Source organism: Pseudarthrobacter sp. MDT3-1, assembly GCF_054510755.1.
On sequence record NZ_JBTNDX010000023.1, the window covers coordinates 1 to 56,103 of the forward strand.

The following is a 56,103-nucleotide window of genomic DNA, read 5'->3' on the forward strand; positions in this document are numbered from 1 at the left end:
AATACCGGGCCAAAGGCCGTGCCATCGACCGCCGAACCTACCCCGCGACACTCACCACGAGAATCTTGACACCCGACCCAGACGACTAACCGAACGGCATTGGCTTTAGGCCCTGCCGTTAGACGGCATAGAGAAGCCCCGGGACGGTCGTCCCGGGGCGTCTCCAGGGTCGGTGATCGAACGGGGGGTCTTGTGGCACAGGCTGTCTTGAGCGAGACTCATTGAGCACGCGATGAACTCATCATTTGGATTGCAGGACAAAACCAGCGGGAAGGGGACGCAACGGCGCGTCCGTTTCTGCTCCGTGGCAACGACGCCGCGGGGCGGATCCCGCAGACCGGGAGGATTTGCTATGGCCGGAATGTTCGAACTGTTCATTGACGCGGAGTCGTATTTCAGGTTCCGCCTAACCGCGCCGGATGGCACCGTGATGGCAGTGTCCAAGGCCTTTGACAACAAGACCGCAGCTGTTGCCGGGATCGCCGCCGTGCGTGAGTACGCCGGCATGGGACTGATTGCCGATGTTTCCCCGACGGAGAGGCGGGCCACGCCGCCGGAGGCACGTGACGTCACTGTCCAGGTTCGTGAAGTCCGGCGCATTCCGGCTGCTGACCTTCACGCACGTTCCCGGGAAATCCATCGCGCCACCAGCGGAAGTCGATGGGCCGGCGCAGTTTAACGCTCTCGACTCCAACAACGCGGCCCGGGCCCTGCGCGAAGACCCGGATCCATTCGTTCGTCGGCTGCCGTCCTCGGCTCGTAATATCGTCTCGACCGGTTGTCCCTGCGACCGGCTCGCCGGGCGCATGGAGCGCTGCGCGAGGCCCGACGTTGACGTCGCTGTAGTCCCTGGCGCCTCCGTGCACTTGATCGTGCACGGAGCTGTGTACTTGGCAGCGTCAAGGAATCTACCTGGTTAGTGCGCGCTCCAGCCATCCGGCTGCAAACCATCTATGTCGGTGAATCCGTACTCTCTGGCAAGTTGAGCGGAGCTGACCGACTGCTGATTCCATTTCCCGAAGCTATCGAGCATCATCTCCGACCGTAGCCATCCAGGCGTGATGGCGATCGCCGTGACTCCGTGCGGTTCCAGCTCGTGGCCTTGAGAAAAGGCCAACCGATTGACCGCGACCTTGGCCAGTGACGTAGAACACCGAGATCCGGTACTCAGTGGCGTTGAATTTGGTAGTCCCATCGGTGACCTCAATGAGAAGACCCCCACGCTTGGTAATTAGCAGCGGAAGCAGATGGTGCGAGGTGATCAGATGAGTGTCAATGGCTAGTCGCAGGATGCGCAGCCCTTTGTCTAGGTCGTGCTCCCAGATAGGGGTGTTCCACTTGGCTGGGCCACCTTTCAGGACCTCAGCACCCCAGATGTCGTTGACCAGCACATCGAGACCGCCATATTCAGTTCGGATCCGCTGGGCCAAGCTTCGGACCTCTTCGGAGTCGAGATGATCGACCTGGATGGCGACTCCGGCGCCGCCGAGCTGCGTGACCAGATCGGCTGTCTCCTCAATGGTCTCGGGCCGGTCGTAGTCCGACCTACTTCTGCCGGCCGCGCTGCTGCGTCCAGTGCAGATTACCGTCGCCCCGGCTTCACCCAGAGCAGCAGCTATGCCGCGTCCAGCGCCTCGGGTCGCTCCTGCCACAACTGCAACTCGGCCTCGCAGGGCATCAGGATCCGGGGACCAGTGCATGGTTTCAGTGTGGCGACAGGATGCAAGGCAAGCAAGACCGCCTCGCTCATTGACGTTTCGGCGGCTGAGCGTCTTCATCGTTCCGTAAGCCCATCGGCTTACGGGCGGGGTCGAGAGCGAAATAAGGAACCGGAAGCGGCTAGGGCGCGTCTGACAAATGTTTGCTTTCCAGGCGATCAGGACGTGTGAGGATGACGACGGCGGTGTCAGTCCTTCTTCAGTTTCTCGGCGAGCATTATGAGGATTCCGCTGGGACCGCGGAGGTACGTGAGTTTGTAGACGTCACCGTAGGTCGCCACGCCGCGTAGCGGTGTACATCCGTGCTTCGCAGCTATCTCAAGGGCTTTGTCGATGTCGTCGACCGAGAAAGCCACGCGGTGCATGCCGATGTCGTTGGGACGAGTTGGGTTCGACTCGATCGCTTTGGGGTGGATGTATTCGAAGAGTTCCAGTTGACCCTGACCATCCGGGGTTTGGAGCATCGCAATTTTCGCGTGGTTGCCATCAAGCCCGACGGCAGTGTCGGCCCACTCGCCGCTGACGGTGTCACGGCCGACGACCGTGAGCCCAAGGGCGGTGAAAAAGGCGATTGTTGCTTCGAGGTCGCGAACGGCGATACCGACGTTCTCAAGTTTGATGGTCATGCGTTGAAACTACCAAGGCGGACCGATTAGCTCCAATGGCGAGCCGGGACTCGACTGAACAAGGTCCGGGACGATTGCCCGCAAGCCGATCCTTGAACGCACACCAAGAATTCAAAGCACGCGGCCCGAGCGAAGTGCATGGCTCGAGGGCAGGATATAGAACGTGGAAGTCATTGGGAGCCGCATCCTGCTTCATCCGTCCGAACCTGAGCGGAGCCACCGGTTTTATCGGGACACGTTGGGCTTGGCGATCTACCGAGAGTTCGGGAGTCGTGATGCGCCGGGCCTCGTGTTCTTCCTCGCGACCAGCGGTGATCATTTCTTCTCTCGCGGCCGCCGTCCCGACGGCATCCTTTGCAGTGGGACGGATGTTCGAAGGGCCGAGCCGTAGCATTGGGCAGATGAAGGTTAGTAAGGTCCACGGACGCTCAGAGCGGAAACTGCAATGACCGGCGACAGGGATCGCGATGCTTCAAGGCGCCCGCGGCAGGCCCGGCCACGTGACGCTCTTGGACGGCCGCTGCCGTACGGAAGCGCTGGCGTGGAGCCGGTCTCCGAGGAGCCGCTGCCGCCGGCGGAGACGTTGGTCTCGGCCCGGAGCCTGGTGGAAGCGGGCCGGCCCTTCGCCGCGCATGAGGTACTTGAGGCCCGATGGAAAGCTGGGCCGGCCCAAGAACGCAACCTTTGGCAAGGTCTCGCCCAGATCTGTGTAGGGCTCACCCACGCCGCCCGGGGGAACAGCGTTGGCGCGCTCCGGCTCTTCGAGCGCGGTGCGGCCCGACTCGAGGCGTACGGTTCAGGCGAAGGGCCGACCTACGGGCTCGATTTGTCCGCCGTTGTGAGTTGCGCGCGTGATCGGATGGACACCGCTCGCTGAGCTCGCGACCAGTATCCTCGCGGCAGGCCGCGGAGGCACTAACTCCGGGAGACTGCTAAGAGTTTTGCTTGACCATTAACTTGTCCCATAAGGGGAACCCTCTACGGGGCACGATCGAGGCTGGTTTGTTGAAGGGTAGCTACGGAGCTGGGCGGCTTTCGTTCGACCGATGGTCCCTACTATGACCCGGAGAAGCACGCCAAATCGGGCAGTGCGTCGGCATCGCCGCACTCGGAGCCCTCGCGGCCCTGACTGACGCCCGGGCCGGATACCTGATCGCGATGGCGATCGTCACCATCTGCGCTGCAGTGATCGTCGGCACCGAGCTGCGCACCCGGCCCACAACAGAGTTCGGCACGACGACATGACGCACCGGAATGTACCGCCCAGGCCTGAAGGGGCGTCCACGAAACGTGGACAATAACACGCTAGGCGGTCCAGCTGTCAATGGCTTCACCGCTCACGACGATTCCGCCGGACGGAGGAATGTCGACAGTGAGCACGTTCGCTCGGCCGACATGGCTGCCTTGCTGCACCGCCACCACCCGGCTTGGCGTCGGGGTCGCCGTAGTACTCGCCGAAAATCGGGCGGAGATGAATATGGCTGGCCGCCGGTAACCCGGCCGTTCAGTCGCGGGAAGTGCCCGGCTGGAGCGTGGCAACGGCTGGCCCCGGCACAAGAAAACCGACAGCGAACAAGAGCGGACCCTGGGAGTGTGGTTGCACGTCCAGCGCATGAAGCATCGCCGCGGCGAACTCGGCCCGGACAAGGAAGCTCAGCTGAATGCGGATCTTCCCGGGTGACGTGCCGGCAGGGTGCGCGGCCGTAAGGTAGCCCGCGTTTCAGCTCGGAACCGCGTCCAATTACGACTGCTCACTAGGGATGTCCAGAGCTGACGGATCCGTGGGCGGCTGATGTTCGAACCCTGGGAATGGGATTCCCGGCAATTCCCAAGTCAGAGTCTCGGGGATTCCATCCTCAATATGGTCCTTCCCGGGCATGACCCAGATCAGTTTCTCTCCCTGCGGGTCAAACGTCACTTCCCTGCCAGCGGCGGTGCCCGCTTCGAGGGCTTTCGTCACGTCTGCGGCATCACGTACAACCGTGCTGGGGTGATAGAGCACAGCTGGCCCCAAGTTGAACTTGCTGCCTTGAATCTCGACCACAAAAGCCGGGATCGGCATCGTGATAGCACACCCCCCGGACATCAACGCCTTTATGCCGTCATCCGTCTTTTCGGAAAGGGTCGCCGTGAGCGAGGTTTCCGGCGGCATCCACGTCGCGTTGCCGTCTGTGAGCAGGCGGGCAACACGAAGCATGGCGCGCTGACGATGGGACATCTCCTTCGGTACCGTAAATTTCGCGTTGAGTTTGCGCTCAAGAACAGCGAGGTCGTCTACGAGCAACTCCATTGAACGATCCACTAGCAGCGCATCGCCCGTCGCTAGTCCCTTCAGGAACTTCCGCTCCTCGAAGAGCACCTGTATGACAGATCCGGAATCGAAGTCCCTGAGAAGCTGCAAGACTCCCTGCGCATCACTGACACGAGCGTTCGCGAAGTCCATGGTCAGGCCAAAATTTCCCGGATTTGAAATGGTGTAAGGGATCTCAGCGTCGAGGTTCAACATTCCGTAGAAGTTCGCCAGGAACGCAACGCCCCGCTCGCCATCACTCTTGGCGTGGATCATGCCCTGATGGCTTGCACGGGTAAAGCCGTCCTCGTCCAGGAACTCCAGCGTTACGGAGATTTGCTGATCCGCAGGCAGCCGATCGTCCGCCCGTACTTCGATCCGTTCGATGGCACCCCCCTCTTGGAACCATTCCGGCCCGATCGCCTTGAAATCCTCTATGGCTGACCCTGGAATAGTCAGATGCCGGCGGGCTCCATAGTCGAGCATTCTTTGAATGTCTTGCCCCAAGCCGGATGCGTTGCTCTTCACCGTGACCTTAAAACCGAGCGGTTCCAGTTCAGCCGCGCGTGGATGCTTGGCGCGATAGACCTCTGTAACACCGTGTTCAGAAACCTGGAAGTCGACGCCCCAGTACATGCTGCGCCCTCCGGCCAGTTCATGAAGGTCCGAGATCCGGCTGGACAGGTCTGCCGGCCCGGTCAGTACCGCACGCTCTTCCCGAATGGTCTTTATCAATTCGACCAATGGGTTGCGAGTGGCAGCAGCCAGCAGATCAGGGTGACGGGCGAGCTCGGAGTCAAGACGTGCCGGACCCCACACACTCGGCATGGCCGCCTTGCCGCCTTCAATGTCCTTGGCAAGCCCGCTTACGTATTTACTTTCCTGCACCGTTGGATTGCGGGGCACGACCAGCGTCCATAGGGGTGGCTCGTGATTCTTCCAGGCGCTGTCAAAGGATTTCTTGATCTGCTTGCGTCTGGTTTCCCTGAACCCTCCGGAAAACCCCTCTGGGAAATGCTTGAGCTGGAAGATCCGGCTGACTTCACCGGCGACGTACAGGGCTACGTCGATCCCGCCATCACCGCCCCTCCCGTCGATGACTTCAGCGGTGGATTCAGGGGGACAGTGATACTTGCGCATCAGCAGCGCTTCGACCACACGGTTGAAGTCGTTCTCGCTGATGTGGGCCCAGTCGATACTGCCTTCATGCATGGTGTCTGCCTACTCCTCGAATTGGCGGCTGATGAAGCCTGACATGCCGGGAACGGTAAAGCGGACGGCGCCATGATCAGGGGCGTAAATAAGGCCTTTGGAGATGAGGCTGGATCGGGCAACGGTCACCTGGCTCGCTGCGCGCTTAAGGCGTGATGCGACCTGGGCAGTGGACGAGGCTTCGTCATGGTCCTCGGCCATGGCGCGGAGGTACTGACGTTCTGCCGGTGTCGCCCGTTGCCAGCGTGCCCTGAAGAACCCTGCGTCGAGTTGTTCTGTCCCTATTTCTATGGCCAGTCGGGCGTCGTCAAGGTTGACTGTTTTGCTGGAGGATACGTCCCAAACGGCCTTGCCGTAGGCCTGAAGAAAGAAGGGATACCCGTCTGCCGCTGTGACAAGCACCCGAAGGGCGTCTGCGTCCAGGTGCGCACCCAGCTGGTTCATGGGGAGGCTGATGGCGTCTGCCGCCGACGCGTGGTCAAGGGCTCCGATGGTGCGGTAGTCAAAGAGGCGTTCGGAGTATGACCTTGTGGCGCTGAGTTTTCCGGGCAGGTTGGGCAGCCCTGCGCCGATGATGAAGAAGGGCCAGCCTTTCTGACCGGCCAGGTGCTGGACAGAAATAAGCGCTCCCAGAAGTTCGTCATCCAGGTCCTGCATCTCGTCGATGAAGATTCCGAAGCCGCTGCGGGTTTTACCCATAGCTGTCGCTATGTCTTCGACGAGTTCCTCGAGGTCAATGTCTAGGTTCCCGGAGTCTGCCCGCCCTTCCGTGGCGCCGAGTGTGGCTGACACCCCCGTAACGCCGTGGGTGAAATTGAAGGAACCAATACTGCCCAGGACATCCTTTACGTAGTCCCAAGCGGACCTGGTGCGCAACCTTCTCGCCCCCGCTTCGATCGCACGGGCCAGTTTTTGCCGTGTTGCCTTCCTGCCGTCAGGAGAGGGCTGGGCTTCTATCTGCACAACGAACCAGTCATGCCGCTCTGCCTGTGCGGCGAAGTTGTTCAGCAGAACGGTCTTGCCGACCCCTCGGAGCCCGGACAGGAGCATTCCCCGTTCGGTCGCTTGGCGTTTGGTCCTGACGATCAGACGGTCAAACGCTTCTATTTCTGCTTCGCGTCCCTCCAGCGCTGGGGGCTTGAGGCCTGAGCCGGGGGCGAAGGGGTTCATGTCGGAGTCCACCCGGACAGTCTATAGAAAAGTATGAGTCGGTATAAGGATTTTTTTATACTGAAGGATATTTTTTTATGAAGTAGAAATAGGTGGCGGGTACCCGTTTGGGGAACCCTTTACGGGAGGATGGCGGGTGCGACATGGACGCCGCTAGATTTACCCCGAAGCCAAGCACCCCCTGAGCTCGATGCCTAGCTAAAAGCCACTTGCACGGGCTTGAACCTGAAAGGCCCGCCGCATCCGGGAACGTCATTACGGACACCGTCGACGTCCATCACAACCAGCTGAGCTCTCAGGTCCATGCGAGATGACAGGTCGAAAGAGCAGTCATTTCTAACGATCTGCCGGCGCAGCTTGGGATAAGATTCTTGCCTGGTTCGACGGAAAAGAACGCGGTACGTATTGCCGAATGCCTCGCCCCGGACTCTCACCAGTGGAGAGATATGGATTTCGTCGCCCAGTTGAGTCAACGAGGCGCTTCCGTCTCGAGGAGCAACGCGGTATTCGGAACGGGCGTGCGGAAGAGGAACCTTTACCGGACGACCAATTGGCGTCAGACGCGTAAGACCCGAATCCGCAAGAACCCTCACCCAAGCCCGACTTCTCTCCGCCCCCGACTCGAGGAAGGTATTGATGCTTGGCCTCGCTCGTGTCCATTGAGGGCAAAGGCGCGTAGATTCACCCCATGGGGACACAGGAACTCTGGACCGACATCGTCAGGTGGCTGAGCATCAACGCCCCCGTGACGGCCAAAACCATTCGGGCACCGGCACCGGAGCCCCTGATTCGCTCATTTGAACAGGCCGCACCGAACGGCTGGCCGAGCGATCTGTCGACCCTGTATCGCCTCTTCGACGGTGCGGAACCGTCAACGGCGGGGTACATCCTCCCGAGGTATCGCCCACTTCCCCTGGAGGAAGCTGAGAAAGAACGACAAATGATGCTTAGCATCATGGCGGAGGACGGGGCGGAAGCAAATGCAGAATTCGAACGGGCAATGAGTTCCCCAATCTACCGAAACCTGCGGGCGGTCAGTGAATCCCACAGCAGCGTTCCTCTGCCCGAACCCCATAAACCCTACGACCCAGCAGATGCTGAAGCTGCTGAAGCCGGTACCCGCGCCTGGATCTTCATCTCCTCGTTCCTGCCAATCGCAGACAACAACGCCGGCGACTACCTGTTCGTCGATCTCCGGGCCGGGCGGCAGCACGGCTGCGTCAGCGAGTGGTTCAAGGGCGAGGCTGATTGGCGCCCCGCCATCTGGTCATCCGTCGAAGAACTCCTGGAAGAAACGCTGACCAGCCTGCGAAAACAACGACCAGTATTCTTCTCCATGCCCTCGGTCATAGAGGGCTGTCTGAATTGGAAATTAGTCCGGGAACGGTAAGCCAGCAGAACAGGGAGCCCCTGAACGCCTGTCCCCCGACCGTGCACCCAGATCTCGACTCGTGGTCAGGAAATGAACGAGTCAATAGCGACCGTTTCGACGCCTCCCTTCTTTTGCACTCGGAGTGCCTCCCGGACAGCCGCTGGACTTAGGATTCGGGCGTCCCTTTGGGGAACCCTGAGCGGGCGCCTTCTCGATTCGTGTCAGTTGTGCGCGGCTGCTGCTGCAACAGCCAGCGGATCCGCCAGGTCCCTTCCCAGGATGTGGGTGATAGTCGGTGTTGGTTCCGTCGAGGAATCCGTGAGCTGCAGCGGTGTGGATGGACAGCAGCATTGAGGGCTGGAACGGCAACAGCCCTGCTGTGTTCAGGGACTGCCTGAGATCCTCCATTGTGCCGGGCCGGTACGCTGACCCCAGCCGGTCCGCGACGTCCTGGCCCGTGATCACCCTTTTCCCGACCAGGTTGTAGGTCCGGCCGCTGTGCGGTTCGGGGTTCTGGGCGACGATTGACGCCGCTTCGGCGAGGTCTTGCCGAGCGACGGCCGCTACCCCGCCGTGGCCGAACGGAGCTGTAATCACTCCATCTCGTGGCGTGAGGAGCTGACCGATCAGCTCGGCATATAAGCCGTTCCTCATGACCGTCCACGGGAGCTCTCCGTTCCGGAGGCGGCGTTCGGTCCACCGGTGGGCTAGGGCGAATCCGAGGTGATCGCCGTCGTCGGCGAGGCTGGTGTAAATGATGTGCCGTACTCCGTCGCGTTCCGCGGCCGTGATGGCGTTCTCGTGCCGGTTGATGACGACGTCGTCTTCGGCGGTCCCGGCGGAGATGAGGACCAGCGTGTGTACGCCGGCCAAATCGATCGTTGGATCGTCAAAGTCCAGATGACGGAGCGGGCCGTTGCCGCCAGGGTTGCGGGTTCCCCCGACTGCCGGCGCACCGGATTCCGTGAGGTGTTCGAGGACTGCTGTGGCGAGGTGGCCGGAGGCCCCGGTAACGAGAATCATGCATGAGCTCTTTTCGCTGGTACTTTTCGGTAACTGGACTTATCCTCAGTAACCAGCTGAATATGCACAAGGAGGCACTCTGATGTCAGGCAGTCACACGGAAGTAACCGCGACGCTTGAGCCGTGCGGTGATGCCGGTCATCCGGACTGCGGTATCCGTGACGTACTGGATCGGATCGGCGACAAATGGTCGGTGCTCGTCATCGTGGAGCTGGCCTCCGGTACGAGGCGTTTTAGGGAACTGCAGCGCGCGATCGACGGTATCTCCCAGCGCATGCTGACCCTCACCGTCAGGCGGCTCGAACGCGATGGCCTAGTCACCCGGACCGTCTATCCCACGGTCCCTGCGCAGGTCACCTACGAGCTCACGCAGCGCGGAAGCAGCCTCACCCACCTGGTCAAACAGCTCGCGGACTGGTCACTGGAACATAAGGATTCCATCGGGCAATCGCGGGAACTGTACGACCAGCAAAACCCGGACCACGCGATCCGGTAACCGCCCAATAGCCGTCCTGCCGATCGGCTAGCCGGACCGTGTGCGGAACGTTCAGCGGGACGCTTCTCGGGATTGATGAAAACTGCGCCGCCGGCATATAGGCTCCAAACAGTGGTTCACATTCAAGGGGGCACAATGAAGCGCAGGTGGTTGTGGCATTACACGCTTCCTTTCCTATTTCTTGGCATGATGTTGACATCTTGCGGAGACACGAAAACGGGCGGACCGGGAGCTGCCGTACCCACACCCAGCTCCGCAACGCCCACCAGCTCAATGCCTGGTTCAACCGGCACAACCCCACCCCAGGAAACATGCGCGGCGTTCCTGCCCTCGACACCGTGCACCAGATACACCAGCGTTTCCGGGACCACTAGTGGTAAAGAAGTACCCTGGGCGGCCTCCGGAAGGGTCAAAGCAGCGTTGACTTCCGTCAACGGAGAACTGCAGCTGAGCGTGACCACCGGATGCGGACCCTTGAGTGCCCAAGCAACAATCACGGGGAACACACTTACTGCCAAGGACATCGCAACAGGCGCGTCGGGCTGCACGGCCGATACCGGCGAGCAGCAGCAGTGGGTGGAGAATTTCCTCAAGCGGCCCATTGAGATGGCATACAGCCAAGGCATTCTTAGCTGGACGAGCGGAACAGAAACACTCAGCTTCAAAGGCAAGTAAATGTAACAGCCCGCCCAGGGACCGTTGGCGGAAAAGGCGGCTAAATCGCTGGCAGGCGGCCAAGGTGGGCCAATTCAGGTTGTTTCAAGGAAAGGCATTCGTAGAGGGATCCTTGAGCGGACAGGGTTAGCGCGTGCCGCAGTCATCCGTGCGCTGGTGAACGGCTTGGCTACTTATGCTTTGGACGGTGCATTCTTGGGGAGTAAGTCCAGGAGTTGTTGGGTGTGTGCCGGAATTTCTACGGTTGCCAGCCCGGTGATGATTTCCCTCAAGGGAACAGGCTCATCGACCAAGACTTCGTCGTTCGACAGGAGCCTGCTGGGCACCATGGTGTCGAGTTCGGGCTCGCTGAGTGTGGCGCCGAGTGCGCGCAGTGCCTCTGCCTGGGCGCGGATGCGAGCCTGAAGTCCGGCGGTGCCGCCGGTCAAGGTGATCGCGTGCCTGATGGTCCATGTGTCGAGAGCGATGCGGTTGTCGTACGTGGTGTTGATTCCTGCGGCCACAGCCGAGATGGCCGCGATTGTGGTCGCGTTCACGAGCGTGACGTGGGCCAGGATCTGCTCGGCATCCCATTCCCCGTGCTGCGGTGTGGAGTGGGATTCACCCGCATCCGCGGCAGCGGCGGCGTTGAGCAGCGATTGGTAGGCATCTCGAAGTTGGGTGGTGTTCATGGTGTTTTCGCCTTCCTGTGGTCGTGGTGTCCGGGTGATAACTGGCAGTGGTGAGCGCTTTATGTGTGCGCGGGAGACATGCTCCAGGGTGCTTGCGGGAGTACTTCGCCGGTTTCCAGGAGGGATTTTAGGTTCGCCAGGACGGCCGGCCAGCCGTGGGAGATACCGTTCAGCATTTCCCGATTGGGAAGATTCTCGTGGGTCACGGTGAGCCGGACGATGTCTTCGTGGGGCTCGACAAGGAAGGTCACAACCGATGGTTCTCTTGGGGTCTCCGCGTCGGGAGCGTCCTCGAAGGTGATGACCAGGCGGGTGGGAGGTTGGACCGTGATTACGCGTCCGGTCACATCAACGATGCCGGATCCATCGATGCGCTGATGTTCCCACGCCGAGCCTGGCTGCCAGTCCGACACGTTTGCATGAGCCCAGTACTGCGCGGTCATGTCTGCGTCGGTCAGGGCCTGCCATACCTGGTCAGCGCTTGCCTTGATGTAGGTGACATAGACGTAGGACGGAACCGGGATGGGTTCGGTACTCATGGCGCTCTCCTCTGCTTGGGTCTTGATTGCACCGATCGTTCGCAACCGGGGCTTGTCGAACTCCGCGATCCACCGCTTCTCGATTTCCTGGATGGGCGTCGGGTTGAGGTAGTGAAGGCGTTCGCGTCCACGCCGCACGACAACCACCAGGTTTGCCTGCTCAAGGACATCAAGGTGCTGCGTTGCTGACTGCCGCTTCATGTCCAGGCGTTCGCACAGCTCCCGCAGCGTCTGACCGTTGTGCTCACGCAAACGGTCAAGCAGCAACCGACGGGTCGGATCAGCCATCGCTTTGAAGACCGAGTCCATTTCTCTGTCCTCAGAACTCATACAACCAATATGCAGGCAATCACCTGCACATTGTCAAGCACCAGAGGTCTGCTCACTCAAGTTGGTCCTATCTTCGGCGCCCGCAAGCCGGTCCCCCACGGGTGCAAACACTTCTCAAATTTCCGGAGCGCGATCGCCGCGTTTCCGCAGCCGGTCCATTCGCATAGGACCCGCCCGCAAAAATGCCCGGTGAGGGAACCCCATACGGGACACATTAGGAAGGGTTCTCAGGTGATGGCGATGTCCGGTCCCTGAATCGCTCTCCAGAGCATGCCGTGGTTCGGACTCGGCACGCGTCGAAGGAGGAAACCTAGTCAGCGTCGTATGGGGTGTCGAACAGAGTGACTCCCCATTCCGGGTTCTGCAGGACGATACCGGTCTCCCGTTGCACGAACTGGAGCGGGTCCTGGAGATAAATTGCCATCCGCGTCCCACGGGAAGCCGCAGGCGCCACAAAACTTTCCAGCGTTCCCGGATCAGGCGTGATGGCTTGGCCGACAATGGTGACTCTAAGCGCGTATGAAGCGCAGGGGATCCGCACGGAAATCCATGGACTGCCGCTCACGCTGGCGAACCTGATGGCGTAGTCGCCCCTGCCCACCCCCGGACCGGAGGGTACGTCGGCCGGGACCATGGAGCCGGAAGTGAAGTACTGGCACACCAGCACTCCGTTGGTGAGAGCATCTTTCGAACCTTGGCCTAAGCAGTCGTCGGCGCAGGCCATTAGCAGTGGCATGCCCCATCAACGCTAAGAACAACCCTTCTAGTTGACCCCTGCCTTGATGGCCCGCGAACAGCTACGGAAGAACCAGTTCACCGTCCACGCGGCGCGGGATGCCCAGCGGGTTGCTTTCGCGCAGTGCCGGGTGCAGCACCGTTTCCGGAGCATCCTGGTAGGCAACGGGGCGCTGGAAGCGGCGGACCGCCGTCGCGCCTACCGAGGTGAACAGGGACGTGGTGGCCGGGTACGGGCCGCCGTGCTGCTGCGCCCAGTTCACGGCGACGCCGGTGGGCCAGCCGTCGAACAGGACCCGCCCGGCAAGGCCGGACAGCTGCTCCACGAGGTCCCCGATGTCCTCGCCCGGCTGGGCGTGGACAGTGGCGGTCAGGCTGCCGGGAACTTTGGCCAGGACGGCGGAGAGTTCTTCCTGGTCAGAGAATTCGATCAGCATCGTGGTGGGGCCGAAGCACTCCTCCAGCAGCTCGTCCGGGCGCTCCAGGACGTTGGCGGCGGAGGTGGAGAACACCACGGGCGCTGCGCCGTTGAGGGTGGCGTCCTGGTCCGCGGTGCCGCTGACGATGGTCACGCCGGGGAGCGAAGCCACGTTGCGCATGCCCTCCGGGTACGCGTCGGAGATCCGGGTGGTGAGCATGGCCGCCGTCGGCTTGTCCTTGCTGGCCTCAGCCAGTTCCGCGGCGAATTCTGTGCCCGCCGGGATGAAGACCAGGCCCGGCTTGGTGCAGAACTGGCCGGCGCCCATGGTGAATGATGCTGCAAGTCCCGCCGCGAGCTGGCCGGAACGTTCGGCCAGCGCGGCCGCGGTGATGACCACCGGGTTCAGGCTGCCCAGCTCGCCGTAGAACGGGATGGGATCGGGCCGCGAAACCGCGAGGTCAAAGAGCGCCCGGCCGCCCGGGATGGACCCGGTGAAGCCCACGGCCTTGATGGCGGGATCCTGCACCAGCGCGGTACCCACCTCGCGGCCTGCCACAAGCGCGAACAGCCCCTCCGGCGCTCCGGCCGAACGCAGGGCTTCGGTGACCACTTCGGCCGTCCGCTCGGACAGCTTCAGGTGGCCCGAGTGGGCCTTGACGATCACCGATGAGCCCACAGCCAGGGCCGACGCGGTGTCGCCGCCGGCCACCGAGAACGCGAACGGGAAGTTGGAGGCCGAAAAGACTGCCACCGGGCCGATGGGACGCAGGATGCGGCGCAGGTCCGGCTTCGGCGGGGTGGCGGAGGGATCCGCGTGGTCAATCACGGCTTCGAGGTAGGAGCCTTCGGTGATCACGCGTGCGAACAACCGCAGCTGGCCGGAGGTGCGGGCCACCTCGCCGGTCAGCCGGACGGTGCCGAGGCTGGTCTCCGAATCGGCGATCTCCACCAGCTCGGCCACTTTGGCGTCCAAGGCGTCGGCGACGGCATTGAGCCAGCCTGCGCGCTCGGCGTCCGACGCGGCAGCCGCGATGGAGGCCGCCCGGGTGGCGGCGGCCGTGAGCTCGGAGAGGGAAAGGGTTGCAGTTGTCACTGGAAAGTCCTGTTCGTCATGTCTGCGGTCAGTCGTGATTGCGAGCTGTCAGGTCTGCGGGTTGTCCGTGAACCGGAAGCCGAGTCCCGGCTGGTCCGTAAGCGTGAGGCGGCTGTTGCTGAAGCGGACCGGTGCGGGCCCGGCCAGGATGCCCAGCTGTTCGAACGACGCGTCCTCCACGTCCTCCACCAGGGTGGGCTCCGCCAGGGTAAGGGCAAGCTGTCCGGACAGTTCCGGCAGCAGGTGCGGCATCACGCGGATGCTGTTGGTCCGGGCCAGCTCCACGATCCGCCGGAACGGCGTGATGCCGCCTACCCGGATGATGTTCGGCTGGATGATGTCCACCGCCTCCGCCTCAATGAAATCGCGGAAACGGTAGATCGTGTGCAGGTTTTCGCCCAAGGCGATGGGCACGGGTGAATGCTTCCGCAGCCTGCGGTAGGCCCAGAGGTCGTCCGCGCGGAGGGGCTCCTCGAGCCACTCCAGCCCGTACTCCGCGAGCACGTCCAGGGCCTTGAACGTGGTGGGCAGGTCCCACCGCTGGTTGGCATCGATCATAAGCTTCCGGTCCGGTCCGAGGACGGAGCGGACCGCGGCGACGCGCTCGGCGTCCTCGCGGATATCGGGCTTGCCCACCTTGATCTTGACGGCCCGGTGGCCCGCGGCAATCCAGCGCTCGGTCTGGGCCACCAGCTCCTCCAGCGTGTAGTGGAGGTTCACCCCTGAGCCGTACACCTCGGCGGACTCCTGCCGCTGGCCCAGCAGGCCCGTGACTGAAGTACCGGCACCGCGTGCCTGGAGGTCCCAGAGGGCAAGGTCGACGCCGGCCATGGCTATGGTGGTCAGTCCCCCGCCGCCGGCCTCATGCAGCCGCTTCCACAACGCGTCCCATACCGTCTCGGGATTGGCGGGCAGCCCCTCAACGAAGGGCGCGATGTCGTAGTCGAGGAGCGCTTTGACGGCCTGCGGGCCGATGGTGGGCGTCCACGAAAAACCGTGCCCCGCGCCGCCGTCGTCCGTCTGGATCTCCGTAACGATCACGTGGTTTTCCGGTGCCTCCACTCCCCAGCTGCGGCGCAGCGGGACAGTCAGGAGGCGGGTGGTCAGACCGGTAATGCGCGGAGCGGTCCGGACGGTTTCGACGGCGGGCGCACTCATCAGCGGCCGGCCAGCTCGTAGCCCTTGGCCAGGATGGACTTCAGCTGGAGCAGCTGGTCCTCGGTGGGGTCCACCAGCGGCGGACGGACCGGGCCGACAGGAAGTCCGCCCAGCCGCAGGCCGGCCTTGACCAACGAGACGCCGAAGCCGGGGGTCTGGTCCCGGAGCTGCACCAACGGAGCGTAGAAGCCCTCCAGCAGGGCGTTGCGGCGGTCCTCATCGCCAGAGACAAAGGCGTCGTAGTACGCCTTGGCGATCTCCGGTGCCATGGCGAACGCCGCCGAGGAGTAGAACGGAATGCCCAGGCCCCGGTAGGCGCCCTGGGTCAGTTCGGCCGTCAGGAGCCCGTTGAAGAACGCGAAGTCCTCGCGCCCCGTGGTGCGGACCGCGGACACAATCTCCTGGGCCAGGCCCACATCGCCCAGCCCGTCCTTGAAGCCGATCACCTTGGGGTTGGCGGCGAGGCGGACCATGGAGGCGGCTGTGAACTTGGCGTTGCCGCGGTGGTACACGATCACCGGGAGGCTGCTGGCGTCCGCCACTGCCTCGATGTACGCCACCAAACCGTCGGTGGGGCCGGTGACCAGGTACGGCGGCAGGACCAGGAGTGCATCGGCTCCGGCTTCCTCGGCAACACGGGCGGCGGCGATGGCGTGCCCCAGCGGCCCGCCGGCTCCGGCCACCACTGGCACTTTACCTGCCACAACCTCGACGGCGGCGGTCACCACGGTGCGCACCTCGTCGATGCTCAGGGCGTGGAATTCGCCGGTGCCGCAGGCAGGAAACACGCCGCCGGGTCCGAACGGCAGCCTCGAACCGATGTGCTCCTTGAGGAGCTCCACATCCACGGTGCCTTCCGGCGTGAACGGGGTGACGGGAAAGAACAAAACGCCGTCGAATTTCATGATGTCTCCTTGGCATCGCTGCCGGCGCTTACCAGCGCGGCGGATGTCTCGTCGTTGAGGGTGGAATCGGTCTTCAGTTCGGTCCGCCAGCTGCGCTTGGGTTCCCAGCCGAGCAGTTGACGGGCCTTCGCGATGGAGAAGGCCGGGCTGGTGCCGGTCAGGCCGGCGGCGAGGGCTTCGCTGCCGGGCAGGAACCGTGGCATCAGCTCGGCCAGCGGTGCCGTGGCCAGGGCATCAGCGGCCCCCACAAAGAAGGTTTCGCCGTTCGGGACGGAGTCCATCTTCTGCAGGAGCACGTCCAGGAAATCGGCCACATCGCGAGCGTCCACGTAGTTGAACAGAGCGGGCGCGGACAGGGCAGGATCGGCCAGCCGTTCGGCCAGGGTATGGCCCTGCTGCGTGGGCGCGCCTTCCCATTCTTCCGGCGAGATGACGTAGCAGGGCCGGAAGGCGGCGTAGCGGATCTTCTCCCCCTGCGCCGCGGCAAACATCTGAACGGTCTGCTCGGCGATAAGTTTGGACAGCGCGTACGCGTTCCAGGGCTTTGGCGCCGTTTGCTCATCCAGCGGGAAGCTCGCGGGCAGCCAGCCCGCCGGGCAGCCGTAGCCCAGCACCGTGGGGCTGCTCGCCGTGACGATCTTGCCGATCCCCAGTTCCGTGGCCGCGCTGATGACAGCGTAGGCAAGGCGGGTGTTGGTGGCGAAGATGACGTCCTCCGGCGCGCTGAACGGAACGGCGATCGCTGCAAGGTGGATGACGGCGTCGGGCCTGGCCTCCCGGAGGAGGCGCAAAGCCTCGCCCGGGGCCAGCAGATCGCCGGTTTCCTGCACAACGCCGGCCAGCAACTGGTCCGCCGGGATGGCGTCGCGGTCCACCGAGATGACCTCGTGGCCCGCTGCCGAGAGCCCCGCCACGACGCTGCGCCCCAGCCGGCCGGAGCCGCCGGTGACAAAGATCCTGCTCATGTTGGTTCCTTTAGGATTTCGGGCGGACTAGGCGTCGCGGCGAAGGTCTGCGCCGAGGTGGAGATCCTCGATGCGGACGGGAAGGGAGGACTCCAAGGAAAGGTTGCCGGCAATGCCCACGGACACGGAGCGGAGGCCGTCGAGGTATCCGGACGGACGGCCCAGCGGGTCCTCGCCGGGGCCGTTGAAGAGGTCGGAGAGGAGCAGGTCGTCGCCGCCGCCGTGGCCTCCTTCGCCGTTGACGATGGGCACCTCGTAGGCTGCTTCCCAGTGGCGCTGGACCACCAGGCGTTCGCCGTTGCGGCGGACGGCGTCCTCCTCCTCGATGGGGGTGGCGCTGGGGTCCACCACGGTCTTCTTGTCCGTGCTGTTGAGGACGGCGGCACGTTCCACCACTACAAGTTCGGCCCGGCCTTCGGTGCCGTTGACGGCCACGCGGTAGCCTTCCCACGGGCTGTGGGCGTTCAGGGAGTAGCTCAGGCGCGGGCCGCCCTGGTACTCCACCACGAGTGCCAGGTTGTCCTCGATGGTGATGCCGCCGGTGAAGACGTCCTGGTCGCGGCGGTAGCCGTCGTAGTGCTCGTTGTCCAGGAAGAGGGCCTTCAGGCGCTCATCCTCACGCAGGTCCAGCGCAAACGGATCCTTTTCGGCAGTAGCGGGCGCGCCGGCGTCGGGCGTTCCACGTTCCGGACGGGGACCCAGGCCGCGCTCGGCGGCATTCTTGTCGCCGTAGAACTTGAGGCCACCGGAGGCGAACACGCGCTCCGGGACGTCGTTGATCCACCAGTTGACCAGGTCGAAGTGGTGCGATGCCTTGTGGATCAGCAGGCCGCCGGAGTTCTTCTTTTCGCGGTGCCAGCGGCGGAAGTAGTCGGCGCCGTGGACGGTGTCCAGGACCCAGCTGAAGTCGATGGAGGTGACCTTGCCGATTACACCGCTCTGGATGATTTCCTTGAGGGCGCTGTTGCGGGGTGAGTAGCGGTAGTTGAAGGTGACCACCACGTTGCGGCCGGTTTCTGCCACGGCCTTGGTGATGCGGCGGCAGCCTTCGGCGTCGATGGTGAGGGGTTTTTCGACGACGACGTCGGCGCCCGCCTCGAGCGCCTCCACGATGTAGTCCGCGTGCGTGTAGTCCGGAGTGGTCACCACAACACGGTCGATGTTGTTGGCCTGGATGTAGGCGGTGAGGTCTGCGGGGTCAAAGGAAGCGACGGGTCCGGGCGCACCGAGTTCCTGGATGAGCTTCTGGTAGAACTCCACGCGGCCGGGGTTGACGTCGGAGAAGGCCACCAGTTCCGCGGTATCAGCGTGCTTGCCGAAGATGGCCCGGATGTACATCTCGGAGCGGCCACCGGTGCCGATGAGGGCGATGCGGGCCCTGGTACTTGTGCCTGGCTCCGGCGCTGAAGTGAAGTCAGCGGTAGCAGAACTCGATTCGGCTGTGTTGACCATGAGGGTCCCTTTCGGAGGCTTCAATACTCGGCCGGACTGCGGCCGCTGGTGGTGCGCTGGGCTGTGGTACTGGCAAGCGAGAAAGCGTTTTCTCAGTGCTGCTACATGATTTCTATCAATAGACGTGCGGTCCCGTCAACCCTTATCCTCTCTAAGAGAAAGCGCTTTCTTACAGAAAGGGCCCCTGCGGCGGTGGCGAAGCCAGCATCCGGCGCGCCGAACGAATGGAAACCGGTTTCCGAGAGCGTTGTATGCTGTCCCACGGGCGCCGGTAATCACGGGGACCGGGACTTACGAAAGGCAGGGCCATGGCCAGGAAATCGGCAACCGGCAGGATCGGCATTGCGGACGTTGCCGTGAAGGCAGGGGTTTCGCACGCCACTGTTTCGCGCGTCATGAACGGCAACTTCACCGTGGACCCGGACATCGCGGCACGGGTGCGGGCGGCCGCCGTCGAGCTCAAATACCAACCCAATCCCGTGGGGCGCAGCCTGGCGCTGGGAAAAACGGACACCATCGGCATTGTGGTGCCGGACCTTGCAAACCCCACCTTCCAGGCGATCCTGCGCGGATTGAGCCGGGCTGCGGCGGAGGACGGCTACCGCGTGCTGATTGCCGATTCCTTCGAAGTCTCCAGCGAGGAAGCCATCCTGGCCGGCGAGGCCCGCCGGCGCTGCGACGGCCTGGTGCTCTGCGCCCCGCGTATGAGCGATGCCGAGCTCGAGGAAATCGCCCCGTCGCTGCACCCGCTGGTCCTGATCAACCGGACGACGGCGGCGGCCGGGATTCCGAGCCTCGTGGTGGACTACGGGCAGGGAGTCCAGGACCTCGCCGAGCACTTGGTGGGCCTCGGCCATACGCGCCTGGCCTTCCTGGCCGGCCCGGCAGGCAGCGCCTCCAACGGGCTCCGGCTCGAGGGCCTGGAGGCGTTCAAAACCCGGCACCCGCAGGTGGCCGTCACCATGCTCGACGGCGGCTCGGACTTCGATACCGGCCACGGGGCGGTGGACTCGGTCCTGGCCAGCGGCGCCACCGGCATCCTGGCCTTCAACGACCTCGTGGCCATGGGCCTGATGAGCGGCCTGCACGAACGCGGTGTGTACGTTCCGGGCGACATCTCCGTCACCGGCTTCGACGACATCCCGTTCGCCCGCTACACCACACCCACCCTGACCACCGCGGCGGTTCCGATTGCCGAGCTTGGCGGCCAGGCCTGGCGTGAACTGCGGGCACTCATCCGCAAGGAAGACCACGACGCCCCGGGCAGCCGGTACCAGCCGCGCCTGGAAATCCGGGCCAGCAGCGGGCCCGCCAAGGCGCCACGTACTGCGGCCCACGGCTGAGTTGCCCCGATTCCCTCCGCGAACTGCCATGTCGACGCCGGGTCAGCCCTCCGCCGGGCGCCCGACCCCGCCCTCGCGGTAGTACCCCTCGATGTGGGCAGCCACCAGTGTGGCCGCGCGCGCGCCGTCGTCGTTCCTGATGGCGGCCAGAATCTCCCGGTGCTCCGCCTGCAGGCGCGACGCTGTGGCATCCCAGTCCGGGAGATTGGCCGTAAACCGGGCGGTGTAGCCCTGGATGGATTCGCGCAGCGAGCCCATCATGGCGCTGACCACGGCATTGCCGGCGGCGTCCGCGAGGGCCAGATGGAACCGGATATCCAGCGCCAGGAAGTCATCCGCCGTCCGGGCAACGCGTTCGACGGCGTCCATCTCGCCCAGGAGCGTGGCGGCCAGGTCCAGCTCCGGAGCGTCGGGCTTGGCCCGTGCAGCCGCCCAGGTCTCCAGCAGGATGCGTGTTTCCACGATGTCGGACACGGGCAGATGCTGCGTGGCAACGTGGAGCCGCAGCGCGGAGCCGAGCGCCGCCGTCGGATCCGAAATCACCACCGTCCCCGCTTCCGGGCCGGAGCCAACCCCGGCCCGGACCACGCCCATGGCCTCCAGGATGCGGATGGCCTCGCGCACCGATGTCCTGGAAACCGCCAGCTGCTCGGCGAGCGTCCGTTCCGCGGGCAGGCGTCCGCCCACACTCAGCTGTCCGTCGGAGAGCTGCTTTTCGATCCAGGTCAGGACAAGCTGGTGCGTACGCATATCGCTATCGTAGTTGATGTGGTTGGACCACATGGCCTAGAGTGTGGTTAGACCACAGCCCGATCCCCTGCGCCAGGCCCACCAACGGAGGCAGCCATGACCCACACCATCCAGCCGAACAATCCCGAGGTCACCCCGGCCCCGGATGCCACGGACGTCCCGGCCTCCACCGCCACCGCGCCGAGTCCGGCCGCTTCAGCGGTGCCGGCTGCGCTGAAGCGCCGCATCCCCAAGTACTCGGACTTGGCCCCGCTGATGCAGTTCAAGAAGCCCGAGTTCAGCAAGGAAGCGCGGCTCAAGCGCGCCAGCACCATCTGGGACCTGCGGGACATGGCCAAGCGACGCACCCCGCAGGCCCCATTCGACTACACGGACGGCGCCGCCGAGGGCGAGATCACCCTGCGCCGCGCCCGCGAGGCCTTTTTGGACATCGAGTTCCGGCCCGGCATCCTGCGCAACGTCTCCAGCATCGACCTCAGCACCAACATCCTGGGCAAGCCGTCCCGGCTTCCCGTGGGCATCGCCCCCACCGGCTTCACCCGCATGATGCAGTCCGAGGGTGAATACGCCGGCTCGCAGGCAGCAGAGGCCGCCGGCATTCCGTACACCCTTTCCACCATGGGCACGGCGTCCATCGAGGACGTTGCCGCCGCCGCGCCGAACGGCCGCAACTGGTTCCAGCTGTACCTGTGGACGGACCGCGACCGTTCGCTGGAACTGATCGAGCGCGCCGCCAAGGCCGGCAACGACACCCTGATGGTCACCGTGGACACCGCCGTCGCCGGCGCCCGCCTCCGCGACGTCCGCAACGGCATGACCATCCCACCGGCACTGACTATCAAGACCGTGCTGGATGCGTCCTACCGCCCGGCCTGGTGGTTCAACTTCCTCACGCACGAGCCGCTGACCTTTGCCTCGCTATCCCGGTACACCGGGACCGTCGCCGACCTCATCAACTCGATGTTCGACCCCACGCTGACGTTCGAGGACCTGGACTGGCTGCGCGAAACCTGGAAGGGCAAACTCGTGGTCAAGGGCATCCAGACCGTTGAGGACGCCCGCAAGGTGGTGGACCACGGCGCCGACGGCGTGGTGCTCTCCAACCACGGCGGCCGCCAGCTGGACCGCGCGCCCATCCCGTTCCACCTGCTGCCGGGCGTCAAGGAGGCCTTCACCAAGGACAACTCGGACGCGGCCATCATGCTGGACACCGGCATCATGAGCGGCGCCGACATCATTGCCGCGCTGGCCCTGGGCGCGGACTTCACGCTGATTGGCCGCGCGTACCTGTACGGCCTGATGGCAGGCGGCCGGGCGGGCGTGGACCGCACCCTGCAGATCCTCGAGAAGGACATGGCCCGCACCATGGCGCTGCTGGGCGTAAGCAAGATCTCCGAGCTGACCCCGGACCACGTGCACCTGCTCAACAAGTAACGCTGCTCGCCCAACTAGGTAGCAGTAAGTGTCGTTTTGAGCCCTCAAAACGACACTTACTGCTACCTACTTTGGGTTAGGGGCTACTTTTTGCGGCCGAACTTGGGCAGATTCGGGAGGTTGGCCAGCAGGTCCGCGGCCTTTGTGGCGGCTCGGCCCACGGTGCGGCCGATCTGCTGCGGGACGGTGTCGTCGCTGAGCGGGGCCACGGTGCCGCCGGGAATCACGACGGCGGGGCTCAGTTCGGCGCCCGTGCGCTCGAGGACGGCGGCAGCGGCCACGTTGTCCGACAGCGGGGTAGCCACGGGCCGTTCGGTGCCGGCGTCCGCCTCCGCGCGAGGTGACTTGGCGACGGCGGCCGCCGGGCCGACGTCGAACGTCTCCAGCCAGCTGACGATCCCCTCAAGCGGTTTGGGGTTCAGCGCGTAGTAGCGCTTCTGGCCCTGCGCCCGCATGCTCACCAGCTGCGCCTCGCGGAGGACTTTCAGGTGCTTAGAAATGGTGGGCTGGCTTGCGGAGAGTTCTTCCACCAGCTCGCCCACTGCCTTGTCCCCGGCGCGCAGGGATACCAAAATGTCGCGCCGGGTTGCTTCCGCAATGACGGCAAATACGTCGTCTGTCACCATGCCTCCCACCCTAGCGACATATACGCCGCCAGGCATCAACTATTTCGCCCGTGACCGCCCCGCGTGGGTTGAAGAAGGATCAGTCGAACCAGGGATCAAGGCCGTGCAGCGGGAAAACGGCTTTGCGGGTGGCCATGACGGTGCGGTCCACGGCGTCGTTGGGGTCGAACCCCACTTCCCAGGACCGCCACCAGAGCTCCACGTCATCGCCCATGAGGCCCGGGGTGTCCATGCCGAACTTGTCCGAAACATACGTGCGCCAATCCTCCGGCACCGGGGTCTGGAGCGGAACGGGACGCCCGGCGGCGATGGCGATCAGGTGGCTCCAGGAGCGCGGCACAACGTCGGTGACGCTGTACCCCCCGCCGCCCGTGGCGATCCAGCGGCCCTCGCAGTGCCGGGCAGCGAGATTCCCGACGGCGGTGGCCGCCTCACGCTGACCGTCCACACTGATGTTCAGATGGGCCAGAGGGTCACGCCGGTGCGAGTCGCAGCCGTGCTGGCTCACGATGACTTCGGGCTGGAACGCGCCCACGAGCTGCGGCACCACTGCGTGGAAAGCACGCAGCCAGCCGGCATCGCCGGTGCCCGACGGCAGGGCAATGTTGACGGCACTGCCCTCAGCCTGCGGACCGCCGATCTCGTTCGCGAAACCGGTCCCTGGGAACAGCGTGAGTCCGCTTTCATGCAGGGAAATGGTCAGGACCCGGGGGTCGTCCCAGAAGATGCTTTCCGTCCCGTCGCCGTGGTGCGCATCGACGTCGATGTACGCCACGCGGCGGATGCCGCCGTCGAGCAGTCTCTGGACCGCCAGCGCGGAGTCATTGTAGATGCAGAAGCCGCTGGCACGGTCGCGGGCCGCGTGGTGCAGGCCGCCGCCGAAGTTCACGGCGTGGAGCGCGGATCCGTCCAGGATGGCGGACGCAGCGATCAGCGATCCGCCGGCGAGCCTCGCGGCGGCGTCGTGCATGCCGGCGAAGGCAGGATCGTCGTCGGTGCCAAGTCCGCGGGCTTCATCCGGCGACGTCGGGTCATCGCTGACCCGGCGAACCGCGGCCACAAACTCAGGCGAGTGCACGGTTTCCAGTTCGGCATCCGACGCAACCTCCGGAGCCTCCACGGACACATGCGCAAGGTCCAGCAGGCCCAAGCTCCGGGCCAAGCGGGCCGTCAGGTCCATGCGCTCAGGAGCCATCGGGTGGCCCGGGCCAAAATTGTAGGCCGTCATGGCCGAATTCCACACCACCATCGTTGGTGGCGCAGGCTGGCTGAGACCGGGCAGGAATGTCATCAATGACAGGCTACCGGAGGACGCCACTGCCCCAGCCCGGCCATTACGCGGGCATTAGTGGTTTACTACTGGAGGAAACAGTTTCAACCGAGGAAAAGCCCCCCATGACGCAACGCCAGACGAGGCCCCGGAACCCGGCAAGCTGGCACCCCGCCGCACCGGAGCGCGAAGGCCTCTGGATCTTCACCCGCGTACGCGACTTCGTTGACGATATTGCCAATACGTCGCCCGCCCGGCTTGCCCTGAGCGCCTTCGGGGCGGTCTGCCTGGTCTTTACGTTCATCCTCTCGCTGCCCATCTCCTCCGCCACCGGCACAGCCACTCCGATACACCAGGCAATGTTCACGGCGGTGTCCGCGGTCTGTGTGACCGGCCTGACGGTTGTTTCGACGGCGGTGCACTGGTCCTTCTTCGGCCAGCTGGTCATCCTGATCGGCATCTTCGTGGGCGGCTTGGGAACCCTGACCCTCGCGTCGCTGCTGGCCCTCATGGTGAGCAAGAAGCTTGGCGTCCGCGGCAAGCTCATCGCGCAGGAAGCCATGAACAACGCCGGCCGGCTCGGTGAAGTGGGTACTCTGCTGCGGATCGTCATCGTGACCTCCGTGGTAATCGAGGGCGTCCTGGCGCTGGCGCTGATCCCCCGGTTCATGACGTTGGGCGAGCCCTTCTGGCAGTCGGTATGGCATGGAGTCTTCTACTCAATTTCCTCCTTCAACAACGCCGGCTTCACCCCGCATTCGGATGGCATTGTGCCGTACGAGACCGACCTGTGGATCCTCATCCCGCTGATGCTCGGCGTGTTCCTGGGCAGCCTGGGTTTTCCCGTGGTCATGGTCCTGCAGCAGAACGGGCTCAACTGGAAAAAGTGGAATCTCCACACCAAGCTCACCATCCAGGTGTCCTTCATCCTGCTGGCCGCCGGCACGCTGCTGTGGGCGCTGATGGAGTGGGACAACGCCCGGACCATCGGCCACATGGAGCTCGGCGACAAGATCACGCACTCCCTCTTCGCCTCCGTCATGACCCGCTCGGGCGGTTTCAACCTGGTGGACCAGAACCACATGGAATCCACCACCATGCTGCTGACGGACGCGCTGATGTTCGCCGGCGGCGGTTCGGCGTCCACGGCGGGCGGCATCAAGGTGACCACCATCGCCGTGATGTTCCTCGCCATCGCCGCGGAGGCCCGCGGCGACTCCGACGTGAAGGTGTATGGCCGGACCATCCCGCAGGGCACCATGCGGGTGGCCATCTCAGTGATCGTCGCCGGCGCCACGTTGGTCTCCGTCTCAGCGTTCCTGCTGCTGCAGATCAGCGGCGCATCCCTGGACCGCGTGCTGTTCGAAACCATTTCAGCCTTTGCCACCGTGGGACTGAGCACAAACCTCAGTGCCGAACTGCCGCCGTCGGGCGTGTATGTCCTCACCGCCCTGATGTTCGCGGGCCGCGTCGGCACTGTCACCCTTGCAGCTGGCCTGGCCCTGCGCCAGCGCAGCCAGCTGTACCACTACCCGGAAGAGAGGCCCATCATTGGCTAATTCCTCAGGCGCCCCCAACCGCCCCGCCCACAACGCGCCGGTCCTGGTGATCGGGCTGGGCCGCTTCGGCTCGTCCACAGCCGAGCAGCTCGTGAAACAGGGCCGCGAGGTGCTGGCGATCGAACGCGACCGGAACCTGGTCCAGAAGTGGGCGCCGCTCCTCACCCACGTGGTGGAGGCGGACGCCACCAATATTGATGCGCTGCGCCAGCTCGGTGCACAGGAGTTCAGCTCCGCCGTTTGTGGCGTGGGCACCTCGATCGAGTCCTCCGTGCTGATCACCGTGAACCTGGTGGACCTGGGCATCGAGCACCTCTGGGTCAAGGCCATCACGCCATCACACGGCAAGATCCTCACCCGGATCGGCGCGAACCACGTGATCTACCCCGAGGCCGACGCCGGCGTCCGTGCCGCACACCTGGTCTCCGGCCGCATGCTGGACTTCATCGAGTTCGACGACGACTTCGCCATCGTGAAAATGTACCCGCCGCGCGAGACGGTGGGCTTCACACTGGATGAGTCCAAGGTGCGTTCCAAGTATGGCGTGACCATCGTGGGCGTGAAGTCGCCCGGCGAGGACTTCACCTACGCCCGCCCGGAAACCAAGGTGTCCGCCCGCGACATGCTGATCGTGTCCGGGCACGTGGACCTGCTGGAACGGTTCGCGGCGCGGCCGTAGTCCCCACCCGCGAAGATGTCAGCCGAGCTGCCTGGTGATCTCTGCGGAGCGGTCCGCTGCGGCGCGGGCGCCGGCGGCGATGATGGCCGGAATGCCCCGGTCGTCGAAGGTGGCGATGGCCCTTTCTGTGGTTCCGTTGGGGCTGGTCACTCCCTTGCGCAGGGCCGAGGGATCGGCGCCCGGCTCGGCCAGCATGAAGCCCGCGCCTGCGACTGTCTCCCGCGCAAGGAGCAGCGACAACTCGGGATCCAGGCCCAGCTCGACGCCGGCAGCTGCCATGGCCTCGGCCAGGTAGAACGCGTAGGCGGGACCCGAGCCGCTGATGGCCGACAACGCATCTACCTGATCCTCGCGCACCTCCACCACAGTGCCAGTGGCCCGAAGGATGTCCTTGACGGTCTGGAGCTGTTCCGGCGTGCAGTTGGTTCCGGGTGAGACGGACACGACGCCGCGGCCCAGCTTGGCAGGGGTGTTCGGCATAGCGCGGATCACCGGCTGTCCGGGAGGCAGCGCAGCTTCCAGTTGCGCCAGCGACACGGCTGCGGCCACGCTGACAACGATGGCCTTCGGTGACAGGGAGCGGCTGATCTCGCGCGCCAGGTCGACGGTGCCCACGGGTTTGACGCCAAGGATCACCACCGCGGAGCCCTTGGCCGCGTCTTTGTTGTTGTCCGGTTCCTCTTCGCCAGCGACGGCCGTGATGCCGTGGTGGCGCAAAGCCAGCTCCTCGGCGCGTTCCGCACGCCTGACTGTGGCTATGACGTCGGCGGGGTCCGTCCCGGCGGCCAGGAGGCCGGACAGGATGGCTTCGTTCATGGATCCACAGCCCAGGAAGGCGATTCGGTTGCTCATGCTTCCATCATTGCAGTTCGGGTGGGCCGTTGCAGAAATGGAAACGAATCGGAAAAACCGGGAACCCGCCGAAACCGATTCACAGCCGACTCCCATGTTCGCTGCAGCTTGCACACAACTTCGCCGCCTAACGTAGTTATTACCTCATTGAGGGTGCGAGTGATGCGGCAAGCATGGGGATGTTTGCCCGAGGCGCCGGTGGTTTGCAGCAGGTTTTCCCCCATTTTCCTGCTGTGGACGCCGGCGCTTTCGCGTTAACGCTGTTTTCAAGCCGCGGCGGGCCTTAGGCGGGTGAAGCCTCGATCGTCTGGCGTGCCGCGGCGGGCTCCATGATATGCGGGGCCGGATCCAGCGGACCGGCGAATACCAGCTGGTCGAGCCGGCGCAGGATCAGCCCTTCACGCAGCGCCCACGGGCAGATCCTGATCTTCTTGAACTTGAACATTTCCAAGGCAGCCTCGGCCACCAGAGCCCCGGCGAGCAGTTGGTGCGCGCGGGCCTCTGACACGCCGGGCAGAAAGAGCCGGTCCTCGGACTTCATGGCTGAAATGCGCTGCGCCCACACGCCCAGATCCGTGGCGTTAAGTGTGCGCTTCACGTAGGGCCCTGCTGCGCTCGGGGCTGCTCCGGCGACCCTGGCGAGCGACCGGAAGGTCTTGGAGGTTCCAGCCACAACGTTGGCGCGGCCCAGGCCGTCGAACTGCCTGACCGCCGGGGCGAGGGTGGCCCGGATGTAGCGGCGCAGCTCTTTGACGCTCTTGGCGGAAGGCGGGTCCTCAGCCAGCCAGTCGCGGGTCAGGCGGCTGGCGCCCAGCGGCACCGAAGTGGCCACTTCGGGCAGTTCGTCCTGCCCGAAGGCCATTTCGAAGGAGCCGCCGCCGATGTCCAGGTTCAGGATCGGGCCCGCACCCCAGCCGTACCAGCGGCGGACGGCGAAGAAGGTCATGGAGGCTTCTTCGCTGCCGGTCAGTTCCTGCAGGGTGACAGTGGTTTCGTGCTTGACCCGGGCCAGCACTGCAGGGCCGTTAGTGGCTTCACGGATGGCAGACGTACAGAAAGCCAGAAGGTCGTCCGCTTTGTGCCTGGCGGCAAACTCCCAGGCTTCAAGGACGAATTCGGTCAGCTCGTGCTGCCCTTCGTCGGTGATGTTGCCGTCGGTATCCAGGTATTGGACCAGGGATATGGGCCGTTTGTGCGACGCAAAAGGCACCGGACGCGCGCCAGGGTGGGCATCCACCAGGAGAAGGTGGACAGTGTTTGACCCGATATCAAGGACGCCTAGCCGCATCCTGCCATTATTCCCCCGCCCGGGCCCTCACTCACAACCTGTACTAAAGATGTCAGTTTGCGGAGGCGTCCTCGGGTGCGCCGTCGGGAAGCTCATCCGCCCGCTTGAAGTCGCGCTTGATGTTGGCGACGCCCTCCGGGTTGATCTCAAACCCGTACGCAGCGCCGGGGTTGATCACCATGCCCAATTCCTCGCCAATGTTGGCGATGATGGCTGCACCCTGGGTCCCCAGGACGTTCGGGGCCGCCTCAAGATACTGCTCGTCAACGCGGCTGGGGTGCGAGAACACCGCAAGGACGGGCTCGCCGTCGGCGTTCGCCAATACCAGCGGCTCCACCTGGGAATCCTCCCCCTCGATCCCGTCAGTGCTGATGACGTAGACCTCGCTGTTGAGGAAGGACAGGATGACGTCCACCGGGCTGCCCTCGGGCTGGCCGCCCAGGGCGAGCTTCTCTTCGAGTTCGTTGAGCGGCGTGAGATCGGCTGTGCCGGGCTGTTCAGTCATGTATCTACTCGACCACGTTGGAGAGCCCGGCGCAAACCGCAAACGGGAGGAGCGAAATCCTCGGCGTGCTCGCTCGTTCCTCCCCAGCGACTCCCTAACCTCGCAAGCTCGGCCAGGGAACCCCGTCGCAGTGGGCCCACCTTAGACGCACGCTGCCGGATTCCTCCCCTCCCGTTTTCTACTGTTTCAACCGGCTCCACCACAGGGCGGAGTTGGGCCGACCGAACACCCGGCGCTTATTTTTTAGCTGGAGCCTTCTTCTTGGCCGGGGGCTTGCGGGCCGTTGTGGCGCGCTTGACCGGACCCTTGGCCCGCTTCTCGGCGAGGAGTTCAATGGCCTGTTCGCGGGTCAGTTCCTCCAGCGACGTGGACCGCGGGACGGTGATGTTGGTGATGCCGTCGGTGATGTACGGGCCGAAGCGGCCTTCCTTCACCACGATGTTCTTCTCGGAAACGGGGTCCGGTCCGAACTCGGCCAGCGGGGCCACCGCGGCACGGGCGCCGCGCTGCTTGGGCTGGGAGTAGATCTCCAGTGCCTGCTCCAGCGTGATGGTGAAGATTTCCTCTTCGGTGCCGATGGAGCGGGAGTCCGTGCCCTTCTTCAGGTACGGACCGAAGCGGCCGTTCTGCACCGTGATGAGGTTGCCTTCGGCGTCCTCACCCAGGGCGCGGGGCAGGCTCATCAGCTGCAGCGCTTCGTCCAGGGTCACGGAATCCACCGTCATGGACGCGAACAGCGAACCGGTGCGCGGCTTGGCCTTGACGGGCTTTTTCGGCGGCTTCGGCTTGCCGTTCTTGTAGTACTCCACGGGCTGGTTGGCCAGCTGTTCCTCGGTCATCTCCGGGATGACTTCGGTGACGTACGCGCCGTAGCGGCCGTTCTTGGCGACAACGCTGTGGCCGGTGTGGGGGTCGTCGCCCAGTACGCGTTCTTCCGGCGCAGCCGTTTCCATCAGTTCGATGGCCTTCGCCGCCGTCAGTTCGTCCGGCGCCAGGTCCTCGGGGACGTTGGCGCGGGAGTTCTCCACGATTTCGCCGGTCTTGGCGTCCACCGTGGCAGCGGAGCTTTCCAGGTACGGGCCGAATTTGCCCACCCGCAGCGTGATCTCATCCGTGATGGGAATAGAGTTGATTTCCCGGGCGTCGATCTCGCCCAGGTTGTTCACGATGCTGAGCAGGCCCGGGTCGGAGTCTTCGCCGTAGTAGAAGTGCTTGAGCCAGGCGGACCCAACGGCCTGGCCGTTGGCGATCTTGTCCAGGTCGCCTTCCATGTCCGCCGTGAACTCGTAGTCCACATAGTCCGTGAAGTGCTGCTCAAGCAGGCGGATCACGGAGAACGCGATCCAGCTGGGCACCAGCGCGGAACCCTGCTTCCGGACGTAGCCGCGGTCCTGGATGGTGGAAATGGTGGAGGCGTAGGTCGACGGGCGGCCGATGCCCTTCTTCTCCAGCTCGGCCGTCAGCGACGCTTCGGTGAAGCGCGGCGGCGGCGAGGTTTCGTGGCCCACAGCCACAATGTCCGACGCCGTGAGGGCATCGTCCTTGGCCACGTTCGGCAGCCGCCGGGCTTCGTCGGAGTCGTCGTCCCCGCGGCTTTCGTCCTTGCCTTCTTCATAGGCGGCCAGGAAGCCCGGGAACGTGATGACGGTACCGGAGGCGGAGAACTCAGCGTCCCGGCCATCGGTGGCCACGGCACCCAGGCGGATGGTCGCCGTCGAGCCCTTGGCGTCACCCATCTGGGATGCGACGGTGCGCTTCCAGATCAGTTCGTACAGGCGGAACTCGTCGCCGGAGAGCTGCTTGGCCACCTGCGCCGGGGTGCGGAAGGAGTCACCGGCGGGGCGGATGGCCTCGTGGGCTTCCTGCGCGTTCGCAGCCTTGCTGGTGTACACGCGGGGCGACGCCGGGATGTACTCCGGGCCGTACAGCTCGGAGGCCTGGCGGCGGGCGGCCGTGACGGCTTCGTCGCTCAGCGCCGAGGAGTCGGTACGCATATAGGTGATGTAGCCGTTTTCGTACAGCCGCTGGGCCACCTGCATGGTGCTCTTTGAGGAGAAGCGGAGCTTGCGGCCGGCCTCTTGCTGCAGCGTGGAAGTGGTGAACGGCGCCGCCGGACGGCGTGTGTACGGCTTGGTGTCCACGGACCGGACGCGGAAGTCCGCATCCTGGAGACCGGCGGCCAGTGACGTGGCGAGTTCCTCGTTGAGGTGCGCGGCATTGCGCGACGTGAGGACACCGTCGTCGTTAAAGTCCCTGCCCGAAGCGACCTTGGCCCCGTCAACCGCAGCGAGTTTCGCCTTGAACGAACCGGAACCGGCGCCGAACTGGCCCGTCAGGTCCCAGTACGAGGCGGCCTTGAAGGCCATGCGTTCGCGTTCACGGTCCACCACCATGCGGGTGACCACGGACTGGACGCGCCCGGCGGACAGGCCGCGGGCAACCTTGCGCCAGAGCACGGGGGAAATCTCGTAGCCGTAGAGCCGGTCCAGGACGCGGCGGGTTTCCTGGGCGTCCACCAGGGCGGTATCAACATCGCGCAGGTTGTCCATGGCGCGGTGAATGGCTTCCTTGGTGATTTCGCCGAACGTCATCCGGTACACGGGGACCTTGGGCTTGAGCACTTCCAGCAGGTGCCACGCGATGGCCTCGCCCTCGCGGTCCCCATCGGTTGCGAGATAGAGGGCGTCGGCATCCTTGAGCGCGGCCTTCAGCTCGGTGACCTTTTTCCGCTTGTCCGCGGACACCACGTAATACGGTTTGAAGTCGTTTTCGATGTCGACGGCGAACTTGCCCACCGAGGTTTTCTTCAGTTCTGCAGGAAGCTCAGACGGCTGCGGCAGGTCGCGGATGTGACCAATGGAGGCCTCTACGATGAAGCCCTCGCCGAGGTACTTGGCGATGGTCTTGCTCTTGGCCGGAGACTCCACAATCACGAGTTTCTTGCCTGTTTTGGCCTTGCTTGGCACGGTGCTCCTACAGAAAAAGGTTGCTCGGGCAGATGAGCCCATATTGGCCTAGTTCACCATATTTTGGACAATAGTGCGCATTCATGTGGAAAACCCGTTGACTCATCAGGCACATCCGGGACCCCGATTTGGGGTGTTCCGGGGCCCGCCAAACCGCTATTCAGCAGGCTCGGAAGGAACCAAGAAACCGTCGCTGACCAGGTTCGCGACGTCGTCGAGCAGCCTGGTCCGGAACGCGTCGCCGTCGAACCCGCCCTCTCCGGCAAGGCTCCCGCCGAGCAGCGCCGCGAGGGCTCCGATGATCTGGCCGACGGAGAGGTCACCGTCGGAGGCGGAGACAAATCCGGCGAGTTCGGTGGTGAGCAGATTGGTCCGGCGCAGGCCCGCGCCCTGGCGCAGCAGGATCACGCCGGGGTGCTCGGCGCCGGGGCGCTGATGGCGTTCCTCGGTGACGTCGTCCGCGACGAGCAGGTGCGCGTCCGCCAGGCTGTTGGCGGCCAGCCAGTCGGAACGCTCGACGGCGGCGCCCACGTGAGGCCCGATGGGCTGCTCAATGGGGTACGTGATTTCCTCGAAACGGCTGATGGAGGCGGCGCCGGATTCCGACAGCGGCCGGCGCAGCCAGATCATCCCGAAGCCGATCCCCGCCACGTTCCGGGAGGCGAAGTCCGCCAGGTAGGCGGCGTAGGCGTCCCGGTAATGCTTCCGGTCGCGGGATTCGGACGCGTCCTGCAGCCACGTTTCGGCGTACTGCTCCGGGCCCACCTGCTCGCGCTGGATGAACCAGGCATCCGCGTCCGGACCGATCCAGCTCTTGGGCCGTATGTACCACTCGGTCCCCGCGGGAATTTCCCAGTTGCCCAGCAGCTGCGCGGTGCCGCCCGGGGCCAGGGCACCGGGCAGCGCCGCCACGAGCGAGGACACAATGTCATCGCCGGGCAGCCCGCCGTCACGGTAGGTGAACTGCCCGGACGCGTGCTCGCCCAAGGTCCGCGGCGTGATCACAAACGGCGGGTTGGACACCACCAGCTCGAATTCCTCCCCGGCCACCGGCTCCAGGAGCGAACCCAGCCGAAGGCTGACCCGGCCCTCCAGCATGTCCGGGTCCAGGTGCAGGGCCGCGGCATTAAGCAGGAGGTTGAACCGGGTGAAGGCCAGCGCCCGTGTTGAGATGTCCGTTGCCGTCACGTGCTCGGCATGGTGCAGGAGGTGGAAGGACTGGATGCCGCAGCCCGTGCCCAGGTCCAGGGCCTTGGCGACGTGGCGGCGGACGGTGGTCTGCACCAGCGTGGTGGACGCCTGCCCGATCCCCAGCACGTGGTCGTGCCGGAGCATGCCGGCCTGCTGGTGCGCGGCGAGGTCGCTGGCCACCCAGAGCTCGGCGCCGCCGCTGCCGTCCTCATTGGCGTCCCAGCCGTACGGCCGCAGATCCGCTTTCGCCTGCAGCAAGTCCTGCGCCGGCTGATCGGCGGCGGGCAGCTCAGGGCCGGGCCGATCTGGGCCGGGCACGGGCTCGAGCAGCCCCAGCTCCACCAGGCCGTCCGCCCGTACTCCCGGCAGCGCGGCGTCGAGCGTTTCCCGTTTTTGCGGTTCCGCCAGGAGCCAGAGACGGACGACGGCGGCGAGCGCCGCCGTCGTCTTCTCACCGTGCGCAGCCTCACCCCCTGCCGCATCAATCTGAAGGGCGCTTTCGGTGGCCAGCAGCGCCGGGATGATCTGGTCCCGGTTCAGCGCGCGGTACGCTGACTCGCCCAGCAGCCCCGCCACGCCGTCGAGCGTGTAATCCACCCGGCGCAGGTCCGCGGCGAGCGCCGTCAGCAGCCCGGGGAGGTCGCTGCGCGGGGCATCGGGGGTGTTGCCGGCCAGGAAAAGCGTGGAATCAGTCACCGCCCAAGTCTATTGGCGGGCACGCTTCCTCCTGACGGGCTACAGGTTCTCCGCGGCGTAGATCTTCAGGGCATCCCGGACGAAGCCGGCACCCTCCGCGCCGCCGTAGTTCTTCGCGAAGCGGGGGTCAGCAACGTACATTTCGCCGAGCCCGGTGACGTATGCCTTGACGTCAGCGTTGCCCTTGCCGTCAGCCTGGCCGCGGGCGTCCGACGCCGGGGTGCCCGGGATGCCGGTCAGCCATTCGACGTGCCGCCTCGCGATGTCCTGGGCCTCCGCGCTGTCCGGTGCTATACCCCCAGTGGCGGCGGCGATCCAGTCCTCGCCCAGCTGCTGCGAGCGCTGCTTCCACGCCGCCTTCTCCTCGGTGCTCATGCCGCGCCACCACGAATCCCCCTTCGCGTAGGCGTCCTTGCCCCAGCGTTCCTCCACTTCGTCCTTGTACTGGGTGTGGTCGAAACCGTTGAACATGTCTTCTGCCATGATTTCGCCACCTCCTTTCACTGCCTCGATGGTTTGTGTGACCGACGCGATCTGCCGCGCAAGCCTGTCCTGTTCCTGCTTGAGCCATTCGAGATGCCCGGTGAGTGCCTGGGCGGCGTCCGTTTCATCGTCGAGCACCTGGCTGATCACCGGCAGGCCCAGCCCCAGCCCGCGCAGAAGCAGGATGCGCTGGAGCTGCACCAGCGCCGCCTGGTTGTAGTAGCGGTAACCGTTGTGGCCGGTGCGGCTGGGCTTGAGCAGGCCGATGTCGTCATAGTGCCGCAGCGTCCTGCTGGTGGTCCCTGCGATCCGGACGATGTCCTGGATGGACCAGTCCATGTATTCTTCCTTTCCTGCTCTGTTTGCGGGATGGTTCGGACGTTCTGGTCCGGCTGATGGTTCAACGATAAATGTTGACGTAGCGTCAAGGTCAAGGGACTGAATCACGGAGCACAGATGGAGCCGGGTAAGTTGGAAGCATGGCTGTTATTCCTTCGTCCTTTCCGCGCGCCCTCTCCGCTGTGGCTGCCGCAGCTGTCCTCCTGGGCCTCTCTGCCTGCGCGCAGCAGCTTTCGGTGGAGAACGCCGATGTGCCGGCCTGGAAAGCCACGGCACTGCCGTCGGCCAGCGGCGTTGTTGCCGAGGACTCCGGCAAGATTCTCAACGCCCAACCCATTGACCATACGGAGAACGTGCCGGCAGGCAAGTACACGCTGACACTCGTCTGTGAAGGCGGCGGCAAGGCCTTCCTCGCAGTGCGGTCCGGAGGCAAGGAACTCGCCGACCTCGGGGCCGCCTGCTACGGTGCCCGGGAGTCCATCAAAATCACACTCCCGGAACCCGGACCGCTGCAGCTCAGCGCCTCCAGCGTCGACGCACCGCTGATCTACGCCTACCAGCTGGTAACTGCGGGTTAAGTCCCTTCGAATCCACCATGCGGCTGACCGCCGGACGGGTGATGCCCGAGGCTCTGGATTGGGGTCCCTGCCCGGCATAGAGTCGGAGTATGCCCGCAACGCAGGGGGCGCCGCCGCCCCGCAGGGCGGTACTTCGTCCGGGCGCTTGCCCGTCCCGGTCAGTCTCCGTGCGCACCCGGGTGAGGGCCGCCGTCGTACTCTGGACGGCGGGCGCACTCGTGGCCGGAACTGCGCTCGCCGGATGTGAATACACGTACGACGAAGGGTGGCGTCCCGCCGAGGCCCCGGCCGCGCCGGAGGTGACCGAGCCGGGGCCGAGCGCTGAGCTGTGGCGGAACGATCCCGTCAGCGAGGCTGAAATGGAGGCCTGGCTGACGGAGTCCCAGGTGGGGCCCGGCCTGCAGGTGGCGCATAGGACGTTCGGCCTGTTGCGCGCGGAAGAAGTCCGAACGGACGCCACGGAGCCCCTCCCCGCCGGAACCTACGTCCTGGTGCTGGTGTGCCGCAGCCAGCGGCGCGTCGACTTCAAAGTCCGCAATGACGAATTCACCATGGTGGACCTCAGCCTCCGCTGCGGATCACGGCGCGAAAGCGTGATCTACCTGCCCAAGGAAACGGTGCTGCATTTCCAGGTCGAAGCGCAGTCCCCCGCCAATTTCGCGTACCGGCTGTCCCGGCTCTGAACTTTTATGCCTGCCGGCTCTGAACTTTCAGCCAGCCGGCTCTGAACCGGCAGCGGGGCTCAGACCATGCAGCTCAGGCCACGCAGCCTTCGGGGCAGCGCAGCGTCTCCGGGCTGGCGGCACACTCGGCGCAATACAAGGTCAGCGTGCGGCAGCTCGGGTTGGAACAGTTCTCGAACTTGCTGGTGGGCGCGGCACAGCGGACGCACTCACCGATGGTCTTGGCGTCCTCGCTGAATTCCAGGTGCATGCGCTTGTCGAACACGTAGAGCGAGCCTTCCCAGAGGCCCTGGTCCTTGAACGTTTCGCCGTAGCGGACGATGCCGCCGTCGAGCTGGTACACCTGCTTGAAACCGCGGTTCACCATCAGACTGGAGAGCACCTCGCAGCGGATGCCGCCGGTGCAATAGGTGACCACCGGTTTGTCCTTGAGGGCGTCGTACTTGCCGGAGTCGAGCTCCTTGATGAAATCGTGGGTAGTGGCCACGTCAGGGACGATCGCGTCCTTGAACTTGCCGATCTGGGCCTCGAAGGCGTTGCGGCCGTCGAAGAACACCACGTCCTCGCCGGCCTGTTTGGTGGCCTCCACCAGTTCGTGCAGTTCCTCGGGCTTGAGGTGCGTGCCGCCGCCCACCACACCGTGCTCATCCACCTTGAGTTCGCCTGGCGCGCCGAAGGAGACGATCTCGTCCCGGACCTTAACGCTCAGCCGCGGGAAGTCCTCCGCGCCGCCGTCGGACCATTTCACGTCGATGCCGTGGAATCCCTTGTATTCGCGTGTGGTCTTCACGTATTGCTTGACGGCGCCGATCTCGCCGCCCACCGTGGCGTTGATGCCGTCCTTGGAAAGGAGGATGCGTCCGGTCAGCCCGAGTTTTTCGCACAGGGCACGCTGCCAGAGCCGCACCGCGTCCGGATCAGCGATGGGGGTAAAGCCGTAAAAGAGCACAATTCGGTTCAAAGCCACGTATTTAAGGGTACTGGGTTGCCGGAGAACGGACCCGCCGATTGGCCGGGGGCTAAGGCTGCGCCGCTGCGATGGCGGCGTCGCACCTGTTCAGGGCGGTTTCGGCCGTCCGGTACCCCAGGACGACGACGGCGAACGGCACCGCGGTTGCCGTCACGGCGGCCCCGAAAGCACCAGCGCCATTGTTGAGGGCGAGTTCTGCCGCACCGTCACCAACGAGGCGCGGCACCACAAACAGGACCACGGCAGTAAGAAGCCCACCAAGTCCCGGCCGTTGCGCTCCTTCGGGCTCGGAGCGTGATCCCAGAAAGTCCAGCGGGCGCTTCGAATTCCGGTAGGTCAGTGCGCCGGCCACCAGCGGGACGAGCCCGCCGGCAAGCCAGACCCAGTAAGCCACGCCCGTGGCCGTCTCCCAATACCTGGCGCCGCCCACCATGGCCACCATTAAGGCGACACAAACCAGCAGGGACAGCGGAAAAGTGTTCTTGGACGGTTCCTTGGCGGCGGGCATGCCGTCAGTCTTGTCCTGTCACGATTGCATAGGCAAGTCACATCGGGGGCACCCTACCCCTGTTGCTTGTGTCGGGGCTGGAATACTCTCATGACATGAGTCCGGACGCCTTGGTTGAAGACATCACACGCCTTCTTGAAGTCTGGGTAGCTGGCTGGGCCGGCTGCCGCGGTTACCAGACCTCAGTTGAGGGCCGCTTCCCCGCTGCACTGCGGGCCGACACCTCCGGGGAGTGGGAATACTTCGCCCATGACCCCTCCGAGAATGAGTTCGCTGCCCTGGCTGCGAAGACCGCCGAGGCCCCGGCCAGGGTCCTGACCATCCTCACCAATGATGTTGCCCGCTTCAGTGCACTGGCCCAAAAACACGGGCTGAACGTCACGTCCGCATCGCAGGCCATGATGATTGTGGACATGGCCACGCAGGATACGGAAGATCCGTGGCTCTCCGACGACGAATTGAACCTGGTCACCTCCCAGCTCGACGGCGTCCACCACGCAGTGGTCCGCTCGAGTGACACTGTAGCGGCGAGCGGCAGGGCTTTTGTGGTGGGCGAGACTGCAGTGTTCGACAAGATTGTGGTCCAACCCGCGTTCCAGCGCCGCGGACTGGGCAGCTTCATCATGAAGGCCCTTGCGGCGCAGGCCATCGGACCGTACGTGGAGAACGGCCTGCTGCTGGCCTCGATCGACGGCCAGAAGCTGTATTCCCACTTGGGCTGGTCAACTGTTTGCCGCGTGCTGATGCTGTCCACGTCCGACGAAGGCGCAGACCTTTCCGTGGGGTGATTTTTCCTCGGGTGAAAGAATGTTGGGGTGAACCCCCATGACTCCCTGATTCCATTGCTGGGCCGAGGCCCGGACCCGGAACAGCTGCGTCATGTCCGCACCATCCCAGCCCGGCAGGCAGTCCACGAACCGTGGCCAACGTGGGCGCACCCGGATCTGGTGGCCGCTTATGGCTCCCTGGGCATCCACGAGCCGTACCGGCACCAGATCCAAGCCGCCAACCTGGCCCACGGCGGCGAGCACGTGGTCATCGCCACCGGCACCGCCTCCGGAAAGTCCCTGGCCTACCAACTGCCGGCACTTGACGCCATCCACCGCTCCGAACTGCGCGTCCTGTCCGAACCGGGAAAAATCCACGACGACGGCGCCGTGACACTCTACCTCTCCCCCACGAAGGCTCTCGCTGCCGACCAGCTCGCAGCCATCCGTTCCCTGAATCTGCCCACCGTACGGGCCGAGACGTACGACGGCGATACCGAACCCGCGTCCCGCCGGTGGATCCGGGACCACGCCAACTTCATCCTGGCGAATCCGGACATGCTCCACTTCGGCATCCTTCCCAATCACGCCTGGTGGGCCAGCTTCTTCCGGCGGCTGCGGTACGTGATTGTGGATGAGGCCCACAGCTACCGCGGGGTGTTCGGCTCGCACGTGGCCAACCTGATGCGCCGGCTGCGACGCATCTGCGCGTACTACGGTGCCGGGACCACCCACCCCGGTCCGGTGTTCATCGCCGCGTCTGCCACGGCATCTGAGCCAGGCTCATCCTTCGGCCGCCTGATCGGGGCGCCGGTCCGGGCCGTTGCCGAGGACTGCTCGCCGCACGGTTCCACTACGGTGGCTTTCTGGGAGCCTGCGCTGACCGATCTCAAGGGCGAGAACGGCGCCAGGGAACGCCGCACCGCCGTTGCTGAAACGGCCGATCTGCTGGCGAACCTGGTTTCGTCCCGCATCCGGACCATCGCCTTCATCAAGTCCCGCCGCGGTGCGGAGACAATCGCTTCGATCACCAAGCGCCTTCTGGACGAAGTGGACCCCAGTCTTCCCCAACGCGTGGCCGCCTACCGTTCCGGCTACCTTCCGGAAGAACGCCGGGCCCTGGAAAAGGCACTCCGCTCCGGCGAACTGCTGGGTGTCTCCAGCACGTCCGCCCTTGAACTGGGCATCGACATTTCCGGGCTGGATGCCGTCCTGGTCGCGGGCTGGCCAGGCACCAGGGCGTCGCTGTTCCAGCAGATCGGCCGGGCTGGGCGCGCGGGCCAGGATGCGATTGCCGCGTTTGTGGCCAGCGATGATCCGCTCGACACCTACCTGGTGAACCATCCCGAGGCGATTTTCGACGTGTCGGTGGAGGCCACCGTCTTTGATCCCTCCAATCCCTATGTGCTGGGGCCCCATCTTTGTGCCGCCGCCGCGGAGCTTCCGCTGGGCGTGGCTGAGCTTGGCCTGTTCGGCGGCACAGCAGAGAAGTTGTTAGGGCAGCTCGTGGCGCAGGGCTATTTGCGCCGCCGGCCGGCGGGCTGGTTCTGGACGCACTCCCAGAGCGCTGCGGCCATGGTGAACCTTCGTGCCGACGGAGGCGGACCGGTGAGCATCGTTGACGCCGACACCGGCTCCCTCCTCGGGACCATGGATTCGCCCCAGACGCACTACCAGGCGCACACAGGTGCCATCTATGTGCACCAGGGCGACAGCTATGTGGTGGAGGACCTGAACGAAGACGACCACTGCGTGGTGGTCCGGCGCGCCAACCCCGACTACTACACAACGGCCCGGGACGTGACCCAGATCGAAGTGCTCGAAACACTCCGGACCGAGCACTGGGGCGATATCGCCGTCCACTTCGGTGATGTGAAAGTGACAACACAGGTGGTTTCCTTTCAGCGCAAGGCCTTGATTTCAAACGAAATCCTGGGCGAGGAGCCGCTGGAGCTGGGCGCCCGGGACCTGTTCACGAAGGCCGTCTGGTTTGTGGTGGAGAACCGTTCGCTGACGGGCGCCGGGCTCATCGAGGCGCAGTTCCCGGGGGCCCTGCACGCCGCCGAACACGCAGCGATCGGCCTGCTGCCGCTGGTGGCCTCCAGCGATCGCTGGGACATCGGCGGAGTATCCACCGCCATCCACGCCGACACCGGCGCGCCCACCATCTTTGTGTACGACGGGCACCCCGGCGGTGCCGGCTTTGCCGAACGGGGCTTCGACAAGGCAAAGGTGTGGCTCTCGGCGACGCGCGACGCCATCAAGGCGTGTGAATGCGAGTCGGGCTGCCCGTCCTGCGTCCAGTCCCCCAAATGTGGGAACAAGAACAATCCGCTGGACAAGGCTGCCGCCGTCACGCTCATCGACGTCCTCCTTAAAGACGCGCGCGAAAGGCCTCTCCGCAGTGCGGAATTCCTGGCGAGCACGGAGCCGTTCAGCACCACAGGCGCTCAGGGCGGCGGTCCGGCCCGCGCCTGACCGGTTGCGGCGCCAACCAGTATGCGTGCATTTAGCTCCGTTCGGACCATGACGGTCTGGCCGGCCCCTTCCGTACAGCTGACGAGGGCCGCCTCATGGCGGCCTGCTACCTCGGCGGCCACCGTGCAGGGGTCTCCCGGAGTGATCCCGCGCAGGGCATCGGCCGCGGCAAGGGCAGCGAGGTCCGCCGCTGCCGCTGCCCTGCTGGCCATCACCGCGGACTGTGCGAACAACAGCATCAGGGCCATCGCCATGATGACAACCAGCGCCAGTCCCGCAGCCAGTACTGTTCCCGAACCGCGCTCCGGGTTGTCCCGGAATTGCCTGTTCACAACGGCGCCTCCTCCGGGGCCCCGACCGGCTCCAACCCCGGAGTGGCCGCGGCAGCCGGCGTTTCGCTCCGCGTGGTGGCCTTGGCCGTGAGGGTCCAGGGCACAGTTGCCCCCAGCGGTCCGCCCACACCGTCAGCCACCGTAACGCTGAGCCACTCGCCGTCAGACGCAACGGACGCCGTTGCCGACGTCCCCGCCAAGGTCCTGACGATCCCCTGCACTGCGGCCGGGTCCTCGCCGCGGGCCAACGCCCTGGCGCCGGCCCGCGCCGCCTCCTCGAGCCTGAGCTGCGTGACGCCCGCGGAGGCTCCTGCCAGGAGCAGTGCGAGGAGCAACAGTACTGCCGGCAGCGCTACCGCGAACTCCGCCGTCACGGCGCCATGGGCATTCCCCGGCCCACGGCGCCAGCGACGGAACGCGGCCGCCGGTCCCAGCGCCACGCGGCTTTCCACGCCTTGGTTCCGGAAGCGGCCACAGCGGCCGCTCCGGCCATCAGCCCGTGGCAGCGCTGCCGGCGGCAGACTCATGGCAAGGCCAGCGCCGTGCGGATGAGGTTCAGCAGGAATCCGCGCACTTCGTCGCTGCGGAGAATGAAGACGAGAAGTCCGGCGAAGCCAACCGCGGCAAGGGTAGCTATGGCGTATTCGGCCGTCGCCATTCCGGCCTCTGAAGCTGTGAGCCGGGGCCGGCGCTTTTTCGCCTCGCTGGCACCGGGGTATAGCTCCACGACGTTGCCAACGGCCTCTGGGGCCTCCTCCCGTTGGCAGGTACACGCGCCCAGTCCTGCATTGGCAAGTACTACGGAGTCCCATGCGGGGGTCCCCGCAACTCCCGTGCTGAGCTCCGGCGCAGGGGCGGCGGAAAGGCTGTTTTGGATGATGGTCATGGTGACGGTTTCCCTTCTGTGCTCCGGCCGAGTTGCCGGCTGATTTCGACTCTTCCCGGCTCCGCAGATCTCGGTAAGTGCAAACATCCCGTAAGTGGATAAGCGCCGCTTTGAGCGGATTGTGGAGGACGGGACGGGGTGTGGAGGAATGGACCGTAGCCCAAATCCCGCGGTCAGGACCCGGACGGCACCAGTGCCAGCAGGACCGGGACTACGCCCAGGCAGATGAAGGCCGGGAGCGAGCACAGGCCCAGCGGAATGACCAGCTTCACGCCGAGCGAGGCCGCCCGTTTCTCCGCAGCGCGGAATCTTTCCCGGCGCAACCTCGCGGCCTGTGCGTAAAGGATGGCCGACGACGGCGCTCCGGTCAGGGCGGCGAATCCCAGTGCGTCACGCAATTCCAGGATTTCAGGAAGACGGACTTCGGAACTGCGCCAGGCTGTCTCCCAGTCGGCTCCGATGGCGAGCGCAGACACCACCGGACGCAGCGCCTTGCCGTAGTCCGCGGAGGCCGAGGCCGCGACGAGTTCCAGGGACCGGCCAATGCCAGACCCCGCGTCCAGCATCGCGGCCACGAGCTCAAGCATCATTGCCGTGTCGCGCAATCCGTGAAGGCGGCCGCCTTGAGTGAGTGCTTCATCGGCCCCATGCGGCCCGGCGCCCACGTCCCCTCGCAGCCTGAGCAGTCGCTTTCGGACTCGGCTTGGCTGCGAAAGGGCAAGGCAGGCGGCAGCAGCCAGAACAACGGCCGAGGCAAGCCCCGGCACAAGAATGTCCGTCATGGCACACCGGCCCCGGCGGCAGCACCGACCAGGCGGGCGGACCAGATTCTTCCGGTGATGGTGAGGCCCACGCCCGCGGCGAGGGCCGCCAGACCCAGCGGGGTCCCGATCAGGATGGCCAGGGGATCCACGCCCAACGCCATTCCCAGGCCCAGTCCCATCAGCGGGAGCCAGGTCAGGAGACCTACCGTGGCCTTGGGCCCGGCGAGCGCTGTCTGCCGTGCGGCCTCGGCGTCGTCTTCCACTTCCAGTTGGGCCGCAAACCTCGCCAGGACGTCCGCCAGTGGACAGCCGCTGGCTTCGGCAATGTCAAAGCAGGCGGCCAGCTCACACCAGATCCGTAACTCCCTGCTGTCGGCGCGCGAAAACTCCGATTGCACGGCCTTCCGGATCGCCTCCGACACGGGTGCGCCCCGGAACGCTGCTGCCCGGACGGCGCCAAGCATCACCAGGGAACCTGCGCTGAGGCTCGGACCGCTGCGCCCGGCCGCTGACCCGCGGATTGGTTCCGCCCGTCCGCCAAGGTCCTGCGATGCGCGTGAACCTGCACCCGTAGTTGCGGAATCTGGCTCCCGACGGCCACCGTGGACCAGCCACAGTTCATCCCATAGCCGTGCCGGAGTGCGGCCGCCCTTCAGCAGCGCAGCAAGCTGCTGCACCACAAGGGTCAGTGACAGGTCATTCCGTTCCGGTCCGGCACGGAGCGACCTGCGCCACGAGCCGCCCGTCCTGGTGCCACCAGCCCCGCCCTGAACCCGAGAGGCGAAGCCTGGTCCTGCACTCCCCACGGCCCGCCGGAAACGGCCTGTGGCACCGCCGGGCGGGCTGAAGAGCAGCACGACCGCCAGCACGAGGACCACGGCCAGCAGAAGGGTCATACGGCGGCACCCGCCTCGAGGGACAGTCCCAGCCGCTTGCTCATCGCCTCCCAGGCTGGACCGGTGCCGACCTGGCCGCGTCTGGCCTCCAACGCCGGAACCACGGTTAGACCGCCGGGACCGTCCTGCACCACGCCCACGCAGGCAACATGCCGCCCGTGGCCGGACCGCTCCACGTGGACCACAACGTCCAAGGCGCTGGCTGCCTGCAGCCGGACCGCGTCCTGGCCCATGCCTGCCAGTGCTCCCAAAGCTGTCAGGCGGGCCGGGACAGCGGTGGCAGCGTTCGCATGGATGGTCCCTCCCCCGCCGGTGTGGCCTGTGTTCATGGCGGTCAGGAGTTCCCGCACCTCGGCCCCACGGCATTCCCCCACCACCAGCCGGTCCGGCCGCATCCGCAGTGCCTGCCGGACGAGTTCGCCGAGATCCACTTCGCCGCCGCCTTCGAGGTTTCCGTGACGGGACTCCAGCGACACAATGTGCGGATGGACGGGGTTCAGTTCGGACGCGTCCTCGATCAGGACCAGCCGTTCCGCCGGGGAGCACAGCCCCAGCAGTGTGGACAGCAACGTGGTCTTTCCGGAACCCGTGGCCCCGCTGATCAGGAAACTCAGCCGCTGCTCAACAACCCGTTCAAGGACCTCCTGGACCGTGCTGCCGAACATGCCGCCGGCACGGAGTTCGTCCATGGAGAAGACCTGCTCCCGCCGGATGCGGACGCTCAGCAAGGTGCCGGCGGTGGAAATCGGCGGCAGGACGGCGTGGACGCGGTATCCGCCCTCAAGCCTGACATCAACGCACGGGGACCCGTCGTCCAGCCGCCTGCCGCCGGCGGCCACCAGCCGCGATGCCAAGGCCCGCACCTGTGCCTCGCCGGAAAACGAAACCCCTGCCGGTTCGAGGCCCTGACCCCGGTCGATCCAGACCGAGTCCGGGGCGTTGACGAAGATGTCGGTGACGTGCACGTCCCGCGTCAGTTCCTGGAGTAGGCCGAGCCCGTTCAGCTCGGCGCTGATCCGTTCCACGGCGGCAAGGGAGCCGGCAGTCCCCAGCAGCCGGCCGGTGGCCTGGACGGCGGCGGCAACCCGGGACGGGGTGACAGGTCCGGCGTCGGCCATGACTGACTCACGGACGGTTTCCAACAGTGCCGAATCCAGAAAGCGCGGATCCAGGACACGGGCCTGCCGACGGCGTGCCCCCGTCCGCTGGTCCTGGGGCGACGGCGGCGGGACTGGCCGCTGCGCGCTCACGGCAGGTCTCCGACAGGGATCTCGCCGTCCAGCAGATCGAGCACTGAGGCGGCAAAATGCCTGACACTCCGTCGTTTGCCCACGTCAAGGAGCCTGCCGTTTTCCCCGGCAGCCGTAACACCGCGCAGCTCCGGAACGCGGCCCTGGACCGGCAGCCCGACGGCGTCCGCAATGAGTCCGGCGTCCAGCGCGGCACCGGCCTTGCCCCGGACCAGGAGGGCTGCCTCAACCGGCGGAAGCTCGTGCAGCAGCCGGGCCGTGGCCACCGCTGCCTTCAGCTGCGCCGGAACAACCACCAGGATGCGGTCACAGTCCCAGGCAAACATACGCACGGGTTCGGTGCCCCGACCGATGTCCACCACCACCAGTTCATAGCCCCGCCGGCCCGCATCTAGGACGCCGCCGGTGGTGGCGGCATCCACCGGTGCCTGGCGGTCGCGGCTGCCGGGCCAGGACAGGAAGGAAAACCCGCCGGCTACCGGCAGTGAGTCGGCCAGCTGCTCGGGATCGATGCTTCCGCTCGCGTCGGACAGGTCAGGCCAGCGCAGCCCCGGCGTCTCCTCAGCTGCCAGCGCCAGTTCCAGGCCACCGCCCCACGGGTCGCCATCAACCAGCAACACGCGCACACCGAGCCCGGCTGCCGCCTGGGCGATCCAGATTGCCGCGGTGGTGGCACCGGCACCGCCGCAGCCCCCTGTTATCCCGAGGACCAGTCCTCCCGCTTCGGGTGACCGCGACCGGCTCAGGTACTCTGCCAGCCAGGCCGCGGCATCCGGAAGCACCGCCACCCGCTCCGCTCCGAGGGCTGTGGCCAGGTGCCAGAGACTGTCCCCCTCCCCGTTCAGGCCCACCAACACGGCAGGGGCCCGCCGCCGCGGCGGCAGCTCGCGGACATCGCTCCCCACCAATACTGCGGCCGCGGCGTCCCAGTACTTGGCGGCATCAGCCACGTCCGCCACCACCCGCAGCTGGCCGCCAGCGGCAGCCACAATCCGTTCCACTTCGCCCTGCAGAAAGTCGTAGCCGGTGACCAGGAGGACCTCGGCACCAGCGGGGTCCGGCAGCCAGGCTCCCGCGGCCTGTGCCGAGGCAGGCGCACAGGACGTGGAACCACCGGACCTGGAACCACGGGCCTGGGAACCACCGGGTTCAGATCCTTGGGGAGGGGAGGGCCGGGCACGGGACAGCTGGGCGGAAGGCCGCTCGGAAGGGGGTGGCGATAGCTGGTGCCTGCTCATGCAGCAACTCTCCACCGAACTCAAGGGGGAGAAACAGGGCCATGCCACCGTATGTGGACAACTCCATCCACCCGGCCGATAGGCCGGACAGAAAGACGGGCCGAACGGCCGGGCCGTTACTGCTTCCCGTATTTGCGGTGGACGGCCTGCTTACTGACCCCAAGGCACAGGGCAATGGCTTCCCAAGACAGACCGGCCTGCCTCGCCTTGCGAACCAGGGCCGCTTCGGCGCGGCGGACCTCCTTCTGCAGTTCCGCCACTGCGTACAGCGCTTCAGCGGGACCTTTCCCGTCCATTGATGCGACCAGCGTTTTCATCCTTTCTACCTCCATTCGTCAACTTTAGTTGACGAATGGAGGGGCGTCAACATATATTGACGGCATGGGATTGGGGCTTGAATGTCCCCGCCACAGGGCAGAATTGGACCTATGTATCTGCTGCTCGCCGCCCACGCCCACGGCGCAGCCCTCCAGCAGGTCACCCAGGCGGGCGATCCCCACCCCGACCGCCCCGAACCGCGCCTCATCAGCGCAAGCGAGCTGGCCGGCGTCGTTCGCCAGCTGGAGAACCGGCCCCGCGAGGCGCCGCCCCGCTGGATCTGGAACCGGACCCAGGACTGGTACCCCGCCCTGCTGGCGGCCGGTGTGGAACTGGAGCGCTGCTATGACCTCGGTCTGTGCGGCAATATCCTGGCGTATTCGCAGTTCACTGCCCACACGGAGTACGCGCGGAACGCCGACAAGGAATCGTTGGACGATCCCCAGGAGACGCCCCGCGCCCTCCAGCCGCCGCCCCCGCCGGCGGATCAGGGCGCCCTCTTTGACGATGTCCGCCACCGCGCCCCACGGCAAGGCCTGGCGGAGCTCCGCGCAGAATACGCCGCCCAGCAGGCTGCCCTGGCCGATGCGCCTCCGGACGAAAACAAGCGGAAGCGGCTCCAGCTGCTGCTGGCCGCCGAGTCCGCCGGCGCCATGATCGCCGCGGAGATGCAGCACACCGGCGTCCCTTGGCGCGAGGACCTGCACGAGCAAATCCTGGCCGGCCACCTCGGGCCGCGCCCGCCGTCCGGTCACCGCCCCGCGAAGCTGGAGGCCCTGAACACCGAACTGCGGGGGCTGCTCAACTCGCCCGGACTGAACCCGGACTCGCCGCAGGAACTGATGCGCGCCCTGCACCGCAACGGCATCGAGGTGAAAAGCACGCGGCAGTGGGAGCTGATGGAGTCCAGCCACCCCGCCATCGAACCGCTCCTCGCCTACAAGAAACTGTCCCGCCTGCACACCGCCAACGGCTGGGCCTGGCTGGACGCATGGGTAGCCAAGGGCCGCTTCCAGCCCGAGTATGTTGTGGGCGGTGTGGTGTCCGGCCGCTGGGCCTCGCGGGGCGGCGGGGCCCTGCAGATCCCGCGGCAGATCCGCGGCGCCGTCCATGCGGATCCCGGCCACAAGCTCATCGTCGCGGACGCCTCCCAGCTGGAACCCCGCGTGCTGGTGGCGCTGGCGCAGGACTCCAAAATGGCGGAAGCAGCGCGCGACCAGGACCTGTACGCCGGCATCGCCGCCCAGGGTTTCGGCGGCGATCGCGCCAAGGCGAAGGTCGCCCTCCTCGGCGCCATTTATGGCGCCACCACGGGCGAATCGGGGCGCCTGATGCCGCAGCTGGCACGGACCTACCCCCGCGCCGTCGGCTTTGTGGAGCAGGCGGCGCGCGACGGCGAGGCTGGCGGCACCGTGACCACCCGGCTTGGCCGGAGCAGCCCGCCCCCGTCGAAAGGGTGGTACCGGAGCCAGCAGTCGGCCACTGCCGAGGAGCAACGCCGTGCGGAATCCATTGCCCGTTCCCGCGGCCGCTTCACCCGCAACTTTGTGGTGCAGGGGTCCGCCGCTGACTGGGCGGCGTGCTGGCTGGCGGAATTACGACGGCGACTGCGGGCCTTGCGTGCCGACGGTTCCGTTCAGGCGGAGCTGGTGTTCTTCCTGCATGACGAGGTGATGGTCCATGCCCCCGAGGCTGGCGTCCAGGCCTGCATCCGGGCCATCGAGGAAGCTGCCGCCGCCGCGAAGGAACTGCTGTTCGGCCCCATCCCGGTGGAATTCCCTGTCAGCGTGGCCGTGGTGGACTCCTACGACCACGCAAAATAGCAAATTCGGTTAGCCGGAAGAAACCTACCCGTGAGTAGCTGGTCGAACCGCTGTGACCATGATTACATCAGTGCAGGACTGAAGCAGACGGTCCAGCTATTCATGCAAAGACGCATATCAGGGGAGATCCGGCATATGGCTGGCAGGTTTGAAATACATCGCGTAAGTGACGAGTGCTATCGGCTGAGGCTCACCGACTCAAACGGGAATATCGTGGCAGTTTCGCCCGACTTCAAGCATCTCGGTGCACTGAAGGACGGCATCAATGCACTGCGTGAAAACGCGGCCACCGGCATTGTCATTGATCTTCGGCAGCAGCCGATCGCCAGCTAAGCCGGTGTGCGCCAGCTCAGCCGGCGCACACACTCATGGTGCACACCCGGCGGGCTCAGTCCCGCCGGGCCACACCGACACTGCGAGCTACCCCGAACCTAGAAGCTACACCGACGTTAGAAGACCACCTCGTGGAGCCGGGTCCGGTCCCACGGCACGGCCCAGCCCAGCTGCTCAAAGAGTCCATCCAGAATGATCCCGGTGAAGCCCCAGACCAGCACGCCGCTGACGGCGAAGGCGGGGCTGCTGAAGGTCCTGCCATCGCGGCTGACCGTGGCTGTCACCCGGTTGGCCGGGTCCAGCAGGTCCCGGACTGGGATCCGGAAAACCTGGGCGGATTCGGCGTAGTCCACCACGTGCACCGGCGACGGCGACGCCCACCATCCGAGCACCGGCGTCACCAGGAAGTTGCTGCGCGCCAGCCCAAGCTCCTGCAGCACGCCCAGGACCTCCACACCGGAGGAGTCCAGTCCGGTCTCCTCCTCGGCTTCCCGAAGGGCCGCGGCAACCGGGGTTTCGTCCTCGTCGATGGAACCGCCGGGAAAGGCGACCTGGCCGGGGTGGGAATCCAGGGTGTGCGCGCGTTCCAGCAGCAGGACATCAAGATCCGCCGCGGCCAGGGGTTTGCCGGAGGCCGCGGGAACGTCGTCCAGCACACCGAAAAGCATCAGGATTGCCGCCTTGCGGGCTATGGTTTCATCTACGGTCAATGCCGCCCAGGCAGTGTTCGGCGCGGTGACGTCGCCGCTGTCCGATCTGCGCACCAGGTCGATCAGGTCCTGGCGTGCGCTCACGGGAGCCGCCTCTGCGATTCCATCCGGATTTCAGCGGCGCGGTGCGTCTCGGCCAGCAACCGTTCCAGGAGGCTTTCGCTCCCGGGCGCCAACTCGTATTTAAGGAGTTTGGCAGCTTTGACGGGGTCAGTCTCGCCCAACCCGTAGCTGGGGCACCAGTTCGCTACCGGACACGCGCCGCAGGCTGGCTTCCGTGAGTGGCACACACGCCGCCCATGGAACACCACCCGATGCGAGAGCATGGTCCAGTCCTTGGGCTCAAACAGTTCAGCGACGTCGAATTCGACCTGTAGCGGGTCCTCGGACGCGGTCCAGCCGAAGCGCCGTGCGAGCCGGCCGAAGTGGGTATCCACAGTGATCCCGGGGACGCCGAAGGCATTGCCCAGCACCACATTGGCGGTCTTACGCCCCACTCCCGGCAGCGTCACCAGGTCTTCCAGACGGCCGGGGACCACGCCGTCGTACTCGTCCACCAGGCGGGTGCTCAGGGCCAGCACGCTCTTCGTTTTGGCCCGGAAAAAGCCGGTGGGCTGCAGGATCGCTTCCAGCTCGGCGGGATCGGCCTCTGACATGGCCCGGGCGTCCGGGTACCGCGCGAACAGGATCTTGGTGACCCGGTTGACCAGCACATCGGTGGTCTGGGCCGACAGGACGGTGGCCACGACCAGTTCAAACGGGTTTCGGAAATCCAGTTCCGCGTGGGCATAGGGATACTTCTCCGCCAGGGCCTTGTTGATCCGCCGCGCCCGGCGCTTCAACGCCAGCAAAGACTCCGGGGCTGTTGTGGCCGGGCCGGATCCGGGTCTACGGGACGTGGCCACGGGGCCGGTTAGCCGCGCTCGATGTTGCTGAGGTCGCGCAGCACGCCCACCCGTCCGTCGGTGTGCTGGACCAGGAATTCGTGGCCCCGGTCTTCCAGGGCCAGCACCCAGCCGCCCGGTTCAATCACAAAGGAGGGGGCGCCGGTCTGGGGGTCCACCGCGGTCCGGTGCTGTGCCACGGCAAACCAGAACGCCTCATGCGCAGGCTCTTCGTACGATTCTTCCGGCCTGGATGCCGGATCCACGGTGGCGCCGATGGGCTCCACGCGGCGCACCTGCTGATGCACGGCCGTCGCTGCAGGTTCCGCGGCAGACTGGCGAGCCGAGGCAGCGACGCCTGTGCCGGCGTCGTGGGTTGCTGCCTCAGGGGCAGCGGCGGCGGACGCCGTAGGGGTCGGCGCAGGGGCAGCCGCAGCCGCCGTCGGGATGTCACCCGCAGACGTCTCCGCAACGGCGGGCGCCGTGGAGGTGCCCGTCGCTGGAGGGGAAGGCACGACGTCGGCCGCCTGGGTTGCGGGGCTCGCGTCACCGGCAGCGGACCACTCGGTGACCTCCGGGGCGGAAGAGACGGCTGCTGACGCAGCCGGTGAGGTGGGCGCGGCGGAAAAGGCCCCGGCTGAAGCGGTGGGGGTGGCGGCACGCGCAGAAGTTGCCGCCGCTGAAGATGCGGCAACAGGCGCGGAAGCCTCCGGAACGGGCGTGGCCGCAGGCTTGGGTTCCTTGGGCGTGTGCGGCTTGGGCAGCGGGACAGCCGAGTCGCGCGCCATCACGTGGGCCGGGGTTTCGTCGCGCCCCAGGAAGTCGCCGGCGAAGTACGGAATGAAGCGGCTCAGCACGGTGCCCGCGAACAGCACGACGGAACCCACCAGGCCCACCAACAGGCTGGGCACAAAGGCCGCGGCCGTGGAAACGAAGAAGAACGCCAGTGCAAAGGAAGCCACCACAGACCCAAACTGGTCAACGGACAGCGAACCGATGCGGACCCTCGTGGCGGGAGCGAGCCGGCGGGCAGCAAAGAGTGCCGTGACAATCAGCGGCAGCACAATGCCGAGACCCAGGAAGAACAGGCTGCCTGCATTCCAGAGATTAAACCGGCCGAAGAAGATGGGCAGCAGCGAGGCGACCAGCAGAATGAGGGTGGCGGCGAAAACCGTCAGGTCCCGCAGCGTGAACGGACCCAGCACGGCCTGGTTGGTGGTGCCCGGCTTGGCGCCGGCCGGCTTCTGCACGCCCTTCGCTGAGCCGCCTCCCGGGGTGCTGCCAGGCCCTGCCTCGGTTGTGCGACCAAACTTCTGGCCGAAGCTTTGCTGGTTCATTCTGTACTCCTTAGCGTGGCGGCACCGGGACGGTTCCGTCCCAAAACTGTGCCGTCCGAAACGGCGGAAACGGCCAGGCCCGGCAGCGATACACCGGATCCGACAGCTCCGTAGAAAGTCACAATTCAATCTCAGCCTAGTCAACCGCATGGCCGATCACTAGCTGATCCGCAGCGGCGGGACGCCAGTGGGCAGGGTCCTTTAACCATTCACCGCTAAATAAATGCCGTTCGTGGGGGCCTTTGTGACAGCGAACACATCGCGGCCCCGGCGCGTATTAGGCTTGATTCCGGAACAGCTCTTTGCGGAATGTCCGTGATCGGCCGCTACCCTGCCGCGCAAAGCGGCGGAGCACGGCCGGGCGACGGCAGCCGCTAAAAAGACCGATGAATGATGAGGTTCACCATGTCTCAGGACACTCCCGGCTCCACGGCCACCGCTCCCGCAGCTTCCGTGCAGACCGACCAGCAGGGCGACGCCTTTGAAAACCTGCTGCACGAAAACCGTACTTTCGCCCCCAGCCCCGAATTCGCTGCCGACGCCGTTGTCACCGCCGCTGATTATGCAGAGGCCGACGCCGGCCGCCCGGCTTTCTGGGCGAAGAAGGCCCGCGAACTGCTCACCTGGAGCAAAGACTTCGACCAGACGCTGGACTGGTCCAACCCGCCGTTCGCCAAATGGTTCGTGGGCGGCGAGGTCAACGCCGCGTACAACGCGCTGGACCGCCACGTGGAGAACGGCCTCGGCGGCCGTGTGGCCATCTACTTCGAGGGCGAACCCGGCGACACCCGCACGTACACCTACGCCCAGCTCACTGAAGAGGTCAAGAAGGCCGCCAATGCCTTCGAGTCCCTCGGCGTTGGCAAAGGTGACCGGGTGGCCGTCTACCTGCCCATGATCCCGGAGGCCGTCATCACGCTGTTGGCCTGCGCCCGCATCGGTGCCGTGCACTCCGTAGTGTTCGGCGGCTTCTCCGCCGACGCCCTGCGCTCCCGGATCGAGGACGCCGAAGCCAAGCTCGTCGTCACCGCGGACGGCACCTATCGCCGCGGCAAGCCCAGCGCGCTGAAGACCGCCGTGGACGACGCCCTCTCCGTCGACGGGCACACGGTCCAGAACGTTGTGGTGGTCAAGCGCAACGGCCAGAACGTGGACTGGCACGAAGGCCGGGACCACTGGTGGGCGGACACCGTGGAGCTGGCCTCCGCCGAGCACAAAGCGGTGGGACACGACTCCGAACACCCGCTGTTCATCCTGTACACGTCCGGCACCACGGGCAAGCCCAAGGGCATCCTGCACACCACCGGCGGCTACCTCACCCAGGGCGCCTACACCCACAAGGCCGTGTTCGACCTCCACCCCGAAACGGATGTCTTCTGGTGCACGGCCGACGTCGGCTGGGTCACCGGCCACACGTACGTCGCCTACGCCCCGCTCATCAACGGCGCCACACAGGTGATGTACGAAGGCACCCCGGATTCCCCGCACCAGGGCCGCTGGTGGGAGATCATCGAGAAGTACAAGGTCTCCATCCTGTACACCGCCCCCACGGCCATCCGGACCTTCATGAAGTGGGGACGGGACATCCCGGACAAGTACGATCTGACCTCCCTCCGGGTCCTCGGTTCCGTGGGCGAATCCATCAACCCGGAAGCCTGGATGTGGTACCGGGACGTCATCGGCGGCAACAAGGCACCGATCGTGGACACGTGGTGGCAGACCGAAACCGGCGCCCAGATGATCGCACCGCTGCCCGGCGTCACCGCCACGAAGCCCGGCTCGGCCCAGACCCCGCTGCCCGGCATCGCGGTGGACGTCGTTGATGAGCAGGGCGAATCCGTGCCGGACGGCCACGGCGGCTTCCTGGTGATCCGGGAGCCCTGGCCCGCCATGCTCCGCGGCATCTGGGGCGACCCCGAGCGGTTCAAGGAGACCTACTGGTCCCGCTTCGAAGGCATGTACTTCGCTGGCGACGGCGCCAAGAAGGACGAGGACGGCGACATCTGGCTCCTGGGCCGCGTGGATGACGTTATGAACATCTCCGGGCACCGGCTCTCCACCACCGAGATCGAATCCGCCCTGGTCAGCCACCCCTCCGTGGCCGAAGCCGCCGTCGTGGGCGCCGCCGACGAAACCACCGGCCAGGCCGTCGTCGCGTTCGTGATCCTGCGCGGGGACGCCGTGGACAAGGGCGAGGCCACCATCCAGGAACTCCGCAACCACGTAGGCAAGGAAATCGGGCCCATCGCCAAGCCCAAAACCATCCTCGTGGTCCCGGAACTGCCCAAAACCCGCTCCGGCAAGATCGTCCGCCGCCTGCTCAAGGACATCGCCGAAGGCCGCGAATCCGGCGACGCCACCACCCTGGCCGACACCACAGTGATGCAGCAGATCGCGCAGTCGCTCAGAAAGTAACAGCCGCCTCACCACCCAGTCCGACGCCATCGAGTGGCCCCGATTCTCCCGTCCCACGGGAAAATCTGGGCCGCTCGCTGTTTGGGACGATTCAAAAAAATCAACACCAAGAATGTTATTTCCCGTTCTTCCATGTTCTGTTTTGAACGTTTATAGTCAGATGCAATGTGAGGTGTCTCACATGCGGCTATTTTTCAAGGGAGAGAACATGGCTTCACAGTTTGATGCGTCTGCAACTGCTTTTCCCAGCAGGCGAAGCATCCTCAAGACCGTTGGCATAGGCGCAGCAGGCCTGGCCGGCATTCCACTGCTCGCAGCCTGCACGGGCGGAAGTGCGCCATCCGCCACGGGTTCCGGCTCCTCCGGCCTTACCTTCGGTTCCGGGTCCTCCGATGACGTCCCCAAGCGGGCGTACCAGGCCGTCACCGACGCCTTCACGGCCAAGACCGGCAAGAAGGTCACCACGAACGTGGTGCCCCACAATGATTTCCAGAACAAGATCAACTCCTACCTGCAGGGCTCCCCGGACGATACGTTCACATGGTTCGCCGGATACCGCATGCAGTACTACGCAGGCAAAGGGCTCCTTGCGCCCATCGATGACGTCTGGGAGACCATCGGCGGCAACTACTCCGATGCGCTGAAGAAAGCCTCCACCGGACCGGACGGCAAGATGTACTTCGTACCCAACTACAACTACCCGTGGGGGTTCTTCTACCGGAAGAGCCTCTGGGCCGAAAAGGGGTACCAGGTGCCGGAGACCTTTGACGCCCTCAAGGCCCTCGCCACGAAGATGAAGGCAGATGGCATCATTCCCATCGGCTTCGCCGACAAGGACGGCTGGCCGGCCATGGGCACGTTCGACTACATGAACATGCGGCTCAACGGCTACCAGTTCCATGTGGACCTGTGCGCGCACAAGGAATCCTGGGACCAGCAAAAGGTCAGCGCGGTCTTCGACACCTGGGCGGCGCTCCTTCCCTTCCAGGACCCGGCAGCCCTCGGCCAGACCTGGCAGGACGCCGCCAAAGCGCTGGAAGCCAAGAAGACCGGCATGTACCTGCTGGGTTCCTTCGTCACCCAGCAATTCACCGACCCGGCGGTGCTGGCGGACATCGATTTCTTCGCCTTTCCGGAAATCGCCATGGAAGGCCGCGACGCCGTCGAAGCCCCCATTGACGGCCTCCTGCTGTCCAAAAAGGGCGGGGACAACAAGGCGGCCCGCGACTTCATGGCGTTCCTCGGCACCGCCGAGGCCCAGGACGCCTACGCCGCCGTGGATGCGTCCAACATCGCCACCGCCAAGGGCACGGACACGTCCAAGTTCAGCCCGCTCAACAAGAAGTGTGCGGACACCATCGCGGACGCGAGGTACATCAGCCAGTTCTTCGACCGGGACGCCCTGCCCGCCATGGCCAACAACGTGATGATCCCGGCCCTGCAGAGCTTCATCAAGGACGGCAAAATAGACGTCAAAAACCTCGAGGCCCAGGCCAAAACGCTCTACGCCGCGCAGTAAGTCCAGGGCCGCACTTCCAGCCCTGTCAGCGCCGTTTCCAAGGCGACCAGCCAGGAAGGGAACGACGACGGTGGCGCAGGCTCCCGCCGTCGTTCCCTTCCTGCGTCCCCACCCAAAGAGGAAGACTTCCATGAGCAGCACCGCACAAGAACTGATACCGCCGGAGGCGCGGGAACCCGGCAACGGCCGTATCCGCCGGGCAAAAGGGGGGCGGGTCCGCCGCCTGTCCGGACGGGACAAGCTCGTCCTGTCGCTGATGGTGGGCATCCCCACCCTGATCGAACTGACCCTCGTGTGGCTGCCGACGCTGATGTCCGTGGGGCTCAGCTTCACGCGGTGGAACGGCCTGGACCTGGGCAACATCCGTCCGGCGGGTACGGACAACTACCAGTTCATCTCCCAGGACTACCCGCCGTTCTGGCCAGCAGTGCAGCACAACATGCTGTGGCTCCTGTTCCTGGCACTGATTGCCACGCCGCTGGGGCTGTTGCTTGCCGTACTTCTGGACCAGAACATCCGCGGCAGCAGGATTTACCAGAGCATTTTCTTCGCACCCGTGATGCTGTCGCTGGCCCTGATCGG

The 56,103-nt window shown here is 65.4% G+C and carries 54 protein-coding genes (1 of these 54 only partly in view); 19 read left to right on the forward strand and 35 right to left on the reverse strand.

The genetic code is table 11. The annotated features are described in order from the left end of the window. The first annotated feature begins 352 nt into the window (after positions 1–352). Entirely contained in the window at positions 353–679 is a 327-nt protein-coding gene (locus ACX80X_RS16230; protein ID WP_252599851.1) for a YegP family protein, read from the forward strand. A gap of 343 nt (positions 680–1,022) precedes the next feature. Here the strand turns inward: ACX80X_RS16230 and ACX80X_RS16235 are convergent, their stop codons facing one another. Next, positions 1,023–1,652, reverse strand: a complete 630-nt coding sequence (locus ACX80X_RS16235) for an SDR family NAD(P)-dependent oxidoreductase (RefSeq protein WP_459312643.1) — start codon at positions 1,650–1,652, stop codon at positions 1,023–1,025. A gap of 254 nt (positions 1,653–1,906) precedes the next feature. Next, a complete protein-coding gene (locus ACX80X_RS16240) occupies positions 1,907–2,344 on the reverse strand; it encodes a VOC family protein (RefSeq protein ID WP_459312645.1) in 438 nt (145 codons plus the stop codon). Positions 2,345–2,789: 445 nt separating this feature from the next. Between ACX80X_RS16240 and ACX80X_RS16245 the strand changes: the two genes are divergently transcribed. Further along, positions 2,790–3,221: a DUF309 domain-containing protein gene (locus tag ACX80X_RS16245; RefSeq protein ID WP_459312647.1), complete on the forward strand. Its 432-nt coding sequence runs from the start codon at positions 2,790–2,792 to the stop codon at positions 3,219–3,221. Between the two features lie 864 nt (positions 3,222–4,085). Here the strand turns inward: ACX80X_RS16245 and ACX80X_RS16250 are convergent. Both ACX80X_RS16250 and ACX80X_RS16255 read right to left on the reverse strand, forming a co-directional pair. Further along, positions 4,086–5,846: a hypothetical protein gene (locus ACX80X_RS16250; RefSeq protein WP_459312649.1), complete on the reverse strand. Its 1,761-nt coding sequence runs from the start codon at positions 5,844–5,846 to the stop codon at positions 4,086–4,088. A gap of 9 nt (positions 5,847–5,855) precedes the next feature. After that, positions 5,856–7,028 (reverse strand): AAA family ATPase, encoded by a 1,173-nt coding sequence (locus tag ACX80X_RS16255; RefSeq protein ID WP_459312651.1) that lies wholly within the window; start codon positions 7,026–7,028, stop codon positions 5,856–5,858. Positions 7,029–7,704: 676 nt separating this feature from the next. On the opposite strand from ACX80X_RS16255, the gene ACX80X_RS16260 reads away from it, so the two are divergent. After that, positions 7,705–8,406, forward strand: coding sequence for an SMI1/KNR4 family protein (locus ACX80X_RS16260; RefSeq protein ID WP_459312653.1), 702 nt, complete (start codon positions 7,705–7,707; stop codon positions 8,404–8,406). 81 nt (positions 8,407–8,487) lie between these two features. Here the strand turns inward: ACX80X_RS16260 and ACX80X_RS16265 are convergent, their stop codons facing one another. Beyond that, the gene (locus tag ACX80X_RS16265; protein ID WP_459312655.1) at positions 8,488–9,411 is read right to left on the reverse strand and encodes a Rossmann-fold NAD(P)-binding domain-containing protein; all 924 of its coding nucleotides are present in this window, start codon (positions 9,409–9,411) and stop codon (positions 8,488–8,490) included. 82 nt (positions 9,412–9,493) lie between these two features. Between ACX80X_RS16265 and ACX80X_RS16270 the strand changes: the two genes are divergently transcribed. The 3 genes from ACX80X_RS16270 (at position 9,494) to ACX80X_RS16280 (ending at position 10,582) form a co-directional block, all read left to right on the forward strand. Beyond that, positions 9,494–9,907, forward strand: a complete 414-nt coding sequence (locus tag ACX80X_RS16270; protein WP_459312657.1) for a winged helix-turn-helix transcriptional regulator — start codon at positions 9,494–9,496, stop codon at positions 9,905–9,907. A 200-nt stretch (positions 9,908–10,107) separates the two neighbouring features. Continuing rightward, the gene (locus tag ACX80X_RS16275; protein WP_459312659.1) at positions 10,108–10,281 is read left to right on the forward strand and encodes a hypothetical protein; all 174 of its coding nucleotides are present in this window, start codon (positions 10,108–10,110) and stop codon (positions 10,279–10,281) included. Between the two features lie 46 nt (positions 10,282–10,327). After that, positions 10,328–10,582, forward strand: a complete 255-nt coding sequence (locus ACX80X_RS16280; RefSeq protein WP_459312661.1) for an META domain-containing protein — start codon at positions 10,328–10,330, stop codon at positions 10,580–10,582. Positions 10,583–10,755: 173 nt separating this feature from the next. On the opposite strand, the gene ACX80X_RS16285 is transcribed toward ACX80X_RS16280, so the two are convergent. From ACX80X_RS16285 to ACX80X_RS16320, 8 genes are all read right to left on the reverse strand, one after another. Then, positions 10,756–11,253, reverse strand: a complete 498-nt coding sequence (locus ACX80X_RS16285; protein ID WP_459312663.1) for a hypothetical protein — start codon at positions 11,251–11,253, stop codon at positions 10,756–10,758. Positions 11,254–11,312: 59 nt separating this feature from the next. Next, complete coding sequence (locus tag ACX80X_RS16290; RefSeq protein WP_459312665.1) at positions 11,313–12,122, reverse strand: ArsR/SmtB family transcription factor; 810 nt, start codon at positions 12,120–12,122, stop codon at positions 11,313–11,315. Positions 12,123–12,432: 310 nt separating this feature from the next. Then, positions 12,433–12,858: a hypothetical protein gene (locus ACX80X_RS16295; protein ID WP_459309251.1), complete on the reverse strand. Its 426-nt coding sequence runs from the start codon at positions 12,856–12,858 to the stop codon at positions 12,433–12,435. Positions 12,859–12,919: 61 nt separating this feature from the next. Next, positions 12,920–14,371, reverse strand: coding sequence for an aldehyde dehydrogenase (NADP(+)) (locus tag ACX80X_RS16300; protein WP_459312667.1), 1,452 nt, complete (start codon positions 14,369–14,371; stop codon positions 12,920–12,922). A gap of 48 nt (positions 14,372–14,419) precedes the next feature. Next, complete coding sequence (locus ACX80X_RS16305) at positions 14,420–15,529, reverse strand: mandelate racemase/muconate lactonizing enzyme family protein (protein WP_252599843.1); 1,110 nt, start codon at positions 15,527–15,529, stop codon at positions 14,420–14,422. Continuing rightward, positions 15,529–16,434 (reverse strand): 5-dehydro-4-deoxyglucarate dehydratase, encoded by a 906-nt coding sequence (locus ACX80X_RS16310; protein ID WP_459312670.1) that lies wholly within the window; start codon positions 16,432–16,434, stop codon positions 15,529–15,531. The genes ACX80X_RS16305 and ACX80X_RS16310 overlap by 1 nt, the downstream gene beginning before the upstream one ends. Then, entirely contained in the window at positions 16,431–17,399 is a 969-nt protein-coding gene (locus ACX80X_RS16315; RefSeq protein WP_459312672.1) for an NAD-dependent epimerase/dehydratase family protein, read from the reverse strand. Before ACX80X_RS16315 ends, ACX80X_RS16310 begins: the two co-directional genes overlap by 4 nt. Before the next feature lie 27 nt (positions 17,400–17,426). Continuing rightward, positions 17,427–18,851: a Gfo/Idh/MocA family protein gene (locus tag ACX80X_RS16320; RefSeq protein ID WP_459312674.1), complete on the reverse strand. Its 1,425-nt coding sequence runs from the start codon at positions 18,849–18,851 to the stop codon at positions 17,427–17,429. A 308-nt stretch (positions 18,852–19,159) separates the two neighbouring features. Between ACX80X_RS16320 and ACX80X_RS16325 the strand changes: the two genes are divergently transcribed. Then, positions 19,160–20,194: a LacI family DNA-binding transcriptional regulator gene (locus ACX80X_RS16325; protein WP_252599839.1), complete on the forward strand. Its 1,035-nt coding sequence runs from the start codon at positions 19,160–19,162 to the stop codon at positions 20,192–20,194. 42 nt (positions 20,195–20,236) lie between these two features. Here the strand turns inward: ACX80X_RS16325 and ACX80X_RS16330 are convergent, their stop codons facing one another. Beyond that, positions 20,237–20,944 (reverse strand): FadR/GntR family transcriptional regulator, encoded by a 708-nt coding sequence (locus ACX80X_RS16330; RefSeq protein WP_252599838.1) that lies wholly within the window; start codon positions 20,942–20,944, stop codon positions 20,237–20,239. Positions 20,945–21,040: 96 nt separating this feature from the next. Between ACX80X_RS16330 and ACX80X_RS16335 the strand changes: the two genes are divergently transcribed. Next, positions 21,041–22,378, forward strand: coding sequence for an alpha-hydroxy acid oxidase (locus ACX80X_RS16335; protein WP_305884758.1), 1,338 nt, complete (start codon positions 21,041–21,043; stop codon positions 22,376–22,378). Positions 22,379–22,461: 83 nt separating this feature from the next. Here the strand turns inward: ACX80X_RS16335 and ACX80X_RS16340 are convergent, their stop codons facing one another. Then, positions 22,462–23,004: an ArsR/SmtB family transcription factor gene (locus ACX80X_RS16340; protein WP_252603225.1), complete on the reverse strand. Its 543-nt coding sequence runs from the start codon at positions 23,002–23,004 to the stop codon at positions 22,462–22,464. 79 nt (positions 23,005–23,083) lie between these two features. Further along, positions 23,084–24,295 carry an acetoin utilization protein AcuC gene (locus ACX80X_RS16345; RefSeq protein ID WP_252603227.1) on the reverse strand — a complete coding sequence of 404 codons (1,212 nt, stop codon included), beginning with the start codon at positions 24,293–24,295 and terminating at the stop codon, positions 23,084–23,086. A 104-nt stretch (positions 24,296–24,399) separates the two neighbouring features. Between ACX80X_RS16345 and ACX80X_RS16350 the strand changes: the two genes are divergently transcribed. Continuing rightward, positions 24,400–25,833 (forward strand): TrkH family potassium uptake protein, encoded by a 1,434-nt coding sequence (locus tag ACX80X_RS16350; RefSeq protein WP_252603230.1) that lies wholly within the window; start codon positions 24,400–24,402, stop codon positions 25,831–25,833. Next, the gene (locus ACX80X_RS16355; protein ID WP_058931335.1) at positions 25,826–26,512 is read left to right on the forward strand and encodes a potassium channel family protein; all 687 of its coding nucleotides are present in this window, start codon (positions 25,826–25,828) and stop codon (positions 26,510–26,512) included. The genes ACX80X_RS16350 and ACX80X_RS16355 overlap by 8 nt, the downstream gene beginning before the upstream one ends. Positions 26,513–26,530: 18 nt before the next feature. On the opposite strand, the gene proC is transcribed toward ACX80X_RS16355, so the two are convergent. From proC to ACX80X_RS16385, 6 genes are all read right to left on the reverse strand, one after another. Then, positions 26,531–27,364, reverse strand: coding sequence for a pyrroline-5-carboxylate reductase (gene proC / locus ACX80X_RS16360; protein ID WP_459312678.1), 834 nt, complete (start codon positions 27,362–27,364; stop codon positions 26,531–26,533). Positions 27,365–27,647: 283 nt separating this feature from the next. Next, on the reverse strand, positions 27,648–28,652 hold the full coding sequence (locus ACX80X_RS16365) for a Ppx/GppA phosphatase family protein (protein WP_141141566.1): 1,005 nt from the start codon (positions 28,650–28,652) through the stop codon (positions 27,648–27,650). Between the two features lie 52 nt (positions 28,653–28,704). Beyond that, complete coding sequence (locus tag ACX80X_RS16370) at positions 28,705–29,157, reverse strand: SseB family protein (protein WP_104060508.1); 453 nt, start codon at positions 29,155–29,157, stop codon at positions 28,705–28,707. Positions 29,158–29,393: 236 nt separating this feature from the next. Next, positions 29,394–32,123 carry a type I DNA topoisomerase gene (gene topA, locus ACX80X_RS16375; RefSeq protein ID WP_252603235.1) on the reverse strand — a complete coding sequence of 910 codons (2,730 nt, stop codon included), beginning with the start codon at positions 32,121–32,123 and terminating at the stop codon, positions 29,394–29,396. A 156-nt stretch (positions 32,124–32,279) separates the two neighbouring features. After that, positions 32,280–34,010 carry a DUF7059 domain-containing protein gene (locus ACX80X_RS16380; protein WP_459312681.1) on the reverse strand — a complete coding sequence of 577 codons (1,731 nt, stop codon included), beginning with the start codon at positions 34,008–34,010 and terminating at the stop codon, positions 32,280–32,282. A gap of 39 nt (positions 34,011–34,049) precedes the next feature. After that, on the reverse strand, positions 34,050–34,832 hold the full coding sequence (locus ACX80X_RS16385; protein WP_459312683.1) for a MerR family transcriptional regulator: 783 nt from the start codon (positions 34,830–34,832) through the stop codon (positions 34,050–34,052). 140 nt (positions 34,833–34,972) lie between these two features. On the opposite strand from ACX80X_RS16385, the gene ACX80X_RS16390 reads away from it, so the two are divergent. Beyond that, positions 34,973–35,410 carry a hypothetical protein gene (locus tag ACX80X_RS16390; RefSeq protein ID WP_252603244.1) on the forward strand — a complete coding sequence of 146 codons (438 nt, stop codon included), beginning with the start codon at positions 34,973–34,975 and terminating at the stop codon, positions 35,408–35,410. 89 nt (positions 35,411–35,499) lie between these two features. Further along, a complete protein-coding gene (locus ACX80X_RS16395) occupies positions 35,500–36,093 on the forward strand; it encodes a hypothetical protein (RefSeq protein ID WP_252603247.1) in 594 nt (197 codons plus the stop codon). A gap of 73 nt (positions 36,094–36,166) precedes the next feature. Here the strand turns inward: ACX80X_RS16395 and trhO are convergent, their stop codons facing one another. Both trhO and ACX80X_RS16405 read right to left on the reverse strand, forming a co-directional pair. Then, complete coding sequence (gene trhO, locus ACX80X_RS16400; RefSeq protein ID WP_252603250.1) at positions 36,167–37,060, reverse strand: oxygen-dependent tRNA uridine(34) hydroxylase TrhO; 894 nt, start codon at positions 37,058–37,060, stop codon at positions 36,167–36,169. Positions 37,061–37,112: 52 nt separating this feature from the next. Further along, entirely contained in the window at positions 37,113–37,571 is a 459-nt protein-coding gene (locus ACX80X_RS16405; RefSeq protein ID WP_252614101.1) for a hypothetical protein, read from the reverse strand. 95 nt (positions 37,572–37,666) lie between these two features. Between ACX80X_RS16405 and ACX80X_RS16410 the strand changes: the two genes are divergently transcribed. Continuing rightward, entirely contained in the window at positions 37,667–38,359 is a 693-nt protein-coding gene (locus ACX80X_RS16410) for a GNAT family N-acetyltransferase (protein ID WP_252603256.1), read from the forward strand. A 27-nt stretch (positions 38,360–38,386) separates the two neighbouring features. Then, positions 38,387–40,816: a DEAD/DEAH box helicase gene (locus ACX80X_RS16415; RefSeq protein ID WP_252603260.1), complete on the forward strand. Its 2,430-nt coding sequence runs from the start codon at positions 38,387–38,389 to the stop codon at positions 40,814–40,816. Here the strand turns inward: ACX80X_RS16415 and ACX80X_RS16420 are convergent. From ACX80X_RS16420 to ACX80X_RS16455, 8 genes are all read right to left on the reverse strand, one after another. Then, positions 40,789–41,148, reverse strand: a complete 360-nt coding sequence (locus ACX80X_RS16420) for an Rv3654c family TadE-like protein (RefSeq protein ID WP_252603263.1) — start codon at positions 41,146–41,148, stop codon at positions 40,789–40,791. The genes ACX80X_RS16415 and ACX80X_RS16420 overlap by 28 nt on opposite strands. Beyond that, a complete protein-coding gene (locus ACX80X_RS16425) occupies positions 41,145–41,600 on the reverse strand; it encodes a TadE family type IV pilus minor pilin (protein ID WP_459312685.1) in 456 nt (151 codons plus the stop codon). Before ACX80X_RS16425 ends, ACX80X_RS16420 begins: the two co-directional genes overlap by 4 nt. Before the next feature lie 71 nt (positions 41,601–41,671). Further along, positions 41,672–42,034, reverse strand: coding sequence for a DUF4244 domain-containing protein (locus tag ACX80X_RS16430; protein WP_459312687.1), 363 nt, complete (start codon positions 42,032–42,034; stop codon positions 41,672–41,674). 173 nt (positions 42,035–42,207) lie between these two features. Then, entirely contained in the window at positions 42,208–42,816 is a 609-nt protein-coding gene (locus tag ACX80X_RS16435) for a type II secretion system F family protein (RefSeq protein WP_459312689.1), read from the reverse strand. Further along, positions 42,813–43,694 carry a type II secretion system F family protein gene (locus ACX80X_RS16440; RefSeq protein ID WP_252603276.1) on the reverse strand — a complete coding sequence of 294 codons (882 nt, stop codon included), beginning with the start codon at positions 43,692–43,694 and terminating at the stop codon, positions 42,813–42,815. Before ACX80X_RS16440 ends, ACX80X_RS16435 begins: the two co-directional genes overlap by 4 nt. After that, positions 43,691–44,944: a TadA family conjugal transfer-associated ATPase gene (locus ACX80X_RS16445; RefSeq protein WP_374209914.1), complete on the reverse strand. Its 1,254-nt coding sequence runs from the start codon at positions 44,942–44,944 to the stop codon at positions 43,691–43,693. Before ACX80X_RS16445 ends, ACX80X_RS16440 begins: the two co-directional genes overlap by 4 nt. Continuing rightward, the gene (gene ssd, locus ACX80X_RS16450; protein WP_459312691.1) at positions 44,941–46,182 is read right to left on the reverse strand and encodes a septum site-determining protein Ssd; all 1,242 of its coding nucleotides are present in this window, start codon (positions 46,180–46,182) and stop codon (positions 44,941–44,943) included. Before ssd ends, ACX80X_RS16445 begins: the two co-directional genes overlap by 4 nt. Positions 46,183–46,298: 116 nt before the next feature. Then, positions 46,299–46,514 carry an AsnC family protein gene (locus ACX80X_RS16455; RefSeq protein WP_252603279.1) on the reverse strand — a complete coding sequence of 72 codons (216 nt, stop codon included), beginning with the start codon at positions 46,512–46,514 and terminating at the stop codon, positions 46,299–46,301. 96 nt (positions 46,515–46,610) lie between these two features. Between ACX80X_RS16455 and ACX80X_RS16460 the strand changes: the two genes are divergently transcribed. Beyond that, complete coding sequence (locus ACX80X_RS16460; protein ID WP_459312693.1) at positions 46,611–48,323, forward strand: bifunctional 3'-5' exonuclease/DNA polymerase; 1,713 nt, start codon at positions 46,611–46,613, stop codon at positions 48,321–48,323. A gap of 30 nt (positions 48,324–48,353) precedes the next feature. Then, positions 48,354–48,656 (forward strand): YegP family protein, encoded by a 303-nt coding sequence (locus ACX80X_RS16465; RefSeq protein WP_308216222.1) that lies wholly within the window; start codon positions 48,354–48,356, stop codon positions 48,654–48,656. 116 nt (positions 48,657–48,772) lie between these two features. On the opposite strand, the gene ACX80X_RS16470 is transcribed toward ACX80X_RS16465, so the two are convergent. Genes ACX80X_RS16470 through ACX80X_RS16480 form a run of 3 tightly spaced genes read right to left on the reverse strand, consistent with a single transcriptional unit; the run spans position 48,773 to position 51,587 of the window. After that, positions 48,773–49,450 carry an NUDIX hydrolase gene (locus ACX80X_RS16470; RefSeq protein WP_252600344.1) on the reverse strand — a complete coding sequence of 226 codons (678 nt, stop codon included), beginning with the start codon at positions 49,448–49,450 and terminating at the stop codon, positions 48,773–48,775. Further along, positions 49,447–50,271, reverse strand: a complete 825-nt coding sequence (nth, locus tag ACX80X_RS16475) for an endonuclease III (RefSeq protein WP_459312695.1) — start codon at positions 50,269–50,271, stop codon at positions 49,447–49,449. The genes ACX80X_RS16470 and nth overlap by 4 nt, the downstream gene beginning before the upstream one ends. A gap of 8 nt (positions 50,272–50,279) precedes the next feature. Further along, a complete protein-coding gene (locus ACX80X_RS16480; protein ID WP_459312697.1) occupies positions 50,280–51,587 on the reverse strand; it encodes a hypothetical protein in 1,308 nt (435 codons plus the stop codon). Positions 51,588–51,992: 405 nt separating this feature from the next. Between ACX80X_RS16480 and acs the strand changes: the two genes are divergently transcribed. From acs to ACX80X_RS16495, 3 genes are all read left to right on the forward strand, one after another. After that, complete coding sequence (gene acs, locus ACX80X_RS16485; protein WP_252600338.1) at positions 51,993–54,002, forward strand: acetate--CoA ligase; 2,010 nt, start codon at positions 51,993–51,995, stop codon at positions 54,000–54,002. A 208-nt stretch (positions 54,003–54,210) separates the two neighbouring features. Beyond that, on the forward strand, positions 54,211–55,521 hold the full coding sequence (locus ACX80X_RS16490) for an ABC transporter substrate-binding protein (RefSeq protein WP_459312699.1): 1,311 nt from the start codon (positions 54,211–54,213) through the stop codon (positions 55,519–55,521). A 130-nt stretch (positions 55,522–55,651) separates the two neighbouring features. Further along, a protein-coding gene (locus ACX80X_RS16495; protein ID WP_056346189.1) for a carbohydrate ABC transporter permease crosses the window boundary here: on the forward strand, positions 55,652–56,103 show its 5' portion. Its footprint extends 520 nt past the window's final position; only the first 452 of its 972 coding nucleotides appear in the window; it begins with the start codon at positions 55,652–55,654; its stop codon lies off the right edge, out of view.

What these genes read in the sequence shown, in the direction of transcription:
- ACX80X_RS16345 (WP_252603227.1), bottom strand. Translation starts at nt 24,295, where the DNA reads ATGACATTCCTGCCCGGTCTCAGCCAGCCTGCGCCACCAACGATGGTG.
- ACX80X_RS16285 (WP_459312663.1), bottom strand. Translation starts at nt 11,253, where the DNA reads ATGAACACCACCCAACTTCGAGATGCCTACCAATCGCTGCTCAACGCC.
- ACX80X_RS16385 (WP_459312683.1), bottom strand. Translation starts at nt 34,832, where the DNA reads ATGGACTGGTCCATCCAGGACATCGTCCGGATCGCAGGGACCACCAGC.
- ACX80X_RS16295 (WP_459309251.1), bottom strand. Translation starts at nt 12,858, where the DNA reads ATGCCACTGCTAATGGCCTGCGCCGACGACTGCTTAGGCCAAGGTTCG.
- ACX80X_RS16325 (WP_252599839.1), top strand. Translation starts at nt 19,160, where the DNA reads ATGGCCAGGAAATCGGCAACCGGCAGGATCGGCATTGCGGACGTTGCC.
- ACX80X_RS16405 (WP_252614101.1), bottom strand. Translation starts at nt 37,571, where the DNA reads ATGCCCGCCGCCAAGGAACCGTCCAAGAACACTTTTCCGCTGTCCCTG.
- ACX80X_RS16335 (WP_305884758.1), top strand. Translation starts at nt 21,041, where the DNA reads ATGACCCACACCATCCAGCCGAACAATCCCGAGGTCACCCCGGCCCCG.
- ssd (WP_459312691.1), bottom strand. Translation starts at nt 46,182, where the DNA reads ATGAGCAGGCACCAGCTATCGCCACCCCCTTCCGAGCGGCCTTCCGCC.
- ACX80X_RS16270 (WP_459312657.1), top strand. Translation starts at nt 9,494, where the DNA reads ATGTCAGGCAGTCACACGGAAGTAACCGCGACGCTTGAGCCGTGCGGT.
- ACX80X_RS16480 (WP_459312697.1), bottom strand. Translation starts at nt 51,587, where the DNA reads ATGAACCAGCAAAGCTTCGGCCAGAAGTTTGGTCGCACAACCGAGGCA.
- ACX80X_RS16440 (WP_252603276.1), bottom strand. Translation starts at nt 43,694, where the DNA reads ATGACCCTTCTGCTGGCCGTGGTCCTCGTGCTGGCGGTCGTGCTGCTC.
- ACX80X_RS16320 (WP_459312674.1), bottom strand. Translation starts at nt 18,851, where the DNA reads ATGGTCAACACAGCCGAATCGAGTTCTGCTACCGCTGACTTCACTTCA.
- ACX80X_RS16305 (WP_252599843.1), bottom strand. Translation starts at nt 15,529, where the DNA reads ATGAGTGCGCCCGCCGTCGAAACCGTCCGGACCGCTCCGCGCATTACC.
- ACX80X_RS16245 (WP_459312647.1), top strand. Translation starts at nt 2,790, where the DNA reads ATGACCGGCGACAGGGATCGCGATGCTTCAAGGCGCCCGCGGCAGGCC.
- ACX80X_RS16330 (WP_252599838.1), bottom strand. Translation starts at nt 20,944, where the DNA reads ATGCGTACGCACCAGCTTGTCCTGACCTGGATCGAAAAGCAGCTCTCC.
- ACX80X_RS16430 (WP_459312687.1), bottom strand. Translation starts at nt 42,034, where the DNA reads ATGACCATCATCCAAAACAGCCTTTCCGCCGCCCCTGCGCCGGAGCTC.
- ACX80X_RS16350 (WP_252603230.1), top strand. Translation starts at nt 24,400, where the DNA reads ATGACGCAACGCCAGACGAGGCCCCGGAACCCGGCAAGCTGGCACCCC.
- ACX80X_RS16290 (WP_459312665.1), bottom strand. Translation starts at nt 12,122, where the DNA reads ATGAGTTCTGAGGACAGAGAAATGGACTCGGTCTTCAAAGCGATGGCT.
- ACX80X_RS16340 (WP_252603225.1), bottom strand. Translation starts at nt 23,004, where the DNA reads ATGGTGACAGACGACGTATTTGCCGTCATTGCGGAAGCAACCCGGCGC.
- ACX80X_RS16490 (WP_459312699.1), top strand. Translation starts at nt 54,211, where the DNA reads ATGGCTTCACAGTTTGATGCGTCTGCAACTGCTTTTCCCAGCAGGCGA.
- ACX80X_RS16260 (WP_459312653.1), top strand. Translation starts at nt 7,705, where the DNA reads ATGGGGACACAGGAACTCTGGACCGACATCGTCAGGTGGCTGAGCATC.
- ACX80X_RS16240 (WP_459312645.1), bottom strand. Translation starts at nt 2,344, where the DNA reads ATGACCATCAAACTTGAGAACGTCGGTATCGCCGTTCGCGACCTCGAA.
- ACX80X_RS16370 (WP_104060508.1), bottom strand. Translation starts at nt 29,157, where the DNA reads ATGACTGAACAGCCCGGCACAGCCGATCTCACGCCGCTCAACGAACTC.
- ACX80X_RS16395 (WP_252603247.1), top strand. Translation starts at nt 35,500, where the DNA reads ATGCCCGCAACGCAGGGGGCGCCGCCGCCCCGCAGGGCGGTACTTCGT.
- acs (WP_252600338.1), top strand. Translation starts at nt 51,993, where the DNA reads ATGTCTCAGGACACTCCCGGCTCCACGGCCACCGCTCCCGCAGCTTCC.
- ACX80X_RS16435 (WP_459312689.1), bottom strand. Translation starts at nt 42,816, where the DNA reads ATGACGGACATTCTTGTGCCGGGGCTTGCCTCGGCCGTTGTTCTGGCT.
- proC (WP_459312678.1), bottom strand. Translation starts at nt 27,364, where the DNA reads ATGAGCAACCGAATCGCCTTCCTGGGCTGTGGATCCATGAACGAAGCC.
- ACX80X_RS16460 (WP_459312693.1), top strand. Translation starts at nt 46,611, where the DNA reads ATGTATCTGCTGCTCGCCGCCCACGCCCACGGCGCAGCCCTCCAGCAG.
- ACX80X_RS16365 (WP_141141566.1), bottom strand. Translation starts at nt 28,652, where the DNA reads ATGCGGCTAGGCGTCCTTGATATCGGGTCAAACACTGTCCACCTTCTC.
- ACX80X_RS16230 (WP_252599851.1), top strand. Translation starts at nt 353, where the DNA reads ATGGCCGGAATGTTCGAACTGTTCATTGACGCGGAGTCGTATTTCAGG.
- ACX80X_RS16250 (WP_459312649.1), bottom strand. Translation starts at nt 5,846, where the DNA reads ATGCATGAAGGCAGTATCGACTGGGCCCACATCAGCGAGAACGACTTC.
- ACX80X_RS16455 (WP_252603279.1), bottom strand. Translation starts at nt 46,514, where the DNA reads ATGGAGGTAGAAAGGATGAAAACGCTGGTCGCATCAATGGACGGGAAA.
- ACX80X_RS16310 (WP_459312670.1), bottom strand. Translation starts at nt 16,434, where the DNA reads ATGAAATTCGACGGCGTTTTGTTCTTTCCCGTCACCCCGTTCACGCCG.
- ACX80X_RS16410 (WP_252603256.1), top strand. Translation starts at nt 37,667, where the DNA reads ATGAGTCCGGACGCCTTGGTTGAAGACATCACACGCCTTCTTGAAGTC.
- ACX80X_RS16265 (WP_459312655.1), bottom strand. Translation starts at nt 9,411, where the DNA reads ATGATTCTCGTTACCGGGGCCTCCGGCCACCTCGCCACAGCAGTCCTC.
- ACX80X_RS16390 (WP_252603244.1), top strand. Translation starts at nt 34,973, where the DNA reads ATGGCTGTTATTCCTTCGTCCTTTCCGCGCGCCCTCTCCGCTGTGGCT.
- ACX80X_RS16315 (WP_459312672.1), bottom strand. Translation starts at nt 17,399, where the DNA reads ATGAGCAGGATCTTTGTCACCGGCGGCTCCGGCCGGCTGGGGCGCAGC.